This window comes from Kribbella sp. NPDC048837 (genome assembly GCF_055586945.1).
In genome coordinates this window covers 447,525-492,569 of the sequence record NZ_JBVJHF010000009.1, presented here as the reverse complement: position 1 = coordinate 492,569, position 45,045 = coordinate 447,525, and the positions used below count along the sequence as shown (strand labels likewise).

The 45,045-nt window shown below is 69.1% G+C and carries 49 protein-coding genes (1 of these 49 cut by a window edge); 14 read left to right on the top strand and 35 right to left on the bottom strand.

The genetic code is table 11. From position 1 onward, the window contains the following. The 3 genes from ACZ6O0_RS37115 to ACZ6O0_RS37105 form a co-directional block, all read right to left on the bottom strand. Positions 1-416, bottom strand: a 416-nt coding sequence (locus ACZ6O0_RS37115; RefSeq protein ID WP_465769732.1) for a flavodoxin family protein, incomplete at its 3' end; no start/stop codon positions are given. Between the two features lie 22 nt (positions 417-438). Continuing rightward, a complete protein-coding gene (locus ACZ6O0_RS37110) occupies positions 439-1,371 on the bottom strand; it encodes a universal stress protein (RefSeq protein ID WP_465769731.1) in 933 nt (310 codons plus the stop codon). 259 nt (positions 1,372-1,630) lie between these two features. Then, on the bottom strand, positions 1,631-2,191 hold the full coding sequence (locus ACZ6O0_RS37105) for a hypothetical protein (protein ID WP_465769730.1): 561 nt from the start codon (positions 2,189-2,191) through the stop codon (positions 1,631-1,633). Between the two features lie 168 nt (positions 2,192-2,359). Between ACZ6O0_RS37105 and ACZ6O0_RS37100 the strand changes: the two genes are divergently transcribed. The 3 genes from ACZ6O0_RS37100 (at position 2,360) to ACZ6O0_RS37090 (ending at position 4,453) form a co-directional block, all read left to right on the top strand. Then, positions 2,360-3,022 (top strand): hypothetical protein, encoded by a 663-nt coding sequence (locus tag ACZ6O0_RS37100; protein WP_465769729.1) that lies wholly within the window; start codon positions 2,360-2,362, stop codon positions 3,020-3,022. Between the two features lie 83 nt (positions 3,023-3,105). Then, positions 3,106-3,981 carry a universal stress protein gene (locus ACZ6O0_RS37095; protein WP_465769728.1) on the top strand — a complete coding sequence of 292 codons (876 nt, stop codon included), beginning with the start codon at positions 3,106-3,108 and terminating at the stop codon, positions 3,979-3,981. 7 nt (positions 3,982-3,988) lie between these two features. Then, positions 3,989-4,453 carry a GyrI-like domain-containing protein gene (locus ACZ6O0_RS37090; RefSeq protein WP_465769727.1) on the top strand — a complete coding sequence of 155 codons (465 nt, stop codon included), beginning with the start codon at positions 3,989-3,991 and terminating at the stop codon, positions 4,451-4,453. A gap of 56 nt (positions 4,454-4,509) precedes the next feature. Here the strand turns inward: ACZ6O0_RS37090 and ACZ6O0_RS37085 are convergent, their stop codons facing one another. Then, positions 4,510-5,562 carry a zinc-dependent alcohol dehydrogenase family protein gene (locus ACZ6O0_RS37085; protein ID WP_465769726.1) on the bottom strand — a complete coding sequence of 351 codons (1,053 nt, stop codon included), beginning with the start codon at positions 5,560-5,562 and terminating at the stop codon, positions 4,510-4,512. Positions 5,563-5,725: 163 nt separating this feature from the next. Between ACZ6O0_RS37085 and ACZ6O0_RS37080 the strand changes: the two genes are divergently transcribed. The 3 genes from ACZ6O0_RS37080 to ACZ6O0_RS37070 are packed head-to-tail and all read left to right on the top strand — an operon-like array spanning position 5,726 to position 8,298. Next, a complete protein-coding gene (locus tag ACZ6O0_RS37080; RefSeq protein ID WP_465769725.1) occupies positions 5,726-6,586 on the top strand; it encodes a universal stress protein in 861 nt (286 codons plus the stop codon). A gap of 12 nt (positions 6,587-6,598) precedes the next feature. After that, positions 6,599-7,489 carry an ABC transporter ATP-binding protein gene (locus ACZ6O0_RS37075; protein WP_465769724.1) on the top strand — a complete coding sequence of 297 codons (891 nt, stop codon included), beginning with the start codon at positions 6,599-6,601 and terminating at the stop codon, positions 7,487-7,489. Between the two features lie 5 nt (positions 7,490-7,494). Beyond that, positions 7,495-8,298, top strand: a complete 804-nt coding sequence (locus ACZ6O0_RS37070) for an ABC transporter permease subunit (RefSeq protein WP_465769723.1) — start codon at positions 7,495-7,497, stop codon at positions 8,296-8,298. A 91-nt stretch (positions 8,299-8,389) separates the two neighbouring features. Here ACZ6O0_RS37070 and ACZ6O0_RS37065 read toward each other — a convergent pair whose 3' ends face one another. From ACZ6O0_RS37065 to ACZ6O0_RS36925, 29 genes are all read right to left on the bottom strand, one after another. Continuing rightward, positions 8,390-8,881: a DUF2231 domain-containing protein gene (locus tag ACZ6O0_RS37065; protein ID WP_465769722.1), complete on the bottom strand. Its 492-nt coding sequence runs from the start codon at positions 8,879-8,881 to the stop codon at positions 8,390-8,392. A 73-nt stretch (positions 8,882-8,954) separates the two neighbouring features. Next, the gene (locus tag ACZ6O0_RS37060; protein WP_465769721.1) at positions 8,955-9,401 is read right to left on the bottom strand and encodes an FMN-binding protein; all 447 of its coding nucleotides are present in this window, start codon (positions 9,399-9,401) and stop codon (positions 8,955-8,957) included. Beyond that, the gene (locus tag ACZ6O0_RS37055) at positions 9,398-9,682 is read right to left on the bottom strand and encodes an FMN-binding protein (RefSeq protein WP_465769720.1); all 285 of its coding nucleotides are present in this window, start codon (positions 9,680-9,682) and stop codon (positions 9,398-9,400) included. Before ACZ6O0_RS37055 ends, ACZ6O0_RS37060 begins: the two co-directional genes overlap by 4 nt. A 205-nt stretch (positions 9,683-9,887) precedes the next feature. Continuing rightward, positions 9,888-11,309, bottom strand: a complete 1,422-nt coding sequence (locus ACZ6O0_RS37050) for a ferredoxin reductase family protein (protein ID WP_465769719.1) — start codon at positions 11,307-11,309, stop codon at positions 9,888-9,890. A 23-nt stretch (positions 11,310-11,332) separates the two neighbouring features. Further along, the gene (locus ACZ6O0_RS37045; RefSeq protein ID WP_465769718.1) at positions 11,333-12,565 is read right to left on the bottom strand and encodes a sensor histidine kinase; all 1,233 of its coding nucleotides are present in this window, start codon (positions 12,563-12,565) and stop codon (positions 11,333-11,335) included. Continuing rightward, positions 12,562-13,218 carry a response regulator transcription factor gene (locus ACZ6O0_RS37040; RefSeq protein WP_465769717.1) on the bottom strand — a complete coding sequence of 219 codons (657 nt, stop codon included), beginning with the start codon at positions 13,216-13,218 and terminating at the stop codon, positions 12,562-12,564. The genes ACZ6O0_RS37045 and ACZ6O0_RS37040 overlap by 4 nt, the downstream gene beginning before the upstream one ends. 5 nt (positions 13,219-13,223) lie before the next feature. Then, positions 13,224-13,994, bottom strand: coding sequence for an FAD:protein FMN transferase (locus ACZ6O0_RS37035; RefSeq protein WP_465769716.1), 771 nt, complete (start codon positions 13,992-13,994; stop codon positions 13,224-13,226). A gap of 23 nt (positions 13,995-14,017) precedes the next feature. Beyond that, complete coding sequence (locus ACZ6O0_RS37030) at positions 14,018-16,720, bottom strand: cation-translocating P-type ATPase (protein WP_465769715.1); 2,703 nt, start codon at positions 16,718-16,720, stop codon at positions 14,018-14,020. Between the two features lie 26 nt (positions 16,721-16,746). Next, positions 16,747-17,418: a CBS domain-containing protein gene (locus ACZ6O0_RS37025; protein ID WP_465769714.1), complete on the bottom strand. Its 672-nt coding sequence runs from the start codon at positions 17,416-17,418 to the stop codon at positions 16,747-16,749. A gap of 57 nt (positions 17,419-17,475) precedes the next feature. Further along, the gene (locus tag ACZ6O0_RS37020; RefSeq protein WP_465769713.1) at positions 17,476-18,369 is read right to left on the bottom strand and encodes a class I fructose-bisphosphate aldolase; all 894 of its coding nucleotides are present in this window, start codon (positions 18,367-18,369) and stop codon (positions 17,476-17,478) included. Between the two features lie 120 nt (positions 18,370-18,489). Next, a complete protein-coding gene (locus ACZ6O0_RS37015) occupies positions 18,490-19,314 on the bottom strand; it encodes a hypothetical protein (RefSeq protein WP_465769712.1) in 825 nt (274 codons plus the stop codon). After that, the gene (locus tag ACZ6O0_RS37010; protein WP_465769711.1) at positions 19,311-20,303 is read right to left on the bottom strand and encodes a hypothetical protein; all 993 of its coding nucleotides are present in this window, start codon (positions 20,301-20,303) and stop codon (positions 19,311-19,313) included. The genes ACZ6O0_RS37015 and ACZ6O0_RS37010 overlap by 4 nt, the downstream gene beginning before the upstream one ends. 107 nt (positions 20,304-20,410) lie before the next feature. Then, positions 20,411-22,051, bottom strand: coding sequence for an NAD(P)-binding protein (locus ACZ6O0_RS37005; protein WP_465769710.1), 1,641 nt, complete (start codon positions 22,049-22,051; stop codon positions 20,411-20,413). Then, positions 22,052-23,041: a thiamine pyrophosphate-dependent enzyme gene (locus tag ACZ6O0_RS37000; RefSeq protein WP_465769709.1), complete on the bottom strand. Its 990-nt coding sequence runs from the start codon at positions 23,039-23,041 to the stop codon at positions 22,052-22,054. Between the two features lie 11 nt (positions 23,042-23,052). Then, positions 23,053-24,225 (bottom strand): transketolase C-terminal domain-containing protein, encoded by a 1,173-nt coding sequence (locus ACZ6O0_RS36995; RefSeq protein WP_465769708.1) that lies wholly within the window; start codon positions 24,223-24,225, stop codon positions 23,053-23,055. Continuing rightward, complete coding sequence (locus tag ACZ6O0_RS36990) at positions 24,209-24,799, bottom strand: 2-oxoacid:acceptor oxidoreductase family protein (RefSeq protein ID WP_465769707.1); 591 nt, start codon at positions 24,797-24,799, stop codon at positions 24,209-24,211. The genes ACZ6O0_RS36995 and ACZ6O0_RS36990 overlap by 17 nt, the downstream gene beginning before the upstream one ends. Before the next feature lie 4 nt (positions 24,800-24,803). After that, a complete protein-coding gene (locus tag ACZ6O0_RS36985) occupies positions 24,804-25,769 on the bottom strand; it encodes a PEP/pyruvate-binding domain-containing protein (RefSeq protein WP_465769706.1) in 966 nt (321 codons plus the stop codon). After that, positions 25,766-26,788, bottom strand: a complete 1,023-nt coding sequence (gap, locus tag ACZ6O0_RS36980; RefSeq protein ID WP_465769705.1) for a type I glyceraldehyde-3-phosphate dehydrogenase — start codon at positions 26,786-26,788, stop codon at positions 25,766-25,768. Before gap ends, ACZ6O0_RS36985 begins: the two co-directional genes overlap by 4 nt. A gap of 137 nt (positions 26,789-26,925) precedes the next feature. Further along, positions 26,926-27,531 carry an Rv1733c family protein gene (locus ACZ6O0_RS36975; protein ID WP_465769704.1) on the bottom strand — a complete coding sequence of 202 codons (606 nt, stop codon included), beginning with the start codon at positions 27,529-27,531 and terminating at the stop codon, positions 26,926-26,928. Positions 27,532-27,697: 166 nt separating this feature from the next. Beyond that, a complete protein-coding gene (locus ACZ6O0_RS36970) occupies positions 27,698-28,720 on the bottom strand; it encodes an Acg family FMN-binding oxidoreductase (protein WP_465769703.1) in 1,023 nt (340 codons plus the stop codon). A 10-nt stretch (positions 28,721-28,730) separates the two neighbouring features. Continuing rightward, the gene (locus ACZ6O0_RS36965; RefSeq protein ID WP_465769702.1) at positions 28,731-30,140 is read right to left on the bottom strand and encodes an NAD(P)(+) transhydrogenase (Re/Si-specific) subunit beta; all 1,410 of its coding nucleotides are present in this window, start codon (positions 30,138-30,140) and stop codon (positions 28,731-28,733) included. Beyond that, positions 30,137-30,433 carry an NAD(P) transhydrogenase subunit alpha part 2 gene (locus ACZ6O0_RS36960; RefSeq protein ID WP_465769701.1) on the bottom strand — a complete coding sequence of 99 codons (297 nt, stop codon included), beginning with the start codon at positions 30,431-30,433 and terminating at the stop codon, positions 30,137-30,139. The genes ACZ6O0_RS36965 and ACZ6O0_RS36960 overlap by 4 nt, the downstream gene beginning before the upstream one ends. A gap of 90 nt (positions 30,434-30,523) precedes the next feature. Beyond that, positions 30,524-31,885 carry a DUF779 domain-containing protein gene (locus ACZ6O0_RS36955; protein ID WP_465769700.1) on the bottom strand — a complete coding sequence of 454 codons (1,362 nt, stop codon included), beginning with the start codon at positions 31,883-31,885 and terminating at the stop codon, positions 30,524-30,526. A gap of 12 nt (positions 31,886-31,897) precedes the next feature. Next, positions 31,898-33,421, bottom strand: coding sequence for an aldehyde dehydrogenase family protein (locus ACZ6O0_RS36950; RefSeq protein WP_465769744.1), 1,524 nt, complete (start codon positions 33,419-33,421; stop codon positions 31,898-31,900). 150 nt (positions 33,422-33,571) lie between these two features. Continuing rightward, positions 33,572-34,078, bottom strand: coding sequence for a DsrE/DsrF/DrsH-like family protein (locus ACZ6O0_RS36945; protein ID WP_465769699.1), 507 nt, complete (start codon positions 34,076-34,078; stop codon positions 33,572-33,574). A 16-nt stretch (positions 34,079-34,094) separates the two neighbouring features. After that, positions 34,095-34,409 carry a TusE/DsrC/DsvC family sulfur relay protein gene (locus ACZ6O0_RS36940; RefSeq protein ID WP_465769698.1) on the bottom strand — a complete coding sequence of 105 codons (315 nt, stop codon included), beginning with the start codon at positions 34,407-34,409 and terminating at the stop codon, positions 34,095-34,097. Further along, the gene (gene sqr, locus ACZ6O0_RS36935) at positions 34,406-35,653 is read right to left on the bottom strand and encodes a type III sulfide quinone reductase, selenoprotein subtype (protein ID WP_465769697.1); all 1,248 of its coding nucleotides are present in this window, start codon (positions 35,651-35,653) and stop codon (positions 34,406-34,408) included. The genes ACZ6O0_RS36940 and sqr overlap by 4 nt, the downstream gene beginning before the upstream one ends. Positions 35,654-35,712: 59 nt before the next feature. Continuing rightward, the gene (locus ACZ6O0_RS36930) at positions 35,713-36,039 is read right to left on the bottom strand and encodes an Hsp20/alpha crystallin family protein (protein ID WP_465769696.1); all 327 of its coding nucleotides are present in this window, start codon (positions 36,037-36,039) and stop codon (positions 35,713-35,715) included. Beyond that, positions 35,981-36,970, bottom strand: coding sequence for a phosphatase PAP2 family protein (locus ACZ6O0_RS36925; RefSeq protein WP_465769695.1), 990 nt, complete (start codon positions 36,968-36,970; stop codon positions 35,981-35,983). Before ACZ6O0_RS36925 ends, ACZ6O0_RS36930 begins: the two co-directional genes overlap by 59 nt. 202 nt (positions 36,971-37,172) lie before the next feature. Between ACZ6O0_RS36925 and ACZ6O0_RS36920 the strand changes: the two genes are divergently transcribed. The 3 genes from ACZ6O0_RS36920 to ACZ6O0_RS36910 all read left to right on the top strand — a co-directional run bounded on the left by ACZ6O0_RS36920 (position 37,173) and on the right by ACZ6O0_RS36910 (position 39,183). Then, positions 37,173-38,078, top strand: a complete 906-nt coding sequence (locus ACZ6O0_RS36920; protein ID WP_465769694.1) for a lysylphosphatidylglycerol synthase domain-containing protein — start codon at positions 37,173-37,175, stop codon at positions 38,076-38,078. Beyond that, positions 38,075-38,710: a glycerophosphodiester phosphodiesterase gene (locus ACZ6O0_RS36915; RefSeq protein WP_465769693.1), complete on the top strand. Its 636-nt coding sequence runs from the start codon at positions 38,075-38,077 to the stop codon at positions 38,708-38,710. Before ACZ6O0_RS36920 ends, ACZ6O0_RS36915 begins: the two co-directional genes overlap by 4 nt. 125 nt (positions 38,711-38,835) lie before the next feature. Next, positions 38,836-39,183: a hypothetical protein gene (locus ACZ6O0_RS36910; RefSeq protein WP_465769692.1), complete on the top strand. Its 348-nt coding sequence runs from the start codon at positions 38,836-38,838 to the stop codon at positions 39,181-39,183. 18 nt (positions 39,184-39,201) lie between these two features. Here ACZ6O0_RS36910 and ACZ6O0_RS36905 read toward each other — a convergent pair whose 3' ends face one another. Continuing rightward, entirely contained in the window at positions 39,202-39,477 is a 276-nt protein-coding gene (locus ACZ6O0_RS36905; RefSeq protein WP_465769691.1) for a DUF1876 domain-containing protein, read from the bottom strand. A gap of 158 nt (positions 39,478-39,635) precedes the next feature. On the opposite strand from ACZ6O0_RS36905, the gene ACZ6O0_RS36900 reads away from it, so the two are divergent. The 4 genes from ACZ6O0_RS36900 to ACZ6O0_RS36885 all read left to right on the top strand — a co-directional run bounded on the left by ACZ6O0_RS36900 (position 39,636) and on the right by ACZ6O0_RS36885 (position 42,931). After that, positions 39,636-39,836, top strand: coding sequence for a hypothetical protein (locus ACZ6O0_RS36900; protein ID WP_465769690.1), 201 nt, complete (start codon positions 39,636-39,638; stop codon positions 39,834-39,836). A 298-nt stretch (positions 39,837-40,134) separates the two neighbouring features. Next, positions 40,135-41,247 (top strand): alpha/beta hydrolase, encoded by a 1,113-nt coding sequence (locus ACZ6O0_RS36895; protein WP_465769689.1) that lies wholly within the window; start codon positions 40,135-40,137, stop codon positions 41,245-41,247. Between the two features lie 75 nt (positions 41,248-41,322). Next, a complete protein-coding gene (locus ACZ6O0_RS36890; protein WP_465769688.1) occupies positions 41,323-41,865 on the top strand; it encodes a flavodoxin domain-containing protein in 543 nt (180 codons plus the stop codon). A 49-nt stretch (positions 41,866-41,914) separates the two neighbouring features. After that, positions 41,915-42,931 (top strand): lysylphosphatidylglycerol synthase transmembrane domain-containing protein, encoded by a 1,017-nt coding sequence (locus ACZ6O0_RS36885; protein ID WP_465769687.1) that lies wholly within the window; start codon positions 41,915-41,917, stop codon positions 42,929-42,931. 113 nt (positions 42,932-43,044) lie between these two features. Here ACZ6O0_RS36885 and ACZ6O0_RS36880 read toward each other — a convergent pair whose 3' ends face one another. Continuing rightward, a complete protein-coding gene (locus ACZ6O0_RS36880; protein WP_465769686.1) occupies positions 43,045-43,701 on the bottom strand; it encodes a hypothetical protein in 657 nt (218 codons plus the stop codon). Positions 43,702-43,875: 174 nt separating this feature from the next. On the opposite strand from ACZ6O0_RS36880, the gene ACZ6O0_RS36875 reads away from it, so the two are divergent. Continuing rightward, positions 43,876-45,045, top strand: the 5' portion of a protein-coding gene (locus ACZ6O0_RS36875) for an acyltransferase family protein (protein ID WP_465769685.1). The gene runs 30 nt beyond the window's last position; 1,170 of the gene's 1,200 nt are visible here — the first part of the coding sequence; it begins with the start codon at positions 43,876-43,878; its stop codon lies off the right edge, out of view.

The following is a 45,045-nucleotide window of genomic DNA, read 5'->3' as shown; positions in this document are numbered from 1 at the left end:
AACCCCAGCCTCCGCAACACCTTCGCCGCCGACCGCGCCGCCGACCCCGGCAACCGCCGCACCTTCGCGATCCGGGTATCGAACGTCGCCACCTCCAGGCGCTTCGGCCGCCCGGTGCCGGGAGCCGTGGCCAGCGCGTGGAGCCACTCGCGGATGCCGACCTCGACCGGCATCACCACCTCGCCCTGCCGCGTGGCGTCCTGCCGGGTCGAGACCCGGCTCATCGAGAACGCGTGCGTCGGGCCCCCGACCACCAGCAGCCGCACATCACCCGGGATGACAGCAGGCGCTTTGAACGCCGGCACGGTCTCGGCCGCAACACTCTCCCGCAGACCGTCGCGGATCGCCCGCGCGATCCGCTCGGTGTTCCCGAACATCGACTCATACACCACCAGTGCACGAACACGCCCGGACATCATCAATCCCTCCGATCAGTTCTCAATACGTCGGCACAACGAACCCGCCCCGCACGGCCGCCCGCCGATGCTCCCGCACCTGCACCCGCTCCGTGGCGGAGTGATGAGGCACGATCGCGACCGGGCAGGTCATCGCGGCCACCGACCGGCGCGCCACCGGATCGGCCGGCAACCGGCCACCGTGCGACCCGACCACGACCAGCCCCACCTCGCCACTCTCATGCACCAGCGCCGCCGCCGGCGGACGACTGCTCAGGAACCGCGTCACCCGCACCCCCGGGAACCGGCTCGTCCACGGCGCCAACGTCTCCGCCAACACCTGATCCGCCCGGCTGATCCAGGAGTGGTCCGGGTCGTCGTCGTTCCAGGCATGCTCGGCCGGCAGCCCCGCGTGCACCACGACCAGATCCGCCTCGCGGCCGGCCGCCAGGGTGAACGCGAACTCCAGCGCCTCCGCCGACAACGCCGTACCATCAATGCCGACGGCAACCCGGCGGCCCAGCAACGACGGCTTCCACGACGCCGGCACCACCACCACCGGGCACCCCGCCCGCCCGGCCAGCGTCAGACTCGCCTGGGTGTTGACCAGACGCTGCGGCCCCCGGCCACGCGTCCGCCCGACCACCAGCATCCGCGCCCTCCGCGCCGCATGCGCCAGCACCCGCAACCGCGACCCCTCACCGGCCACCGCGGCCAGCGCCAACGCATAACCATTGCGATGCCGGATATGCGCCACCGCCGCCCGCAACGCGTCATCGGCCAACTCGGCCGGCGCCTTCGGCGAATACCCCGCCATCACCGGCGAGAACGAACCATGCCCCGAATACGGCGCCACCAGCACCAACTCCGCACCACACCGCAACGCCTCCGCGACCGCATAATCCACGATCCGCAGATTCTCCGCACTCCCGTCAACCTCGACCACCACCGGACCAGTCCGTGTCCAAGTGCTCATCGCTGTCTCACCTTTCCCTCACTTCGAGCCTGCCGCCCCTTCCGCGGCTTCAGCAGGGCCACGCAGGCCCTCCGCCTACGCCGGATGGACCGAGATGCGGAGGACTTTCGACTTGCGGACTATCTCCGTCACGGCTCGAGGTTCCTGGCCGCGGGTTCGGCCAGGGTCCGGCCGGCGGCCCGACCACGAGATCGGCCTCGTGGTCGAGCGAGCCGGGGGTTCTCATCGAGGTACTTCTGGACGTCGCTGACAGTGGTGCTCACCGCAGCCAGGGGTACTTGCGGACGAAGTCCAGGCTGCTCCACCACTTACCCAGACCCCACACGTTGCCCGCAGCAACCAGCGCGAGGACGACGACCGTGATGGCGCCGACGATGTGGTCGTCCAGCACCGGGTTGTTGTCCGGCGGCAGGTACGCCGACCACATCAACACGTACAGCAGCGCGCCGGCACCGGCCGCGATCCGCATCCCGATACCCAGGGTCAACGCCACACCGATCCCGGCCAGACCGATCATGAACAGCGGAGTGACCCACCAGTCACCGACCAGCGACTGGTAGAAGTCGGCCAGCGGCCCGTCGGTGCCCTTGCCCAGGAACCCGGCGGTCGGGTCGCCACCATCGATCCAGCCCTTGCCGGACGGGGTCGCGTAACCGAGGCCGAACAACTTGTCGAAGAAGGCCCACAAGAAGGTGAGCCCGTACACGATCCGCAGTACGGCGAGTGCGCGGCCGGCCATCGGCGTGATGATCGGGAGCTGATCGCCGTCCGGCTCCATCGCGGGTGCCGGCAGGTGGCGCCGGTTCGGCGTGGTGGTCATGATGCGTTCCTTTCACTCGATTCGGACACTTCGATCGTCGGATCTCGCCCGCGCCGCGGTCAGGGCCGTTCTCACCTCACCACCACAAGCCGAACGGCCCCCCGATCCGGGACGTCTGCCGCTGGGACGCGCTCGGCCTCCGGCGCACGCTGAGACCGGAGGCAGTCGATGGCCGAGGAGGTGCCGATGCTGACCGATCAGCTGACGACCGAAACCCTCGGTGTCCTGCTCCACGCAGCCGGCGCCGCGCAGCTCGTGCACATCGCGCCGCAGTGGCGAATCGAGGTGAACGGGCACCTGATCGACGTCTACCTCGATGGTGCGCACCTCCTGCCGGCGGCGGATCCGACCGCGCGCGCCGCGCGCATCTCGGCGGGCGCTGCCGTCTTCAACCTGCGCTGCGCCGCGGCTTCACTCAGCTTCGACAGTTGGGTGAGTCTCTGCCCGTACCCGTACGATCCCGACCTCGTCGCACGGATCGTCGTCGAGTACACCGGCGCACCCGATCAGGAGTTGCGTCAGCTGTACGGCGCGATTCTCTCGCGTCATCTGACCCGGCCTCCGGGCATTCCCGACGAACCCCTCCGAATCGCTCTGGCGCGGGCAGCCGAGATCGAGGACGCGAGGCTCGACTGGCTTCCCGTCTCGTCCGTACCGCGGGCAGTGCTCAGCACTGATCGCGACGACAGCCCCGACCACCTCCGGCTGGGCATCGCCCGCCAGCGTGTGCTGCTCACAGCTGCCAAGCACGACATCCAGGCGACCTGCCTGAACCAGACACTGATGCGCTTCGGCCGCTCCTGCGCGCCGGCGAGAACGGATGCCAGATGAACGCCTTACCGACGAACGACCCGGACCCGCAGCACCCCGCGGTTCCTTCGACCAGTGGTTCAGAAACCCAAGGAAGGTTGATCATGTCGACACAACCCAGTCCGATCGTGGTCGGATACGACGGTTCTCCGGGCAGCCAGGACGCGCTGCGCTGGGCCGCCGCCGAAGCCAGCCGGCAGATGGCACCGCTGCGGATCGTCGAAGCGTTCGAACTCGTCATCGTCTCGCGCCCCACCCCCGGACACGTCGTCCCGCTCGACGCCCTGCGGACCGCCCGGCAGAAAGGACTCGAAGCAGTCGCCGAGACCGTCCGCCTGCAGCATCCCGGACTCCCGGTCGAGACCAGCCTGGTCGGCGGCGGCGCCGTCAAAGCACTGCTCGACGAAGCCGAACACGCCCGGCTCGTCGTCGTGGGATCACGAGGCCTCGGCGGCTGGAGCGGACTCATGGTCGGCTCCGTCGCCTCCCAGGTCACCACCCACGCCCTCTGCCCGGCCGTCGTCATCCCGCACGACCCACGACCCCACGCCCACCAAGGACCAACCGTCGTCGTCGGCGTCGACGGATCCAAAGCCTCCGCCCAGGCGATCGAATTCGCCTTCGACCAGGCCGAGGCCATGCACGCCGACCTGGTCGCGATCCACGCCTGGACCTCGCCGTTCCTCACCTACGCCGACGGCGCCTCCATGCTCCAGTTCGACGAGGACAAGATCCAAGACGAAGCCCGGCTGCTCGTCGCCGAATCCGTCGCCGGCGCCGCCGCCGACCATCCCGACGTGCGATGGACCACCGAACTGGCCAGCGGCTCCGCCGCCCACGCCCTGACCCGCCGCACCGAATCCGCCGACCTGATCGTCGTCGGCTCCCGCGGCCGCGGAGGATTCACCGGCCTCCTGCTCGGCTCCGTCGGCCAAAGCGTCCTGCACCACACCAAGTGCCCCATCGCCATCGTCCGGTGATCACGTCATGACGCAGACCAGAACGCTCGCAGCACAGCCGACCGCCGTTCGGCGAGCCATCCTGGCGCCGGAGCAGCTGATGGACTGGATACCGCGCGCCTGTGCGGAAGTCGCCACCTACCTGCATCACCGCGGCGTCCCGCCGTCTGGCTATCCCTACGCCCGATGGCACCGGTTGCGTCACGACCTCATCGGCGTCGAGGCCGGAGTCCCGGTACCCACACCGATCAGGACCGCCGGCCGCGTCGAGCCGTCGGAACTTCCGCCGGGTCCGGTCCTGGTCGCGTGGCACACCGGCCCGGACGAGAAGATCGCTCTGACCTATCAGGACATCGACACCTGGCTAGAGTCCGCGCGTGCTGAGCCCAACGGCGACAGCTGGGAGGTCTATCACGACCTGCCGACCTTCGACCCCAGCCGGAGACACATCGAGGTCGTCCAGCCGCTCAGCAGGTCCGTGGCCACCGTCTGAGCTGGACAAACAGCCGTGGTCCGCGACCTGGGTCGCGGACCACGGCTTGGTTTCTCCTAGGCGATCCCGGCTTCGGTGAACAGCGCGACCTTCAACGCGCCGGTGTCCGCGGGCCGCGAGAAGACGTCGTACGCGTCCTGCATCTCGTCGAGGCCGAACCGGTGAGTGATCAGCCCGGGCAGCTCCAACCGCCCGGCCGCGAGCATCGACAACAGCCGTGGGGTCGAGAACGTGTCCACCAGACCCGTGGTGATGGTGACGTTCTTGATCCACAGATCCTCCAGATGCAGCGTCGCCGGCGCACCGTGCACCCCGACGTTCGCGACCCTGCCGCCGGGCCGGACGACACGCGCGCACAGCTCGAACGTGGCCGGGATCCCGACCGCCTCGATCGCCACCTCGGCGCCGAGCCCGCCGGTCAGCTCGCGCACCCGCGCCACCACGTCCTCGTCCGGGCCGAGCGCGACATCCGCGCCCCGCTCCAGCGCGGCCTTGCGCCGCGAGTCGGCGGCGTCGACCACGACGATCCGCGACGGGCTGAACAGCTTGCTGGTGGCAATGGCCGCCAGCCCGATCGGACCGGCCCCCACGATCACGACCGTGTCCCCCGGCGAGACCCCGCCATTGAGTACGCCGACCTCGTACGACGTCGGCAAGATGTCGGCCAGCAGCACCGCCTGCTCATCGGTCACGTTGTCCGGCAGCTTGTACACGGACCGATCCGCGAACGGCACCCGGACCTGCTCGGCCTGGGTGCCGTCGATCAGGTGACCCAGGATCCACCCGCCACCACCCAGGCACTGGCCATAGTGACCCTGCCGGCAGTACTCGCACCGGCCGCACGCCGTGATGCACGAGATCAGCACCCGGTCACCGATCGCCACACCACGCACGCCGCCGCCGACAGCGGTCACCGTGCCGACCGCCTCGTGACCCAGGATCCGGCCCGGCTGCACCGTCGGCACATCGCCCTTCAGGATGTGCAGATCGGTCCCGCAGATCGTCACCGCGTCGACCCGCACGATCGCGTCCTCAGGGTCCTGGATTACCGGGTCCGGCACCTCGTGCCAGCTCCGCTGCCCCGGACCGTTGTAGACCAATGCCTTCATCACAGACCTCCCTCTGGCGAGAACTTCCACCTCCGACGATGGCCATCCCCGGCCGCCCCGGCTGCGGCCGAACTACACCTCCGGGCGGGACCTTCGGCCCTCCCGGCAGCAGCCGCCGACGGCTTGACTGGAACTGCGGGAGTACGACCGGGAGGTGATCCCCATGTCAGCCGAAACGCCTGTACTCGTCGGGATCGACGGATCGCGCGACGGCCTGATCGCGCTCGACTGGGCAGCGTCGTACGCCACCCTCCACCACTCGCCGTTGCACGCCGTCTACGTCATGGATGATCGCCCGCAGCAGCCTGCGAGCACTCCACCGATCGAACCGGATGATGGCAGCGAGGTGCTGGAGGACGCACTGCAGGAGCTCGGGCGGATCGGATTCACCTCCGCGTCGTTGGAGGTCCGCCACGGCCACCCGGCCAAGGTTCTGCTCGAGCTGTCCGCGAGCGCCCAGGCCCTCGTCGTCGGCCGCCGCGGCATGGGTGGCTTCGCCGAACTCGTGCTCGGATCGACATCCCAGGCCTGTACGGCGCTCAGCACCGACGTGCCGCTGATCGTCGTACCCGACACCTGGGACCCGACGGCTCCTCCCCATCGGCGCATCGTGGTCGGAGTCGACGGCTCACTCGAAAGCCGGGACGCGCTGCGCTTCGCCTTCGAACTGGCCGACGCGACCGACGCCGCGCTCCGCGGAGTCCACGCCGTCGAGCTGCGCGAGAGCTATCCCGATCCCAACGTCTGGACCGACCCCAGCCGGCCACTCTGGGTCGGCCCGGCCGACGAACTCCTTACGCGAACCCTCGACGAGTGGACGGGCAAGTACCCCGAGGTGGCCGTCCAGCAGCGTGCCGTCGCCGACCATCCGGTCCGGGTGCTCGCGCACGAGTCCGAGCTCGCCGACCTGATCGTCGTCGGAGGACTCGGCCACACCGCGTTCTCCGAGCTGCGGCTGGGATCGGTGGCCCGTGGGCTGCTGCACCACTCGCACTGCCCGGTCGCCGTCATCCACCACGCCTGAGGATTCGTTGCCATGGACACCGTCATCAAAGCCCGGCGACTGACCAAGCGGTACGGCCACCGGACCGCGCTCGACAACCTGGACCTGGACGTCCCGGCCGGCGTCATCCTCGGATATCTCGGACCGAACGGAGCCGGCAAGACCACCACCATTCGTCTGCTGGCCGGGCTGATCCGGCCGACATCCGGGTCGGCGGTCGTCTTCGGGTTCGACGCGAACGACCAGTACGACGTGATCCAGCGGCGGATCGGCTACCTGCCCGGAGACTTCGTCGCCTACCCCGATCTGACCGGCGCGCAGTACCTCGACTACTTCGCCCACCTGTACGGCGGGGTCGACCACGGCCGGATCGAGCTCCTGGCCAAGCGGTTCGACCTCGACCTCGGCGTACGGATCGGCATGTTGTCCCGCGGCAACCGGCAGAAGGTCGGCATCGTCCAGGCGTTCATGCACGAGCCGGACCTGCTCATCCTCGACGAGCCCACGAGCGGGCTCGACCCGCTCATGCAGCGCGAGTTCCGCGACCTGCTCCGCGAGACCCGGGACGCCGGGCGCACCGTCTTCCTCTCCTCGCACGTCCTCTCCGAGGTCGACGCCATCGCCGACACCGTCGCCATCCTCCGGGCCGGCCGACTGGTGACCACACAATCCGTCCAGGCGTTGAGAGACAGCGCCCGCCGCCGGCTGGACCTCACCTTCGCCACTACCCCGCCAGCCGACCGCATCCACGCCGTGGCCGGTGTGCAGCAGCTGACCATCGACGGCCGAACCGCACACGTCGTCGTCACTGGGTCGACCGCGGAGCTGATCAAGACGGTCGCGCCGTACGGCGTCACCAACGTCGTCAGCCACGAGGCCGACCTGGAGTCCGCATTCCTCGACTACTACACCGGCCAGGAGTGAACAGCATGTTCCGCACCGTCTTCCTGAAGTCGATGTACGACGCCCGCCGCGGACTGATCGGATGGTCGATCGCGATCGCGACACTCGTGCTCCTCGAGAGCGCCCTGTGGCCATCGGTCCGCGACACGCCGAACCTGACCGAGCTGTATCAGTCGTTCCCCGAGGAACTGCGCAAGCTCTTCGACCTCGAAGCGATGACCACCGGCGCCGGCTTCCTCAACGCCGAGCTCTTCACGCTGATGCTGCCCGGACTCTTCCTGGTCTACGGCATCGGCCACGGCGCCCGCGCCTTGGCCGGCGAAGAAGAGCGCGGAACCCTCGAACTGCTGCTCGTCACGCCCGTCTCCGGCTTCCGGATCGTCCTCGACAAGGCACTCGCTCTGGCCCTGTCGATCACGATCCTCGGGTTCGCGTTGTTCGCCGCAACGACGCTCGGCAGCTTGATCTTCGGCCTCGGCATCAGCGCACCGGCGGCCGCGAGTGGTGCACTCGCGATCACGTTGCTGGGCACGGAGTACGGCGTACTGGCCCTTGCCGCCGGTGCACTGACCGGACGCCGTTCCACCGCGATCGGCATCGCCGCGGCCGCCGCCACCGCCGCCTACTTCGTCTACGCGATCGGTCTCGTCCTGCCGCGCTTCGAGTCCTGGCAGCCCTACTCCCCCATCCACCAGGCCTTCCACGCCGGCCCACTCGGCGCCGGACTCCAACTCAGCTACCTCTGGCTCCTCGCCGGAACAGCCGCTCTCGTCGCCCTCGCCCTCCCCGCCCTCGACGGCCGCGACATCTCCACCGCCCACGGCAGGTGACAGGGGCGCGTGATGACATCAGCTCCGGTAGCAGGCGTTCCGCTGCCGCGGCAGGCCGGCGAAGGCCGGCTGGATCGTCGGCGACGAGGTCTCACGAACCCTGCGCCCAGCCGGTCCAGCTCGCCTTGGCGCCGGAGTCGCCGATCCTGACCACGTCGTAGACCGCCGCCCCCGCGACCAGGAACGCGACCACCGTCACGACCGCCGTCACGGTGCTCGAGGCCGGGGCGAGATAGGCACGCTTCGCCGACGCCGCGCCGCTGCCTTCCCGTTGCCGCCACCAGACGATCAGGGCCAGAACAGCGACCGCCACGGCGGCGTAGATGGCGGTGTCACCGAGTTCCGCGTGGCGACGGATCAGGGAGTTCGGCTCGAGGTTGTGTTCGAGGAACTCTCCCGCGCTCGTCGTGATCGGTACCAGTACGACGACCAGCACCGCCAGGATCGCGTTCGGACCGGCCAATCGGCGTCTGGCGGCCGGCCAGATCGCGGTCAGTGCGAGCAACGCCGCCGACAACGGAAGCAGTACGACGATGGCGTGGACAAGGAGCACGTGGGCGGGCAGCCCGTTGATGGTGTGCATCAGGTTCCTTCAGGTTGCTCTGATCTGGAGTCGCCACGCTGGCAGACTGTTCTTGGTGCTTTCTTGGACGGCATCAGCCCTGCAGGTGAGCCGCGTCGAGGGCGGACTGCAGCGAGCGGCGGTATCCGTCCGAGGTGAACGTCGCACCCGACACGGTGTCGATCTGCGCGCTCTGGGCGGCGATCGCCTCCCGCTCGAGCTGCGGGAGCGCGAACGCACTGATCTCCCGGTCTCGTCCTCCGGACGACGGATACACGAGTGGGGTCACGGCGACCAGGCGCTGCGAACGGATTGTGATGCGAACCTGCACCGGGCCGTAGCGTGTGCCGGCTGAGGTGCCGTTGACAGTCAGTCCGCCGCTCGCCGGTCCAGTGCTGACAACCCCGGGCTTGGCTGTGATGGCTGTCGGCGAGTCGGTCCGGTTCGTGCTCGTCGGATACAGGAAGAGCAGACCGAGCAGGACTCCGGTGGCTCCGACGACCGCCGCATTGCGCCGCAGCCGCGCCGCGTGGCTCGTCATCGCGCACCGTCGCGATGAGCCAGGTCGAGGGCCGACTGCAGCGACTGCCGGTACCCGTCGGAGGTGAAGGTGGCTCCGGACACGGTGTCGATCCGCGCGCTCTGAGCAGCGAGCGTCTCCTTGTCCAGCTGTGGCACGGCGTAGCTGTTGATCGCGTCGGTCTGCCCGTCGCCACCGGGCTTCGCGAGCGCGTGAGCTCGGGTGATCCGCCCGTTCCGCACGCTGATCCCGACCTGCACCGGCCCGTACTCCGTCTGGACCACAACACCGGCGACAGTCACCGGCACGGACCTCGGGCGGCTTGGCTGAGCCGATGCGCGCGGGGTCGGGCGAGTAGGCACCTGCCTGGGTCGCTCGACCTGAACCGACGACACCACGCCGGCCGTCTGGTGCGGTTGCGCGCTCGCCCGCAGAGCCAGGCCGACGGCCAGCACGGTCGTCGCCGACATGACCAGTTTGGTACCGCGCCTCACGGGCGTACTCCTCTCACCACGAGAACCGCTCCTGATGAAGCTGGCCCGGCGGAAGACCGATCCGGGCGGTCGTCGCGCACACCGCGTCCATCCAGGGATCAGGTCCGCAGACGTAGACGTCGTACCCGCTGATGCCGGGGACGAGGTGCCGCATCGCGTCCTCGTCGGTCCACGCCGCGGCGCTCTCCGGCAGCCAGGACCGCCGGTTGCGGATCCGTCGGCCGAGCAGGTAATGCACGGTGATCCCGCGCAGGCGAGCCAGTTGCTCGAGCTCGCCGTGGAACACCACGTCGTCGGCGTCGTGCGCCCGATAGACGAGGATCGCGTCGCCCGGCTCATAGGCGAGTTCTTCCAGCAGGGCCCGAAGCGGGGTGATGCCGATGCCGCAGGCAAACATCGCGACCTTGCCGGTGACCCGCCGCTCACCGGTGAGCCGGCCGTACGGGCCTTCGATCACGACCTTGGTGCCAGGGCGCAGCCGGGCCAGCCGTCGGCTTCCGTCACCGGCCGCCTTGGCAGTCACCCGCAGGCGATCCGGAGCCGGCGAGGCAGACAACGAGTAGGGGTTTCCCCGCGACCATCCCGGGCCGTCGAGGAACCGGAAGACGAAGTACTGACCGGCCCGGACCGGCATCCGGTGCAGGCCGCGGCCGGCCAGCAACACCGTCACGACGCCGGGGCCCTCGCGGATCACTTCGCGAACCGTCAGTCCGTGCCGGAGCGTTCGCCACAGCGGCAGGGCAACGCGGAAGAGCAGGATCGCGGCGAGCGCCACGGCGTACGCCGACCACCAGTACAGCCGCGCGACCCGCGACGTCGTGAAGTCCGCGCCCGTCCAGATCTCGTGCGGCACGGACAGCCCGACCCCGAGATACGCGTACAGGTGCAACAGGTGCCACGACTCGTACCGCAACGCCCGGCGAGCGACCCGGACCGACGTGACGACGACAACGGTCAACGCGAGGCTTCCCGCGACCGCGAGCAGCATTCCGCCGTACGTCGTGACGACGTCCCACGTCTCACGCACCAGATTGTTGTGATCGCGCAGCGTGTAGCCCCCGAGAACGAGTCCGACGTGGACCATCAGCAGGTTGAACGACCAGAAGCCGACCAGCCGGTGTCTGCGGACCAGTTCGTCCTGACCGTAGCTGCGCTCGATCATCGGCACCCGGGCCATCAGGAACACCTGCACCAGCAACAAGTCCGCGGCCACCAGACCGGACAACCGGCCGAGCGACGTCAGCAGATCGGCCGGCCCGGAGGCGAGCACCTGGACACCACGTCCCGACAACCACAAGACGACGACCACCAGCACGCTGCCCCAGCTCAGGGCACCGATCACGTCGCGCCACCAGACCGGCGTACGAGAAGTCCGCCGCCGCAGCTGCGCACTGCGATGCCGGCTCGTCGCCTGCGCGGGACCGCGGTTCGTCATGCTCCGACGATGCCCGCGGATTCTTAGGCCTTCCTTGGACCGGTTTCCTCGATCGCCGGCAGGACCAGCTCGAACGTCGCGCCGACCTCGCTGGGTGCCAGCCGTAGCTGGCCACCATGACGGTTCGCGACATCGTGGGTGAGCGCGAGACCGAGGCCGTAGTGTGCGCGTCCCGCGCGATGTCCGCCCGTGGCGAACCTGCGCAGGACCCGCTGCGCTTCCTCCGGACCGATCCCCGGGCCGGTGTCGCTGACCGCGAGGATCACCTCCCGCCGCTGCCGTCGTACGGCGATCCGCACCTCGCCGTCGGGTGGTGTGTGGTCGATCGCGTTGTCGACCAGCGCGATCGTCGCGCGCCGGATGGCGCTGGCCGATCCGAGGACCAGCAGGCCGCCGCCATCCCCGTACGAGCGCAGCCGTACGCCGGCCTGCTCGGCATGGGCTGCCGCGCTGTCCGCGACGGTCTCGGCGAGCCGGCCGAGGTCGACTGGTTCATGATCCTCGGCCGCGCGTGGGTCGGCGGCCGCGAGCAGGTCGTCGACGACCGCTCCAAGCCGCTTGGCGTCCTGCACGACACCGTCGGAATCACGCAGTACCTCGTTGCTCGAATCAGCGCGCCGGAGCGCACGGTCGAGGACCTGGGCCCGTGTGCTCAGCAAAGTCAGCGGTGTGCGCAGCTCGTGACCCGCATCGGCCACGAACGCCCGCTGCAGGGTGAGCGCCTGGGCCAACGGACGGACCGCCCGACGGCCGATGAGAACTCCGACCAGCCCGGCGAACACCAGGCCGAGGGCGGACGCGAACCCCATCGCCTGCAGCAGACGGGCTCGCTCCTGATGCGCCGTCGCCAGATCGAGCACGGCCTGTACCGGCTTGCCCTTGATGATCCCGGTGGCGATGCGGTACTCACCTTCGTCGTTCTCCACCGTGGTCAGCCTGACCTGTCCGGTAGCACTGCTACGCATCTCGGCGAGCTCGGGGAGAAGGTCGTCCGGGAGCCCCGGTGTGACCGTCGTACCGGCTGGGCCGGTCATGGCCAGCCACGCACCGGCCGGAGGATCGCCGACGTCATCGGCCGTCGCGACGGCCGACCGGAGCAGATCGTCGCCTGCACCCGCTTGACCGCGAACGACGACAATCGTGACGAGAGCGATCAGAACCAGCATCGCCACCGCGACCAGAGCCGCGACCTGGACGGCGACGCCGCGAGCGGCTCTGCGGACGAGGACCTCGTCACCGATCGGCCGTCCGCTCATGAACTGCCCAACCGGTAGCCGAGGCCGCGCACCGTACTGATCACTCCACGGCCGAGTTTCCGGCGGCAGTAGTGGACGTAGGTGTCCACCACGGTCTCCGACCCGGCGTCGTCGAAGACCCGATCGAGAAGGTCACCACGACTGAAGACGACGCCCGGCCTCGCCGCCAGGAGAGCCAGCAAGGCCGCCTCCCGCTCGGACAGTTCCACCGTGCCTCCGCCCGATCGCCGTACTGTGCGGCTGGCGAGATCCAGCGAACCGCCCGGGATGGCCAGGTGACCGGCGTGATCGAGGTGGCGTCGCAGCAGGGCTCTCAGCCGGGCCAGCAGTTCGGTGAGCTCGAACGGCTTCGCCAGGTAGTCCTCGGCACCGGCGTCCAGTCCTTCGACGCGGTCCTCGGTGCGATTCCGCGCCGACAGCACGAGGATCGGCGTGACGACCCCGCGGCTACGCAGCCTGGCAATCAAGTCCAGACCTTCCACAGCAGGCAAGCCACGGTCGACGATCATCGCCTCGAACGACCGCGTCAACGCCAGGTGCAGTCCGGTCTGGCCATCGCCCGCGAGCGTCACGGCGTACCCCTCGTCGGCGAGCACCCGGTCGAGCAGTCCGGCCAGATCGGCATCGTCCTCGATCAGCAGGATCCGATTCATCGCGGTCATTCTGCCGTCGACCCACCCGTGGGCCAGCCGGGTGTCGCGAACAGGGTTCCGTCGGCAACGATGCCCAGGCCGTCGTAGCCGGGCAGCGCGTCGAGCACCGCCGGCCATTCCTCTCCCGCCACGAACGCCGCGGTCGCGAGGACATCGGCGTACTCCAGCGACGGGCCGGTCACCGACACCGACAGCCATCGGGACATCACCGGTCTCCCGGTCGATGGGTTGTACAAGTGCGCGCCTCTGGCCGCGGTTCCACTCGTCGCCACCGCTCCACCGGTCCGGGCCACACCTGCCACCACCCGCCCGGGATCGCGCGGGTCCTGGATCCCGACCGTGAACGGACGGTTGCTCGGGCACAGCACCAGCACGTCGCCTCCGGCGTTCAGGCACCAGTCCAGGTCGGGGACGCCCCGCAAGCGTTCGCCGGCCCGCTCGACCGCCCAGCCCTTCACCAGCCCCGACGGATCCCATCCGCCACCGGGCTGCTCCGGATCGAACAGCCCTCCGGTCAGGTGACGGGCGCGATCGCACCGCCCGGCCACCTCACGCACCACCGGATCCACGTCGTCCCAACCCACCTCCCCGCGCGCCAGCAGACTGACCGCGCTGTCGGGCTTGTACGGCGAGAACACCCGATCGGCCTCGACCAGCTCCGCGAAGACCTCCCGCACCGCCGCGTCCGCCCGTGCCGACCCCGCCTCATCACCGCGGGCGAGCACGCTGATCGGCAGACCCATGATCTGCTCGACCCAGCTCCGCCTCGACACCATGCCGCAACGGTACGACGCAACGCTCACCGAACAGCCCGCCGGTGCCGCCGGCGCCGGATCAGGCGCCAGAGTTCGTCCGTGCCCCAGACGACGACGGGGAAGGCGAGCAGCGGCAGCAGGTAGGGCGCCGGTGGGACGGCCATGCCGAAGATCGACGCCAACGGTGGTACGGCGATGATCGCTGCCGCGAAGACGATCTCGAAGAGGATGCCCCAGAGGAGAAGGTGGTTCGACAGGACGCCGATCGATCGCAGTGACGCGTACTGGGTCCGGGCCGCGAAAGCGGTGCCGACCTGGCAGGCGACGATCCCGAGGAACGACATCGTGGTCGCCTGCAGCCAGAGGTGGTGGAAGGGATCGCCGGTGCCGGTCGGGTCGCCGGGGCGCCAGCCGCCGGCCAGCAGAGTCCAGAGGAAGCCTCCGACCACGAGCAGTGCCGACAGGCCGCCCAGGAGCCCCCAGGCTCGGGCCAGCATCGTCGCGTTGATCACGCTGTCGTTGCGGCGTCGCGGTGGGCGATCCATCAGTCCGGGCTCGGCGGGCTCACGTCCGAGGGCGAGGGCCGGGAGCGTCTCGGTGCCGAGGTCGATCGCCAAGATCTGCAGCACCGTCAGTGGCAGCGGGACCCGGCCACCGGACAGGGCGTAGATCAGGAACGGGACGACCTCCGGAGTCGCGTGGGCGAAGATGTAGACGATGAACTTCCGGACGTTGTCGTACACCCGGCGGCCCGACTCCACCGCGGTGACGATGCTGGCGAAGTTGTCGTCGGTCAGCACCATCGTGGCCGCCTCCCGCGCGACATCGGTGCCGGAGGCACCCATCGCGACGCCGATGTCCGCCCGGCGCAGCGCGGGCGCGTCGTTCACGCCGTCTCCCGTCATCGCGACCACGTGGCCCCGAGCCCGCAGCGCATCCGCGATCCGCAGCTTCGCCTCGGGGGAACTGCGGGCGAAGACCAACTCCTTGCCCGCCTCGAGCAGGCGGTCCAGCTCGGCCTCGCTCATCAGATCCAGCTCAGCGCCGGTCACGACCGTCACACCGTCATGGGTGATACCGACCTGGCGCGCGATCTCGGCCGCGGTCAGGCCGTTGTCCCCGGTGACGACGATCAGCCGGATGCCGGCCGCCTGACAACGCCGTACGGCGGCGGCCACCTCGGGCCGCGGCGGATCGAGCATCGCCACGACCCCCAGGAACACCAGGTCGCGTTCTGCCGCGGCCCGTGCCGACGGCACGGCGGCCGGATCGACAGCACGGTCCGCGACGCCGATCAGCCGCAGACCGCGGCCTTCGAACCCCGCGAACGTCCGGGCGAACTCGTCCCGGGAAGCATCGGTCAGGGCTTCGGTCCCGGACGCGGTCACGAAGGACGTCGACCGGGCCAGCACCTCCTCGGGCGCGCCCTTCACATGAACGGCCACCGTGTCGCCGTCACGGTCGACGGTCGACATCAACCGCACCGCTGGATCGAACGCGAACTGCGCGATCCGCCGCGACGCCCGCGACTCGAGATCCACCTCGGCACCGAGCTCGGCCGCCGCCCGCAGCAGGCCGACTTCGGTCGGGTCGCCGCTGTCAGCACCCGTCGAAGCGTGGGAAGCGTTGGAACACAGGGCAAGCGCCTCGGCCAGCCGCCGGACCTCGACTGCGCTGCCCGGTTGCAGGGCGACCGGACCCGACGGTGTCCACACGTCTGTCACGTGCATCCGGTTCTGCGTCAGCGTGCCGGTCTTGTCAGTGCAGATCACGGTCGTCGAGCCGAGCGTCTCCACCGCGGACAGCCGCTTCACCACCGCACCGGCCCGAGCCAGGATCCGTACGCCGACCGCCAGGGCCAGCGTGATCGTCGGGAGCAGCCCCTCCGGGACGTTCGCCACCAGCAGGCCGATGGCGAAGTTGAGTGCGTCCGGCAACGACAGGCCGGCGACGGTCACCCCGAGGAGCAGGAAGAACACCCCCGCGCCGATCGCGACCGCGGCGATCAGCCACGCCACCCGCTTGACCTGCCGCTCCAGCGGGCTGTCCTCCCGGGTGACCCGCTGCGACATGGCGGCGATCCGGCCCAGCTCGGTGTGCATCCCGGTCGCGAACACGACCCCACGCGCTTCTCCCGCCGTGCAGTTCGTGCCGCTGAACACGAGATCACCGGCATCCAGAAGATTGCCCGACACGTCGGTCAGCTCGGCCGAGCGGATCACCGGCACCGACTCGCCGGTCAGCGTCGAGTTGTCGATCTCGACCGCCCCGGTCACCAGCCGGACGTCCGCGGAGATCCGGTTGCCCTCGGCAAGCACAACGACGTCACCCGGCACCAGGGTGCGCGCCTCGAGGCTCTTGGTGACCCCATCGCGGACCACCGACGTCTGAACGGGCAGATAGGCCGCCAGCGCCTCCACCGCGCGCTCTGCCTGGCGCTCCTGCGCGAACGCGAGGCCGGCGTTCAGCAGGATCACGACGACGATCGCCGCCGCGAGGACGCCCGTACCTCCGATCGCCGCGAGCACGGCCGCGAGCCACAGCAACAAGGCCAGCGGGTGGGTGAGCTGCCGGACCAGCTCACCCACCCAGCCACTACCCGGTCGCCGGGTGAGTTCGTTCGGCCCGTAGGCCTCCAACCGGCGCCGTGCCTCCCGCTCCGTCAGGCCGTCCGGTGTCGTGCGCAGATCGCGGAACAACCGATCGGCCGGCTCCCGCGGGTCGCTGGTCAGCCCCGTCGCCGGCATTCTGTCGCGGTCACCGGCCCGCGCTCCTAGTAGAACGGGCCGGCTGTGCCGGCGGCGGGGGCGGTGTCGTCGAACGCCCAGGTCAGATCGTTGCTGACACCGACGACACCGTCGACGCCCGCGATGAGTGTCTCGGCGAACGCGACGGTGCTGCGCTTCGCGACCTGGCCGACGAGATGAACCACGCCTTCGCGCACGGTCACCTGGACGGCGAACGGGTCGTCCCACAGACCGCGGTCGACGACGTCACGCCGTACCCGGGCAAGAATCTCCCGGTCAGGCGCGAGGAAGGCGCTGAGCAGATCCGAGCGCGTCACGATGCCGGTGAGCTCGTCACCGTTCATCACGACCAGGCGAGTGATCCGGCGGGCTACCATCAGCCGCGCGGCCTCGTCCAGCGTGCAGCCGCCGTCCACGGTGACCGCGGGGCTGGTCATCAGCACTCCGGCTGTCAACGCGCCGGCCTTGATTCGGGCCTTCCGATGGAACCAGCGCTTGCTGGACCGCTGGAATTCCTCCTTGCGCAGCAGGTCCGTCTCGGAGACGACGCCGGCCACGCCGCCGTACGCACTGCGCACCGGGACGGCACTGATGTGGTGTTCCGCCAAAGTTGCGGCGACTGCCTTGAACGTCGTGTCCTCAGCGACGGTGACGACGTCGGTCGTCATCACGTCGGCAACTGTCAACAGGTGGCGCATCACGACTCCTTGTGCCGGCCTATCACCGAGATGTATTTGTTCATCGGACTGTTCGCCTCAGTGACTCGGGTGCTGGACGAGGATTTCCTTCAGCCCGTCGACGAAGCCCAGCGATTCGTCGTAGCCGCGCTGCCAGACGTTCCGGCCGAAGATCAGGCCCAGGCCACCGGCGTCCATCGCCTGCTCGGCCTTGCGGTACATCGCGTCGTCGCCCGCCTTCGATCCGCCGGACACGAGGACCAGCGTGCGGTTCGCGGACCGCACCACCGCGTCGATCGCCTGCTGTGGGGTGAAGATCTCCTCGTAGGGCGGTTTGACGTTGTCGCGCTTGTCCGGATGCGGGAAGTTCACCTTCACCACGTCGGCGCCGAGCTCACTCGCAACCCGGGCGGCGTAGTCGACCGCGTAGAACGAGTCCTTGCCGCCCTTCGCCTCGATCGCCGCTCCGCGTGGGTACGCCCACACGATCAACGGCATCCCGAGCCGCTCGGCGTCGGTCCGGATCCGCCGGTACTGCGCGAAGTCCGCCTCCTGCGCGGGCGAGCCGACGTACAGGGTGTATCCGACCGCGTCGGCACCGAGCCGCACCGCGTCCTCGACACTCGCGTGCACCGGCGACAGGGCCGCGCCGTCCGACGGGATGTCGGTCTTGCCGTTCAGCTTGAGGATCAGCGGGATCTCACCGGCGTAGTCCCAGAAGAACTTCTCCGCCAGCCCTATCTGGAGCACGATCCCGTTGAACTCGCCCGTGATCGCCAGCTTGACGATGTACGCCGGATCGGAGGCCTGCGGATTCGCGAAGAAGTCCCGCGGCCCGTGCTCGAGCCCCTGGTCGTACGGCAGCAACAACGCCGTGCCGTTCCGCAACCCGTGGTCGAACAGGATCCGCCGCAGCCGCGTCTTCTTTCCCGTGGTCAACCCGAGCTCACTCAAGGACGCTCGCGTCTGCATGACGATCCACCTCCCGGTCGAGCCGTGGGACCCCCTGTCCCGGCTCACTTCCAATCTCGTCCGGCCGGCCCCGCCTCGGCAGAGCCGTCCGGCCCGCATCCGCGGGACCTACGACGACGCTCAGTCGGCCAGGCGGATCGCCGTGACGGCGAAGGCCTCGACACCCTGGTAGTGACCTCCCGTCGAGGCCGCGATCACCAGGACCGGATCGGTCGCGGCCCGGAACGTCACGCGTGCAGACCACGGCTGGTTCTCGCCGCCCGCCGCGACACAACAGAAAGTGCCGAGCGGATCAGCCGACGACGCCTGCCGCACGTCGACGCGGATGGCCTCGTCGACACCGGTGATCCGCCCACCGACCACCAGCGGCGACGGCGCCACCGCACCGTAGCGCGGCTGGGTCAGCGTCAGGCTGGAGTCCCGCGTTCCGACGACCTCCCACGGCGCGTCGTCGCCCTGGCCCAGCCGGGCGAGGTGGACAACGGCCGCGACGGATGGCGGGTTCTTGTCGGCTCGATAGCCCACTGACACGAAGGCATCATCACCGCGAACGGATCGCGACACGACCAGATCGATCTCGTCGAACCCCAGGAACCCACGGGTGAAGGACAGCGCGGTGAGTGCGGGATCGAGGTGCCAAGGCTGCGAGCCGCTGCTGCGGTACGCCTCCTGCCACTCGGCCGCGCGGGCCTCCGAGGTGAACGGCCACAACGCCTGGTAACGGAAGATCCGGCGGTTCGGGACGGTGGTCGTTGGACTGGACGACGGCGTCCTGGTCACCGTCACGGTCGGAACGGGCTGCGTGACAGTGGCGCCGGGCACCGGAGTCGTGCCGGTCGGCTCGTCGACGTCGTGCAGTACGACGACCGTCAGGACTGCGAGCGCGATGATCGCCAGGCTCGCTACCGCGATCGCCCAACGGGCGCGCGTCCCCGGGCCATTCATGGCCTCCCCCTGGTGGCTGTGAGGACAGCTGCCGCGACCAGCACCCCGCCGACTCCCAGCAGTACCAGCGGTGGCGCGAGCTCGCCCGGGAACCACTCGGTGATCACCGACGGCAGGATGTTGAGCGCACCAAGGGCGCCGACCCCGAGGAGCAGCAGATCGCGGAACAGCACGGCCAGGACAACGATCGCCGCGACGGTGCACAGCGCGAGCACCATGCCGGCATCGGTGGGGAGCGTGATGGCCGCCCCGACGAGCGTGCCCACCGCGCTGGCAGCGAAGACCAGACGCCGAGGCTTCAGCAGGCCGCGCCAGCCGAGCAGGAACCACACCACGCCAAGCGCCCAGACCGGCAGTCCGAGGATGTTCGAGCCGTCGGTCGCCTGCGCAACCGCCGCGGCCGCGGCAACTGTCAAGGCGATGAAGAACATGGCCTGCTGCGCGAAGATCCGTAGCCGCCACCAGAGGACGGCCGCAAGCGCGGCTGCTCCCCAGCTGGAGACGAGCAGGATGTCATCGCCGCGCAACCCGAGAACGAGCTCGGCGAGCAAAGCCAGGAACGCCGCGGAGGCTGCTGTTGCGAGCAGCCAGAGCACAGACCGAAGGCGAACACTCGTGGCTCCCAGGTGACGCGGCACAGCCAGCCCGGCCGTCAGGAGGAGCGCCGCTGATCCACCGACCACACCGAGTTGAGCGACGTCTGACAACACCCCCCAGTACTGCGCGGCGAGAAGTACGCCGGCGACCAGAACGATCACACCACCGAGGTAGGCGAGCGCCTCGATCATCAGCGAGGTCCGGTCGTGCGACGGCCGGGCAACGATCGGCGCGTCAGCAGACGGCACCGGCTGGACAGGCGCCCGCTGCGCCGGCACCAGGGCGAGGTCGGCGCGCATCCGCTGGGCCTGAGCCTCGGTGATCAGCCCGTCGCCCACCCAGCGGTCGATCAGTTCCGGCCCGAGCGGCCGGTAGTCAGTCGATCGCCTCATACCTTCACTCTTCACTCCCGCAGCAACGGCGGGCAGGGCCGAACGGCCCCCTGGCGAGAGCCTGACGGACCTGCTCGTCACATCTCGGACCGCGAGGCCACGGAGCGTCAGAAGCGGTCGCGGATCATCGTGATGGCTCCGCTGGGGCATTCGGCGGCGCAGAGGCCGCAGCCCTTGCAGAAGTCCAGGTCGATCTCGTAGCCCTTGCCGGGGCCGAGCTTGATGATCGCGTTGTCCGGGCAGACGCCGAAGCAGTTGTCGCACTCGAGGCAGTTGCCGCAGGACAGGCACCGTCTCGCCTCGAAGAGCGCGTTCTCGGCGGTCAGTCCACCGGTCACCTCGTCGAAGGTCGAGATCCGCCGCGCGACATCCAGCTGGGGCCGCATCGTCGCCGCCGCGTCCGCGTAGTACCACGTGTTCAGCCGGTCGTAGGTCGCGAGTTCGGGGCGGTCCGGGTGATCGTACGTCGTGCTCCGCAACCAGGCATCGATGTTCCGGGCGGCCTGCTTACCGTGGCCGACGGCAACCGTGACCGTGCGCTCACCCGGGACCATGTCGCCGCCGGCGAACAGCCCGGTGTGGCCGGTCATCATCCGGGCGTCGACTTCGACCACACCGTCGGTGATCCGCACGTCGTCGAGATCCCGGACGAGGGAGAGCTCCGCCTGCTGGCCGAGCGCGAGCACCACCGAGTCCGCACCGAGTTCCTCGAACTCACCGGTCGGCTGCGGGAAGCCGGTCTCGTCCAGCCGCATCTTCTCGATCCGCACCCGGTCCTCGCCGGCGTAGACGATCGTCGACAGCCAGCGCATCCGGACACCTTCCTCGAGCGCCTCCTGAACCTCGATGTCGTGAGCGGGCATCCGGTCGCGCGTACGCCGGTAGACCACCACCGCATCACTGGCCCCGAGCCGGCGCGCCGTGCGCGCGACGTCCATCGCGGTGTTGCCGCCGCCGTACACCGCGACGCGGCGGCCGAGCAGTGGTTGCTCGCCCTTCTCCAGGTCTGCCAGGAGCGACACCGCGTCGACGATGCGTGCCGAGTCGCCGGCCGGAATGTCGGCACGACGGCCGACGTGCGCCCCGACAGCCAGGAAGACGGCGTCGAACCCGGCGAGCTCCGCGGTCAGATCGGTGACCGGCGTGCTCAGCTCGAGCCGTACGCCGAGGTCGGCGATCCGCTGGATCTCGGCGTCCACCACGGCCCGCGGCAGCCGGTACGACGGGATGCCGTAGCGCATCATGCCCCCGGCGTCCGGCGAGTCGTCCCGGATCGTGACCTCGTGGCCCCGCAACGCCAGGTGGTACGCCGCGGACAGTCCGGACGGACCTGCGCCCACGACCAGCACCCGCTTGCCACTGGACGGCGCCTCGACCGCGATCGACCAGCCCTGCTTGATCGCTTCGTCACCCAGGAACCGCTCGACCGAGTTGATACCGACCGGCTCGTCCAAGGTGGCGCGGTTGCACGCGGTCTCACAGGGCCGGTAGCAGACCCGGCCCATCACCGCGGGGAACGGGTTGTCGACCATGATCTGCCGCCAGGCAGCCTCGTAGTGGCCCTCCTCGGCGTGCGACAGCCATTCCTGGACGTTCTCGCCGGCCGGGCACGCGTCGTTGCACGGTGGCATCCGGTCGAGGTACACCGGCTGCTCGGTCCGCCAGGAGCCGGTCTTGTTCGCCAGGCTCGATCCCACGTCCAGGGTGATGGCGAACGGCAACGGTCCGTGCTTGTCGGCCTCGGGCATCTAACTCACCTCGTCCGGTTCGGTCAGGCCGAAGATGCGGATGTTGCGGTCCGCCTCGGCCTGGATCCTGTTGATCAGGTCCTCGCGCGGGGTGTCTCCGAACAAGTGCGCGAAGCGTCCTTGCGGCCGCAGGTAGTCGGTGACCGGTAGGAGCCTGCGGATCTTCGTCGCGTCGGACACCACACCGTCGACCGCCTCGAAGACCGGGAAGATGCCGGTCTCCGTGGCCAGTCGGGCGATGCGGATCGTCTCGTCGGAGGCTGTCCGCCAGCCCAGCGGGCACGGCACCAGCACGTGCAGGTAGCGCGCACCGTGGAACTCCATCGCACGACTCGCCTTGTATTCGAGGTCGCGCAGATCCGCGACGGTCGCGGTGGCGACGTACGGGATGCGGTGCGCCATCGCGATCTCCGGCAGGTTCTTGCCCTGACCGAACGAATTGCCCGCAGGGGTCGTCGTGGTCGCGGCACCGTGCGGCGTCGCACCTGACCGCTGGACGCCGGTGTTCATGTAGCCGCCGTTGTCGTAGCAGATGAACAGCACGTCGTCGTTGCGCTCGAACATGCCGGACAAGCAGGCCAGACCGATGTCGACCGTTCCTCCGTCACCACCTTGACCGACGACGCGTACGTCGGTCCGGCCCTTCGCCTTGAGCGCGGCCGCCACACCGGTCGCCACGGCAGGTGCGTTGCCGAAGAGCGAGTGCAACCAGGGAATCCGCCACGAGGACTCGGGGAACGGGGTGGAGAAGACCTCCAGGCAGCCGGTCGAGTTCACCGCCACCATCTGGTTGCCGGTGGCACGCATGACCGCGTCGAGCACGTAGCGGGCGCCCAGTGCCTCCCCACACCCCTGGCAGGCGCGGTGTCCCGAGTTCAGCGAGTTCGTCCGGTGGGTGTCGGCCTGCACCGACCGTTGATCCAGGTCGAGCAGGCGGTTGCCCACCGCGAAGCTGCCGGTCTGGTAGTACTTGATCCGTTGTACGGGCATGGTGTTTCCTCTCAGCCTGTACGGCGCAGTTCGCGCTCGACCAGGTCACGCTTCAGATCCAGGAACGTCAGCGGCTCGAGCCGGTCCGCGACCGCGTCGGCGAACAACGCCCGCAGCGACTTCTTCGTGACCGGACGACCGCCGAGACCGGCGATCACCGTGCACGGCTCACCGGACCAGGCCGTCCGTACGTCGGCCGCCACGATGCCGCCCATGCCGACCGCCAGCGCCCGCTCCAGTACGACGACCCGCCGCACCCCGCGCAGCGCCGTACGCACGGCGTCGAACGGGAACGGCCGGAACGAGGTCACGCCCAGCACACCGATGCTCACGCCCTCGTCGCGGAGCTCGTCCACGGTGTCCTTCACCGTCCCCAGGACCGAGCCGAGGGCGACGACCACGGTCTCCGCGTCCGCGCAGCGGTAGTCCCGGACCAGACCACCGGAATCCCGCCCGAAGGTCGCGGCGAAATCGTTCGCCACCTGCGGAATCACCTCGAGCGCCCGCAGGTGCTTGGCATGCGCCAGGTAGCGGACCTCCGTGAACGCGTCCGGACCTACCATCGCGCCGATCGACACCGGCTCGTCCGGATCCAGCAGCTGGTGCGGCTCGTACGGTGGCAGGAAGGCGTCCACCGGCTCCTGACCCGGCAGGTCGATGCGTTCGACCGCGTGCGTGAGGACGAATCCGTCCATGCAGACCATCACCGGCAGCGACAGCGCCTCGGCGATCCGGAATGCCTGGATGTGCAGGTCGAGCGCCTCCTGGTTGCTCTCGGCATACAGCTGGATCCAGCCGGAGTCGCGCTGGGACATGGAGTCGCTGTGGTCGTTCCAGATGTTGATCGGGGCACCGATCGCACGGTTGGCGACCGTCATCACGATCGGCAGACCGAGCCCGGAGGCGTTGTAGAGCGCCTCCGCCATGTAGAGCAGGCCCTGGCTCGCGGTCGCGGTGTACGCGCGGGCGCCCGTTGCGGACGCCCCGATGGCAACAGACATCGCGGCGAACTCCGACTCCACGTTGACGAACTCGCACGGCGTCAGCGCACCGGAGGCGACCAGCACGCTGAGTGCCTCGACGATGTGCGTCTGCGGGGAGATCGGATACGCACAGATCACCTCCGGCCGGCAGCGGGCGACGGCCTCGGCCACCCCGCGCGAACCTTCAATCTGTGTGAGCACGGGATGCCTCCTCGAGTTGGCGGTACGCCAGGTCGTAGGCGTCGCGGACGGCGGCCACGTTGCCAGCGGCAACGGAGCCGGAGAAGCGGTCCTGGACGACCGTGATGACCGATCCGAGCTGGACCTGCCCGGTCAGCGCGGCGAAGGCGCCCAGCAGTACGGCCCCCGGCAACGGACGGCCGAGGTGGGTCAGGGCGAGGTCGGTCGCGGGGATCGTCATCACCCGCTCCGGCCTGAATCGCCGAACGAACGAGTCCAGGCCGAGCTCGGCGAGCGACCAGGAGGTATTGATCAGGAGGTATCCGTCGGCGCCGAGTCCGCCGAACACATCCGACTGGTGCACCAGACTGGCATCCTGGATGATCACCGCATCCGGCTGCGCCACCGGTTCGTGGGTCCGGATCGGCCGGTCGTCGATCCGGCAGAAACCGACCACCGGCGCGCCGGTCCGCTCCGACCCGAAGGTCGGGAACGCCTGCGCCTGCCGCCCGTCGGTGAACGCCGCGACGGACAACAGCTCGGCCGTCGTCACCACGCCTTGGCCGCCCCGGCCGTGGATCCTTGTCTCGAACATCAGGTCACCCGGCTTCACGGGCCGCAACGGGCCGGGCAGCTGCGTCGATGGTCACCGCGGGCATCGCCCGCCGGTGGACCTCGACCAGGTACAGGTCGCCGGAACACCCGTCCTTGGCCCAGTCGAGCTCCATCGGACGCTTGAAGTGCCGGTCGGCGGCGACCGACCAGCGCGCGAGCTCCTTGAGCTCGTCGTCGGTCAGCACCAGACCGGAGCGCTCGTGCGGGGTGGTCGTCACCACTCGTGTGCCCCGCGGTCCGGCGTACACGGTCTTCGTCCGCTTGGCGCCGCGGTGTCTCACGATCATCGGGCGCGCGCCGGCATGGACGGAGTACTGATCGGCATCGTCGGCGGCCGGCTCGCCCAGACCCCAGGCTGCGCGGATCCGCACGAACGTGTTCTCACCGCGGACCGTGCCGGAGCTCCCCAGGTCCGCGCGCACCATTCGTTGCACAGTGACCGGCATGGCGGCCATCAGGTGATCCGGGCCCCGGTGCTCACGGTTGCCGACAGCAACGGCGCTGAAGAGCGAGGCGAAGCAGCGCCGGCACGCGGCCAGCACATCCGCTCCGCTGCGTAGGTGCAGGAAGGTCTCGTCAGCCACCTCGTCCTGCGTGTCGATCGGGCTGCTGCGCACCGCGACCTCGGTCCCGTCGCCGCCCAGCTCCTCGTAGCCGGCGAGGATCTCGTCGGCCAGGGCCGGCGGCAACGAGGTGTTCCGGAAGGCGGTGCGGATCGCCGCGGCGACCACGACCAGGTCCCGCCCGGCCCGGTACCTGCGGAGCTCCTGCGCGATCACCGGTCCCAGATGGCCTTCGCGCACGAACTCCTGGTACGCCGCGGCGGTCACCGCGAAGCCCTCGGGAATCCGGATCCCCTCGTTCGTCAGCTCGGCCAGCCGGGCGTTCTTCACCCCGACCTGCCCCGGATCCGCGTCGCCGTGCAGCCACACGACCCGCTCGCCGTTCATGACTCCTCCTGCCCCAGCGCCCCGGCCACCAGCTCGGTCAGGTCGACCAGGCGGCTGGTGTAGCCCCACTCGTTGTCGTACCAGCCGAAGACCTTGACCAGGTGGTCCTGGACCTGCGTCAGCTGCGCGTCGAAGATGCACGACGACGGGTCGCCGATGATGTCGCGGGACACGATCGGATCCGTGGTGTAGCGCAGGATCCCCTTCAGCGGCCCGGCCGCCGCGTCCGCGAAGGCCCGGTTGACCTGATCGACCGTCACACCCTCGGACAGCTCCACCGTCAGGTCGGTCAGCGAGCCGTCCTCGACCGGGACCCGCACCGCGACACCGTCGATCTTCCCGGCCAACTCCGGGATGACCAGGCCGACCGCCCGGGCCGCGCCAGTACTGGTCGGGATCAGGTTCGTGGCGCCGGAACGACCGCGCCGTAGATCCTTGTGCGGCGAGTCCAGCAGCACCTGGTCGTTGGTGTAGCTGTGGATCGTGGTCATCAACCCACGCTCGATCCCGAAGGCCCGGTGCAGCACCGACACCATCGGCGCGACACAGTTCGTCGTACACGACGCGTTCGAGATCACGTGATGGGCCGCCGGGTCGTAGTCGTCCTCGTTCACGCCGAGCACGAGGGTCGTGTCGACGTCCTTGCCGGGGACCGATAGGATCACCTTGCGCGCCCCGGCGGTCAGGTGCGCGCCGGCGGCCTCCCGGGTGCGGAACCTGCCGGTCGACTCGATCACGATGTCGACGCCCGCGCCGGCCCAGTCGAGCCGGGCCGGATCACGCTCGGCGGTCGCCCGCAGAGTGCGACCGCCGACGGTGATCGAGTCGTCCGAGTGGCCGACCTCCTCCTTCAGCGGCCCGTACGTCGAGTCGTAGCGCAGCAGATGCGCCAAGGTCGCCGGTGCCGCGATGTCGTTGATCGCGACCACCTCGATGCCGCTCGACGTCCGCTCGAGCACACAGCGCAGGTAGTCGCGTCCGATCCGCCCGAATCCGTTGATCCCCACACGCACGCTCATGATCGACCCTTCAGCCAGTTGTTTCCGTCCCTTTCATTCGACCGGCGAGTGGGGCGCATCTGCAGGGCCGAAGGTCCCGGCATCGGCTGCCGGACGACCGCCACCACGACGGCCGGCATGCCGACTTGATGTCACCTCTAACCGCGGAGCCAGCGGGGCGCGACCGCGCGCCACTCGCTGTCCCACTCCCGTGCTCGGCGCCGGTCGAGTGGGATCCGGGCGACTCGCACGATCGCCCAGAGCAAGAGCCAGGAACCGGTCAGCGTGAGAACACCGGCCGAGACGCCGAACGCCGAACTGTCGGCGCTCGAGCGCGGGCTGGGGGCGATGGCGCCGGAACGGTCGAGCCAGATGGTCACCTGATCCCCGGCCTTCGTTCCGATCACGACACTCGTCGTCCCCTCGCGCGCAGACCCGTTCGCGTCGACATAGCTGACCCGAGCTCGCGACAGCACGTCGCCGGGTGCGGTCGGTATGCCGCGTTCGGTGTCCTCGAGAGTTGTCGCCCGGACCTGGTGCAGCACCGCTCGCTGGCGGGCGGCGGACTCGTCATAGGCACGGCTGACGCTGGTACCGACCGCGGCGGCGACCGGGATCAGCAGCAGCGCGACGACGAGACCGCACCACAGCAGGCTTGCTTCGAGGCGGTCCGACCGGCGGCGCAACGGATTCCTCCCGATCCCGAGTCGCCGGGCCTGCCTGAGCACCCACAGCTCCCCGGGCCGTTCCTTGACGGTGCTCATGACAACCTCCCGTGCGTCTCGATCGGGCGCAGGGGACCGGCTCGCCGGCGTGGGTCCGTCTTGATGACGGTGGATCTCGTGGCCTCTGGCCACCTTCGGTCGGTCCGCTACCGGCGAGCCGGTCGTTCCCTTGCACTTCAAGACTCGTCGCGCCCCGCTTGTGCGGTCAGGGCCCAAGGTCCCGTCCTCCCGGACCACCCGGCCCGTCGCCCGCCGGCTGGTCCCCCGCGACCAGGACCTCGGCAATCGGGCGGCGCGGAGTCGGCGGGACGGCTGGACCGTAACCGAAGCGGATCACCGCCTGCGGACGCTGCCAGGCGCTGAGCGGGTCGTTGATCTGCCCGCGCAGTTCCTCGTGCTCGATCACCTGATTCAGCAACGACGTCGACACCCCGTGTGCGGTGGCCTCGAGCAGCACGTGCTCCATCGCCTGACCGGCGCACAGCCACTCGATCGGGCCGTCGTACCGGGTCAGGAGGATGGCCAACTGGGGCTCGCGCTCGAAGACGGCCACCGGCCGGGCCGCATCGGCGTCCGTGGCGGCCAGCTCGCGCACCACCGTCTCACCGCCGGCGATCCGTGGGCCGAGCGCGCTCGACGGTACGCCGTCGACCTCCCGGTCACCACCGACCCAGCGCCGCCGTTCCGCGGTCCGGGCCCGGTCCACGTCGTCGGCGTTCACGGCCTCGTTCGTTGCCATTCGCAACCACCAGCGGTTCGACGGCCGGTCGACCCACTGCAGCTGCGCACCCTCGGCCCAGGCACTCAGGTCGAGCAGCGCACGGACCTCGACCGGCACCCGCTCATCGGTGAACGGCTCCCGGTTCGTCCGCCGTGCGGCCAGATACGGCGCCAGCTCGGCCAGCGCACCGACCACCCGTCCACGGAGATCGACCTCGGCGACAAGATCCGGACGGCGCTGGTCGATGAGGTGGCGGACCCCCGAGCCGATCCCGAGAGCGGCCGCGGCAACCCGCAGGTTGAAGATCGCCGCTCCCAGCGACACGTACAGCATCCGTCGCGACGGATCCTCCGCCGGCAGCTCCCGGTCACGATCCCGATACACCTCGACCACGCGGCCCCGGAACCGGAACCGCCACGGCTGGGTGTTGTGCATCGACGGCGCTGCCACCGCAGCCCGGACCATCGCGTCCTGCTCCGCTTCGGTCAATCTCGTCGTCTCTTCCATCGCTCTCACCTCACTGGACATAGGCCTGGAGCTCGTTGATCAACGCCGTGAGGACGACCTTCGCGTCGCCGAAGAGCATCGCGGTCTTCGGATCGGTGTACAGCTCGTTGTCGATGCCCGCGTACCCGTGGCCGAGCGAGCGCTTGACGACGATCACGCTGCGGGCCTTGTCGACGTCCAGGATCGGCATGCCGGACACGGCGTTGCCCGGCCGGCGCGCGGCCGGATTGGTGACGTCGTTGGCGCCGACGACGAGCACGACATCGGTCGCCGCGAACTGCGGATTGATCTCGTCGAGATCCTTCAGCTGCGGGTACGGCGCGTTCGCCTCGGCCAGCAGAACGTTCAGGTGACCGGGCATCCGGCCGGCCACGGGATGGATCCCGTAACTCACCTCGGCACCGTGCTCGCTCAGCGCCTGGGCCAGCTCGACCACCTCGTGCTGGGCCTGCGCCGCGGCCAGACCGTATCCGGGCACGATGACGACCTTGCCGGCGTACGCCAGCTGCAGTGCCGCGTCGTCGGAGGTGACTGTCCGCACGGTGCCCGCCGCGGCGATCGCGGGCCGGGCCTGCTCGTCTCCGGTGCCGAAGCCGCCGGCGACGATGCTCAGCAAAGACCGGTTCATCGCCACCGCCATCAGCTTGGTGAGGATGCCGCCGGCCGCGCCGACCAGCGCGCCGGCGATGATCAGCGGAGTACTGCCGATCACGAACCCGGCCATCGCCACCGCCGTACCGGTACACGCGTTGAGCAGCGAGATGACCACCGGCATGTCGGCTCCACCGATCGGCAGCGTCATCAGTACGCCGAGAGCCAGCGCGGCACCGGTCAGCACAGCGAGCGTGGTCGCCTCGCCCACACGCGCGGTGTACAGGCAGCCGGCCGTGACCGCGAGCAGGCCGAGCAGCAGGTTGATCGTCCGGGCGCCGGGGAACGTCAGCGGCCGTCCTGGTACGACACCGGCCAGCTTGCCCGCCGCGATCAGCGACCCCGTGAACGTCACGCCGCCGATGAGCACGTCAAGGAAAGTCGTGAGCGTCGTGCTGATCGGTCGATCGGCCGCCGTCCCGGGCAACGCATCCGCGAAGGCGATCAACGCGGCGGCACCGCCACCAACCGCGTTGAACAGGCTCACGAGCTGCGGCATGGCGGTCATCTTCACCCGGCGAGCCGCCACCAGCCCCGCACCGGCTCCGGCCGCGACCCCCGCGGTGAGGACGAGGGCCGCGGTGGCCGTGATCGTTCCGCCATGGACGAGCACGACGGCAGTCACAACGACAGCGACCGCCATCCCCAGGGCGGACAGCTGATTGCCGCGGCGGGCGGTCGCGGGTGAGTTCATCAGATGCAGACCGAGGACGAAGCAGATCGCCGTACCCAGGTACAGCAGATGGGTCGTGGTGCCGAACGCGTTCATCGTCCGCTCCTGGGCCTGGCGCGGAACATCTCGAGCATCCGGTCCGTGACGACGTATCCGCCGACGACATTCGCGGCGGCGAACATGGCGGCGACGAAGAGCAGCACATAGCCGAGCGTCGTGTCGAGGCCGGCGGCAACGATCATCACGCCGACGATGACGACGCCGTGGATGGCGTTCGATCCCGACATCAGCGGCGTGTGCAGCGTGGCCGGAACCTTGCTGATCACCTCGACACCGACCAGCACGGCCAGGACGAAGACCGTGATGTCGGCCAGCAGCAGAGGTGTCATGACAGTGCCTCCTTCGGATGCACGACCTGGCCGTCCTCGCAGACCGGCAGGAGCAATCCGATCAGCAGCGTCATCGGTCAGCTCCTCACCTCAGAACTGGAACACGACCCGAGCCGGGATGTCTCCGGACAGCACGTCGGCGATCGACTGGTTCACGTCGTCGAGCTTGCGGTCGACGGCGATGACCCGGGTCCGGCCGGCCGCGTGCAGGGTGAACACGTCGGCGAGATCGTTGCGTGTGCCAACGATCGAGCCGATCACGCTCTTGCCGCTGAGGACCGTGTCGAAGATCGGCAGGCTCAACGCGCCGTCGTCGGCGGGCAGCGCCACGCAGACCAGACGACCACCGCGACGCAATGACCGGAACGCCTGGTCGAACGACTGCGGATTCGCAGCCAGCGCGACCGCGACATCAGCGCCACCGAGGGCCTGGATCGCCTCGACCGGATCGGTCTTCGCCGCGTTCACCACGTGGTCGGCGCCGAGTTCGGTCGCCATCTCCAGCTTGGAGTCCTCGATGTCGACGCCGATGGTGATCCCACCCGCGATCCGCGCGTACTGCAGGGCCAGGTGACCGAGGCCGCCGACACCGAAGATCGCCACCGTCTCGGCCGGCGCGACACCAGCGACCTTGATCGCCTTGTACGTCGTGACTCCGGCACACGTCAGCGGTGCGGCATCTCGCGAGGACACCTCGTCGGGCACTGGAGTCGCGAAGGCCGCCGGCAGTACGGCGTACTCGGCGAAGCTGCCGTTGACCGAGTAGCCGGAGTTGCGCTGCTCCAGGCAGAGGGTCTCCCAGCCTCCGATGCAGTAACGGCACTTGCCGCAGGCGTAGCCGAGCCAGGCGATCGCGACCCGGTCGCCCACCGCTCGCTCGGTCACTCCGGCGCCCAGCTTCTCGACCACGCCGATGCCCTCATGGCCCGGGACGAACGGCGGGGTCGGCTTGACCGGCCAGTCACCGTGCGCCGCGTGGATGTCGGTGTGGCAGAGCCCGCTGGTCTCCATCCGGACGAGAACGTCGCCCGGTCCGGGCTCGGGGATCGGGACCTCCTGGATCTCCAGGGGTGCGTGGAAATCGGTGACGACTGCTGCCTTCATGACGGTCCTTTCGGTTGAACAAGTGATGGATCGGGTGACGAAGTGACCGGCGAGGCCGGCCGCGAGGGAGAACCCCTCGGGCCCGCCGGGCGCGACGTCGAGCTGGAACGTGGTCTCGCCCCAGGCCTGGTCCAGCCGCCGGTCGATGTAGAACGGGCTGCCCTCGATCTCGCCGAGGAGCACGTCGCCGGGGCCGAGGAGGAACTCACCGTCCGGGTAGCACATCGGTGTGCTGCCGGCGCAACAACCACCGGACTGGACGAACATCACCGGCGCGCCGCGGTCGGCGCTCAGGTGACGGATCGCCTGGCGCGCGGCCGCGGTGGCCGTGATGCGAACGGCTGTCATCGCTACTCCCGTTCAGAACAGGCCGAGCGGCTCGTCGCTGTAGCTGACGAGCAGGTTCTTGGTCTGGCTGTAGTGGTCGAGCATCATCCGGTGGTTCTCCCGGCCGATGCCGGAGATCTTGTAACCGCCGAATGCCGCGCCTGCGGGGTACTGGTGGTAGCAGTTCGTCCACACCCGGCCGGCCTTGATGCCGCGGCCCATCCGGTACGCCCGGCTGCCGTAGCGGGTCCAGACACCGGCGCCCAGGCCGTAGAGAGTCTCATTGGCGATCTCGAGCGCCTCCGCCTCGTCGGTGAACGTCGTCACCGCGAGCACCGGACCGAAGATCTCCTCCTGGAACACCCGCATCTTGTTGTCGCCGAACAGCACGGTCGGCTGGAAGTAGTAGCCGTTCTCGAAGCCGCCGCCGATCTTGGCCCGCTCGCCGCCGATCAGCACCTCGGCACCTTCGGACCGGCCGATCTCGACGTACGACGCGATCTTGTCCAGCTGCGCCTGCGACACCTGCGCCCCGAGCTGGGTCTCGGTGTCGAGCGGGTTGCCTTGCCTGATCATCGCGATCCGGTCCAGGCAGCGGGCCATGAACTCGTCGTAGATGTCGGCCTGGATCAACGCACGCGACGGGCAGGTGCACACCTCGCCCTTGTTGAACGCGTACATGACGAGGCCCTCGACCGCCTTCTGCAGGAACCGGTCGTCGTGCGCCATCACGTCACTGAAGAAGATGTTCGGGCTCTTGCCCCCGAGCTCCACCGTGGACGGGATCAGGTTCTGGGCGGCGTACTGCATGATCAGCCGGCCGGTCACCGTCTCACCGGTGAAACCGATCTTGGCGATCCGCGGGCTCGTCGCCAGCGCACGGCCGATCTCGGCTCCAGGGCCGGTCACGATGTTCAGCACGCCTGGTGGCACCACATCACCGATGACCTCGGCGAGTTTCAGGATCGACCACGGCGTCGGCGACGCCGGCTTCAGGACCGAACAGTTGCCCGTGGCCCAGGCCGGGGCGAGCTTCCACGCGGCCATCAGGAGCGGGAAGTTGAACGGGATGATCTGACCGACGACGCCGAGCGGCTCGCGGAAGTGGTAGGCGACCAGGTCCTTGTCGACCTCCGTGGTGCGGCCCTCGTCGGCACGCGCCGCCGCGGCGAAGTAGCGGAAGTGGTCGACGACCAGCGGGATGTCGGCGTTCAGTGTCTCGCGGACCGGCTTACCGTTCTCCCAGCTCTCGGCGACGGCCAGCATCTCCTTGTTCGCCTCGACCGCGTCGGCGACCGCGTTCAGGACCTCGGCACGCTCGGCCGCGGACTTCTCACCCCAGCCGTCCTTCGCGGCGTGCGCGGCGTCCAGCGCCAGCTCGACGTCCTCCGGAGTCGAGTGGGCCACCTCGGTGATCGGCTCGGCTGTCGCCGGGCTCAGGTCGACCTGATAGTGGCCTTCGGACGGCGGAACCCAAGCTCCGCCGATGAAGTTCTCGTACCGGGGAGCCACCTCGACCGGACTCCCCTGCTTTCCAGGCGCGACGTACTGCATGATCCCTGCTCCTCAACCTCGGCGAATGCCTCCACCTCCGAGCGAACGCCGGCCTGATCCGGCCTCGTAGGGCCGAAAGACCCGTCCGGCCAGTGACCACTGTGATCTGAGCGACAGCCGCGGCGCCGAGAGTCCAAGGTCCCGCGGAAGCGGTCAGATGAAGATGATCTGGGCGTTCTCGGTCTTTTCGATGAAGTCGGCGGCGCTGATGATGCCTTCGACCTTGTCGTAGAGGTCGGACTCGTCGAGGTGCATCATGTCGGCGGACATCCGGCAGGCCCAGAGGTGACCGCCGGAGTCGACGATCTGTTCCAGGAACTCCGGTACGTCGGGGACGCCGATCTCCTGGATCTGCTTCTTCATCTGGTGGGTGGCCATCGCGGTCATGCCGGGCAGGCCGCCGAGCCCTTGCGGCAGGTGGGTGGCGGTGTTGCCGAGCAGGGTGAACCGCAGGTCGTGCATCCGCGACTTGGTGATCATGTCGAAGCCCCAGAAGGTGAAGAACAGGTGCGTCTCTACACCCTCACCGAGCGCTGCGTTCGCCAGGATCAGACCCGGGTAGGCCATGTCGAGATTGCCCTTGGAGCAGATGATCGCGAGTTTGCGGCCTTCCGTTGCCTCGTCACCGAAGTTGGGAACGACCAGCGGTGTGGTGCTCATGGCGTTGCCTTCTCTCTCAGACGCAACCACGCGGTTTCGGCAGGCCGGCGACGTACGCCATCTTCTTGGCCGGCTTGCCGGGGAACAGGGCGAAGAGCCGCTTGATCGGAATGCCGGTCTTGACCGACACCCGACGCAGAGTGGCCGTCTCGCCATGCGACGGATAGTCCTGGCGCAGGAACCTGATCGCCGTCCAGTGCTCGTCGGTCAGCTCGATCCCGATCTGGGCGGCCAGTAGTCCGGCGAGCTCCTCGGTCCATTCGCCGTACGACGTCAGGAACCCTTCGGAGTCGATGTGGACAGTGGTGTCGCCAATGCTGACCACGGTCATGGTCGGACCTCCTCGTCCGGTCGGTACTTGCCACTCATCGACATCCGGGCCGGTACGGGAAGCCGGCGGCCCGGGAGCAGCAGGTGCCAGTAGATCCAGCGGAAGGCGAGCTTGCCCCAGTGATTGGCCTTCGTCTCCCGGAGCAGGGACAGCGGACCCATCCGCCCGAGCGGGAAGTGCCCGGGCAGCGGTTCGGTGTCGTAGTTGAAGTCGATGAGCAGGCCCTTGCCATCGCCGGTCTCGACGAAGCAGTTGGCGTGCCCGTCGAACCGGTGCGTCATCGCCCGGCCTTCGACGTACCGGCAGAAGTTCCCGACGAAGATGTCGCTGGAGAAGTGGGCGACCGAGCCGGCCTTCGACGTGGGGAGATCGTTGGCGTCGCCAATGGCAAAGATGTCCGGATGAGACCTCGACTGCAGCGTGTACTTGTCCACCGGCACGTAGTTCAGCTCGTCACCGAGGCCGGACTCGCCGATGAAGTCGGCACCCAGGTTCAGCGGCACGGTGACCAGCAGGTCGTAGCCGATCTCGCGGTCGTCGTAGCTGACCAGGGTCTTGCGCCCGGCGTCGATCCGCTCGACCAGGAAGTCGGTCTCGACCGCGATCTTGCGTTCGTCGAGCAACCGCCCGAGGTACCGCGACGCGATCGGCTTGGTGAACGCGCCGTCCAACGGCGTCACGTAGACGATCTCCACCTGGTCCCGCATCCCCCGGCGGCGGAAGTAGGCCTCGGTCAGGAACGTGAACTCCAGCGGAGCGACCGGGCATTTGATCGGCTGGTCCACCACGTGCACGACCAAGCGGCCGCCGGTGAACGTCTGCAGCGCGTCGCGGACGGCGAACGCGCCGTCGTGGGTGTAGAAGTCGTGGATGCTGCGGTGCCACTCCGGCCCGAGCATTCCGGGCGTCTGGTCGGGCCTCGGGCTGGTGCCTGTGGCGATGACAAGGTAGTCGTAGCCCACTACGCCACCGTCGGCGAGTAGCACCGTCTTCCGCTCGGGGTCGACGGCAGAGACTTCACTGATCAGCAACTGAATCCCGTTGCGCAGCAGGCTTCGGCGCGGTTTGAGCAGCGGTGCCGGTACGCGCTCGAACGGGACGAACAGCAATCCCGGCTGATAGAGGTGATCGCGATCGCGGTCGATCACGGTGATCCGCCATTCATCGAGCGCGAGCCGGCGCCTCAGCTTGTTGGCCACCATCGTTCCGGCCGTACCGGCGCCGAGAATCACCAACCGTCTCATCACACACATCCCTCCAGGAATCGGCCCGGCCGGCGGCCACCGGCCGGGCCGGGCAGGGGTCAGTCGGTGTGCTCGATGGTGATCGTGCGCGCCTCGGCCGGCTTCGCCGAGATCGGTACCGTCACCTCGAGGATTCCGGCTGTGTACTTGGCCACGACGGCCTTCTCGTCAGCTCCGTCCGGCAGCAGCACCCGGCGGGTGAGCAGGCCGTAGTGGAACTCCGAGCGGGCACCGTCGTGCTCCTTCTGCTGACGAGTCGCGGTGACGGTCAGTACGCCGTTCGCGATCTCGACCTTGATGTCCTTCGCCGGATCCAGGCCGGGCAGCTCAGCCCGCACGACGTACTTCTCGTCGTCGGTGAACTCCTCGATCCGGGGACCGCGCATCGTCGCCGGCAGGCTGAACAGGCTCGGCCAGCCCTCGGCCCAGTCGAACAGCTCCGCGAACTGACGCCGGTTGTCCCTGTGTTGAAGCGCCGTCATAGTGGCTCCTTTCCGTTGTCTTCCTCCACTTCCACGACACCTCGCGCCGCACTGACACAGCAGGGCCCAAGGCACCGGTCCCGGCAGACCTTCGACCCTGCCGCCGTCGCCGACCGGCCGAGCCGAGCCAATGGACGGCGAACAGGCTCACCAGGGCGATCACGCCACCGGCCAGGCCGTCGAAAAGGTAGTGATTGGCGGTCAGGACGATCGCGGCCAGCATCAGAATGGGCATCAGCCAGCCGAACAGACGCGTGATCCAGTGACGCGCCAAGCCGGCGACCGCGATCCCCATCAGCAGGTTCCAGCCCAGGTGCAGACTCGGCACGGCGGCGTACTGGTTCACGAACGCCGGCGGCTGCAGTACCCGGTAGGCCTCGGTCTGCTCCGTGACCGTGTCTACGAAGCCGTACGCCGTCAGAAAACGTGGGGGTGCGACCGGGAACAGGGCGAAGATCGCCAAGCCGATCCCCCCGGAGGCCAAGATCGCGTTCCGGAACGTGCGGTACGCCTCGCGATGCCGGATCAGCAACCACAGCAACGTCGTCAGGAGCACCGGCCAGTGCCCGTAGATGTAGATGTAGCTGACCGTGTTCGCTATCCACCCGTGCGCGGTGATGGCCGCCTGCAGCTTCGGCTCGACGAAGACGCCGGACGATCGCTCGATGGTGACGATGCGCTCGGCGTTCTGGTAGGCCACATCGACTCTGGTCGCGATCAGGCCGCGGACACCGAAGTACAGGACGATGGCGGCCGCGATCACGATCACCTCGCGCGCGACCTGCTGGGCCCGGCCGGCCATGCGCAGCATCGCTGTCCCGCCTTCGGTGACCATCGGTCACTCCCTCCGCCGCTCGTTCCACCGTGGCCGAGGCGACCGGCAGCAGCACAGGGCCATACCGCCCGGCTCCTGACGGCAAAGGTCCGCGACAGGCGTCACGATGCGATCTTTGAACGCGCCGGTTATCGTCCTGGCATTGGACTGTCGGGTCCGGCGCACGTGTCAGCGCTGTTTTCGGGCCCGGAAGGAAGCCTTCATGGACAAGGGCCACACACACTTCGCGCGGATCGCGCGGCTCATTCAGACGATCGCGTCGCATCGCGGCCTGCGGATCACCGCGCTCGTGACCGCGGTCGGGCTGTCGCTGTGGAACGTCGAGCGCGTCCCCCACACCGCCCTGCTGCCCGCTGCGGCCGGCCTGCTGCCGTTCGCCATCGGCAAGTACGTGCTTTGCCCGATGCGTTGGCACGCGATCTCGACCAGCGGCCGACCGCGCCGGTGGCATGTTCGCGCGTATGCGGAGAGTGAGGTCCTCGGCCTCATCTCACCGTGGCACGCCGGGGCGGACCTGTGGCGCGTCCATCGGCTGGAGAAGATCGGCGTACGGCGCGCCAGCGGGGTCGCAGAGGTTGCGCTGGACCGTTTCATCGGTGCTGTCGGACTCGTCGCCGCTGTGGTGGTCAGCGGTGTGACGCTGCCGTGGACCGTACTCGCGATCGCCCTCGGGGCCGCGGCGGCGGTTCTCGTCGGGGCGCTCGTCGTACGGCGCCGGCGTCCCCTCCTGACCGGTCGCTGGCCGTGGCCGTCGGCGAAGGTGTTCGCACTCGGCGTCGTGCTGTCGATCGGCTATCAGGCCACGATCCTCGGCCTGCTGGTCGGATCCATCGACGCGGTCGGCGGGTCCGTGTCGCCGCTCCAGCTGATCGCGGTGTTCGGAGCCAGCCAGATCGCCGGTGCGCTCCCAGGCGTCCATGGAGCGAGTCCGCGCGAGGGCGCCCTGGTCGCCGGCCTGGCGTCGATCGGTGTCTCCTGGACGGCCGCCTTCGGCGCTGTCGCGCTCACGGCCTTGCTCTATTGGATTCCGGCCCTCCTCATCGGCGGTACCTTGCTGTTCCTGCGGTGGCGCGGCTGGTTCACCGAGCCGGGACCGGCTGCGCCGTGACCCGCGAGCTCGTCGTCGCGCACCGTGCGGGCAACGACCCCGGCACGCTCCGGTCGGCCCTCGATCTCGGCGCCGACCTCGTCGAGGCGGACGTGCACGCGTATCGGGGCCGTCTCGAGGTCCGGCACCGGAAGACTCTCGGTCCGTGGTGGTTGTGGGATCAGGGTGAGCTGGTCCGCCGCGCCGATGTCCGGCTGCTCGAGATCCGCGAACTGCTGGCCTCGATCGACGGCGATCCCCGCCTGCTGCTCGACCTGAAGGGGATCCATCCCCGGCTCGCCTCCCGCCTCGCGAGGGTGCTGACCGAGGTCATGCCGAGCACCACGGTGACCGTGTGCACACAGCACTGGTGGATGCTCTCCGCCTTCCGCGACCTAACCAATGTCCGGCTGGTGCTGTCAGCGGGGAGCCGCCGCGGACTCCGCCGGCTGCGGTCCCGGCTCCGCAGCCGACCGGCGTACGGCGTCTGCGTCCACCGGCGGCTGCTCACCCCCGAGATCGTCACCGAGCTCCGGCACCGCGCCGAGGTCGTCTTCACCTGGCCGGTGGACACCGAGGACGCGCTGGCCGACGCCCGTCGCCTCGGCGTCGACGCGGTGATCGGGAAGGATCTCGGCATCCTCGCCGCGTGACCAGCTCAAAGGCCCGTCGATACAGGGCGAACGGCTCATCCCCGCACCTCCCGGCGGGGTCGACGCTGGAAGTGACGGCGGTGGCCGTTCCCAACTGCCGCCTTCCTCACCTGTCGGGAGGCATCATGTCGAAACAACTGGCTGGATCACCCGGGACAACCGCGCGCCCGGTCACCACCGGATCGAAGGTCTGGTTCGTCTGGATGACCGGCATGTGGGTGGCCTTCTTCGTCCTGCTGCAGTCGAATCGGCTCGACGAAGTCGCCACCTGGATCCGCGATCTGCCGCTCGTGCTCGAACTCGGCGTCTGGGTGCTGTGCTTCCCGTGGGTCCTCGCCACGGCGGTCTGGACCAGTGACTGGTCCGAAGGTCTCCGCGTCACCCTCGTCGTCGTCTTCGCCGCCGGCTGGACCCTGATCTCGATCCCCCGCCACAAGACGAGCGTCCCGCCGCCCTGCGACCGCCGGCAGTGACTCCGGGCCTCTCTGCGGTCAGTTGTGCAGGCGGATGTGTTCGTGGGTGACCTGCTCGATGTCGGACGCCGCGGCGTCCAGCAGTTCGTGAGCCAGGTTGGACAGCGCCCGCGCGACGGCGAGTTCGTCGCCGATCTCGGCGATCTCGGTGTCGTTCGGATTCCGGCGAGCGGTTCCCCGGCCGACGAGACGCGTCTCGTCGTTGGTGTGCAGCCGCGCCTCCGCGCGGGTGGTCCGCTCGTCCTCGTGCTCGTCGATGAAGATCTCGACGCTCCACTGCCTGCTTGCGATCATGGCGCTCGTCCTTCCACTCCGGGATTTCCGCTTCATCCCATAGTCGACGGCCTTCCGGCCCGGAGCCAGGGTCGTTCGGTCCGGCGCGGGCAGGAACTTCTGCCCTGTCGTGCGATCGCGAGCTGACGTGTGCTGGAACTGTCAGAGAGGGGCCGGCCATGAACGACATCGAGAAGAGCCGCACACAGCGGGACGCGCAGCGTACGGTGGCCAGCCGGCGGACGACCGGATCGGCACACCCCGAGCAGGCCATCCTGCGCCACCTCGGCGTCGAGCTCTACAAGGAGCGCCACCGCCGCGACACAGGAGCCGGCGAACCCGATGCCGAGCAGCGGACCGACCAGCCCCCCGGTGACTAGTCCCACAGACTCGTCCGCAGGAACGTGTACGCATCAGCACGGAGAGCGCGACGACGACGCCAACGCCAGTCGCTTCATAACGCGCTCCTTCGAGGGTTGGTGTCATGAGCACCCCTTCCCTCGACTCCACGCTCGCGCTGGTCCCGCCTCGACGGCAGGGTCGATCGGCCCGCGCCCGCCGGGTACACGTTCTCGCGAGCAAAACGTTGTCCCTGCCGGATCAGGGCCTTCGGCCCTGGGTGGCGAGTGCTTCGCGACACAGGCTGGCTGGGAGGACCGACGGCGGAGGTGACGCGACATGGAGCGAGTCGGTGGCCGTCCGAAGATCGTCCGAGCCAGCCTGGTGTTCAGTGCCGGATGTCTCCTGCTCGGGGTCGGGATCGGCCTCGGCCCGCCGTACCTGGTGAAGGCCGGCCTCCATCCGGTCACCGTCCTGGGTATCGCCGTCCTGGCAGCCGGACTGGTGCTGCTCGCTCTCGGCGGGGTGACGCTGGTGCGCGCCGCCCGGAGTTGGCGCCGCATCCCGGTAGTGCCCGTCCTCCTGGCTGCGATGGCCACTGCGACGCTGACGGTGGGTCAGGCGGTTGCGGCGACCAACGTGCCCCCGACGACCGTCGGCTCGATCACTCCGGCCGATCGCGGCCTGACGTTTGCCGAAGTCTCGCTCCCCACGGCTGACGGGGTCACGCTCGCCGGCTGGTACATCCCGTCCCGCAACCAGGCGGCGGTCGTCCTGCTCCATGGGGCGGGCTCGACGCGCTCGAGTCCTCTCGACCACGCCGTCGCACTGGCGCGTCACGGGTACGGCGTACTGCTCCTCGACGCGCGCGGTCATGGCCGCAGCGACGGACGCGCCATGGACTTCGGTTGGTACGGCGACGACGACGTCGCCGCGGCCGTGTCGTTCCTCCAGACGCGACCGGACGTCGATGACGACCTGATCGCGGCGGTCGGGCTGTCGATGGGCGGCGAGGAGGCGATCGGCGCGGCGGCGGGCGACCGGAGGATCCGCGCTGTCGTCGCCGAAGGCGCGACCCATCGAGTCGCCGCCGATCGAGCGTGGCTGTCCGACGAATTCGGCTGGCGCGGCACCCTCCAGGAGGGTCTGGACCGGCTGACCTACGGCATCACCGACCTTCTCACGGCCGCAGATCCCCCGCAGCCGTTGCGCGCTGCGGTCGCTACAACCGCGCCACGAAAAGTCCTGCTCATCGCTGCCGGTGACCTCGCCGACGAGGCAAACGCAGGCCGCTACGTCCGGTCCGCGGCCCCCGGCAACGTCGAATTGTGGATCGTCCCCGGCACGGGCCACACCGATGCTCTGCGAACCCATCCGCGCGAGTGGGAACAGCGTGTCAGCGCATTTCTCGCCACCGCACTCGACCTCGAAGACGACAAAGTCCGGCCGTGAAGACCGGTGAAGGGCCCGGGTCATCCGGGCAGAAGGACCTGAACCTGTTCGCATGCTGAAGGAAGGAGTTCAGTGATGTCCAAGAAGGTACTCATTGCCTACGGCACCAAGATGGGCGCGACCGCGACCATCGCGGCCGTGATCGGTTCCGAGCTCCGTGCCGCCGGCCACCAGGTCGACGTCCACGAGATCGGCGGCGTCCTGGCCGTCAGCGAGTACGACGCGGTCATCGTCGGCAGCGCGATCTACCAGGCCCGCTGGCGCCCCGAGGTCGTTCGGTTCCTCCGCCACCACGAGCGGCAGCTCCGCAACCGCCCGGTCTGGCTGTTCCACAGCGGCCCGATCGGTCCGAGCAAGAACCAGGACCAATCCCTCCCGCCCGACGTCGCCCGGCTGGCACGCCTCGTTCAGGCAGCACCGGTCAAGACCTTCGCCGGTGAACTCCAGGCCGACGCGATCACCGCACGCCTGTCCCACCGGGCCGAGCTCGACCATCTGATCGGCGACTCCAGGGACTGGCCCAGGATCCGCGCCTGGTCGCGCGAGATCGCCACCGTCCTGCGGACGCCCCGAACCGAAGCAGCCGGCAATGGTTCACCTGTTGCCGCAGGCGACTAGGCCACCGGCTGCTCCCGGATCCCGGCGGCGCACAGCAGCCGGGCGGGCGGTGACGACCGCGCTCGCCTGGCTCCGCAGCGCCGTCGGCCTGCTGGTCCTGATCGCGGTCGTCGACTACGTCGTACTGCCGAGGATGGCCGGCACCGAGCAGTCGCTTCGCCTGCTGCGGAACGTCGATCCATGGTGGGTGGCCGCCGGGATCGCGCTCGAAGCGATCAGCCTGGTGAGCTACTCGCTGAGCACTCGCAGTGTGCTCAGGAAGAGACCACCAGGCTTCGGCTGGCTCCTGCGCAGCGATCTGACCGGCTACGGCATCGGACACATCGTGCCGGGCGGTGGTGCGACAACGACCGCACTTCGGTATCGGCTTCTTGTCTCCGGTGGCGCGGCACCGACCGACGTCGCCGCGGCAATCGCAGTACAGGGAGTCGGGTGTGCGGTGGCGCTGTCCGCCATCCTGTGGGTCGCGCTGATTCCCAACCTGGTCTTCTCCGGGCCGACTGCGGCGTACCTGATCATCTGGCTGATCGGCGCCGTGCTCGCCGCCTGCGGGGTCGTTGCCACCAGGAAGCGTTCGCGGATGGCCGCGGTCGCGGCGGCCGTCCTCGGCTTCGCGCTCCGCCGGCTCCCCCGGCGCTGGCGTCCCAGGGTCCGCGAGATCGCGACCCAGCTGCGTGACCTGCTGTCGGACCGGGAGGTCCGCAGATCCTTCCTGACCTGGGCCACGCTCAACTGGCTGCTCGACGCAGCCGCGCTCTGGTTCTTCCTGATCGCCTTCGGGCACCCGATGAACCCGGCATCACTCGTGCTCGCCTACAGCAGCGCCAGCCTGCTCGCGGTCCTTCCGATCACCCCCGGCGGCCTCGGCATCATCGAGGGCGTCCTCATCCCGGGCCTCATCGGCCTCGGCGTTCCCGGCGGCGTCGCCGTACTCGCCGTCGTCTCCTGGCGGCTCTTCCAATTCTGGATCCCCGTCCCCGTCGCCGGACTGTGCTACCTGTCCCTGCGCACCCCCGGCTGGCGCGACAGAGTCGCTGCCGCGACCCGCCACAACACCGCGCGCTGATCTTTCGGTTGCTCGGCGCGGCGACTACGGGAAACGCCGATGAGTGCAGATCGGCGAGCGTCCCGGCATCATGACCGGGAGTTCAGTCGGAACCATCACGAGCACAGGGCGTTTCACCCGGGCGAGGTGCCTGGAGGCTTCCGCGCCCGGGACCCGGCGCCGGGGTCGAGTTGCGCGACCGGTGCGATACCGCCGGCTCCACCGGCGCCTATGCCGGCCCTGCCGATCAAGCCGGAGACCAGTTCTTGCGCCTCCGTCATCGTCTGTTCGAGGGTCTGCAGACCGGCCTCCACCCGGCCCGCCTCCAGCGACCAGCGGGCCGCGGCCATGCCCTGCACGATCGAGTCGTTGATCTCGATCGCCTGACGGTACAACAGCGCCGCGGACTCCAGACGCCGCTTCTCCGCCTCCGAGCGGCGAAGCCGGTCCGATGCGTCGCCGAGCAGCACGCCGAGGAGTAGCAGCGGCAGGACGCGCGACATCCATCCGGAAGGACTGAGAGTGACGTCCTTCACCAGAACCCAGACCACGATCAAGGCCACGGCGACCAACGCCCCCGCCGCCCCGGCGCGCAGTCCGAAGGCAATGGCGATCAGCGCCACCGGCAGGGCGAAGAGCATGGAATAGGAGTCCGCGGGGCCACCGGCAAGCACCCGGAGCAACAACACCAAGACGTACAGTGCAGTAGCGACGGCAAGGGCCACGCCCGGGTGCTGACGGAACCACGGTTCCTGCGGTGAGCCGGCCGGCGGGCCGGTGGTGACGGTCATCGTTCCAGCGTGCGCCGGAGCAGACCGTCAGCCCAGAGGCCAAAGGTCCTGTCGTGCCGCGCGGGCCGCACTGGCCGAGAGAACCCACCGGCCCGGCGCCGAAGCGGCTTACGGACTCGCCGGCCAGGTCCTTCGCCCCTGCTCGGGGCTCCTTCCCTTCAGAACCATGAAGCCATGGCCGATGACAGTCCGAGGCCGCGGGACGAGGTATCCCTCGGCAGACCCGAGTCACAGGTCGAGAGGTGGGCCGCGACCCGGCAGGCGTACCTGGACAACCTCAAGGTCGTCCTGATCGCCGCGATCATCGTCATCCACGCCGTCCTCGGCTACGCCTCGATCGAGGTGTGGACCTATACCGAATTTCGCGAGGTCACCTTGTCGACGGCCACGCAGGTCGTGCTGTTCGTCCTGGTGAGCCCCTTCGCGTTCTTCCTGATCGCCCTCCTGTTCCTGATCGCCGGGCTCCTCACCCCGTCGTCACTCCAGCGCAAGGGCACAGCCCGCTTTCTCATCGACCGGCTGCTTCGCCTGGGCCTGCCGTTCGTTGCCTACGTCGTGCTCGTCCAGCCGACCTTGAACTATGCGCTGCAGCATCCCCTCGGGGCAGCGCCTGGGTCGTACTGGGCCGAGTACCTGGGATCGGGGCGGCTCGACACCGGCCCGCTGTGGTTCGTCGGCGTACTTCTGGTCTTCTCTGCCGGGTACGCGGGCTGGAGTCGTTGGCGCCGTCCCACCCCATCGGAGGGCCCCGGCATTCGCCCGATCTCGATGCGGACCCTGCTACTTGCTGCGGTTGTCGTGGCTCCGGCCTCGTTCGTGGTCAGGCTGGTCTACCCCTATGGATCCGAGAGCGGCGTCACCGACCTCAACTTCTGGGAGTGGCCGGCATGCATCGCTGTGTTCGCCATCGGCATCAGGGCGTCTCGCCAGGACTGGGTCGCCGCTGTTCCGGCTCGCCTTGCCCGGCAATGCCGCGACCTGACCCTGCTGGCGGCGCTCGCCTTGGTGACTCTCCTGATCATCGCCACCGTCCTTGACGCTGTCGACGACGCGGCGGGCGGTTGGCATTGGCTCGCGATCGCTTTCGCTGCCGTCGACGCCGTACTCACGGTCTTCGGGTCGGTCTGGCTGCTGAGCGTCGCACAGCATCGCCTGGACCGGAGGTACCGATGGGGCCCTGTCCTGAGCCGCAGCGCCTACGGCGCGTTCATGCTGCAAGCCCTGTTCCTGCTCGGGTTCGCAGTCGCCCTTCGCCCTGTCGGAATTCCCGCGGAAGCCAAGGCGCTGGTCGTGGCGATCGCCGGTGTCACCTGCTCGTTCGCCGCCGCCTGGACCCTGATCAGC

What these genes read in the sequence shown, in the direction of transcription:
- ACZ6O0_RS37060 (WP_465769721.1), bottom strand. Translation starts at nt 9,401, where the DNA reads ATGACGAGCCACGCGGCGCGGCTGCGGCGCAATGCGGCGGTCGTCGGA.
- sqr (WP_465769697.1), bottom strand. Translation starts at nt 35,653, where the DNA reads ATGAGACGGTTGGTGATTCTCGGCGCCGGTACGGCCGGAACGATGGTG.
- ACZ6O0_RS37050 (WP_465769719.1), bottom strand. Translation starts at nt 11,309, where the DNA reads ATGACGAACCGCGGTCCCGCGCAGGCGACGAGCCGGCATCGCAGTGCG.
- ACZ6O0_RS36880 (WP_465769686.1), bottom strand. Translation starts at nt 43,701, where the DNA reads ATGACCGTCACCACCGGCCCGCCGGCCGGCTCACCGCAGGAACCGTGG.
- ACZ6O0_RS37075 (WP_465769724.1), top strand. Translation starts at nt 6,599, where the DNA reads ATGGACACCGTCATCAAAGCCCGGCGACTGACCAAGCGGTACGGCCAC.
- ACZ6O0_RS36975 (WP_465769704.1), bottom strand. Translation starts at nt 27,531, where the DNA reads ATGAGCACCGTCAAGGAACGGCCCGGGGAGCTGTGGGTGCTCAGGCAG.
- ACZ6O0_RS37095 (WP_465769728.1), top strand. Translation starts at nt 3,106, where the DNA reads ATGTCGACACAACCCAGTCCGATCGTGGTCGGATACGACGGTTCTCCG.
- ACZ6O0_RS36990 (WP_465769707.1), bottom strand. Translation starts at nt 24,799, where the DNA reads ATGTTCGAGACAAGGATCCACGGCCGGGGCGGCCAAGGCGTGGTGACG.
- ACZ6O0_RS37080 (WP_465769725.1), top strand. Translation starts at nt 5,726, where the DNA reads ATGTCAGCCGAAACGCCTGTACTCGTCGGGATCGACGGATCGCGCGAC.
- ACZ6O0_RS36965 (WP_465769702.1), bottom strand. Translation starts at nt 30,140, where the DNA reads ATGAACGCGTTCGGCACCACGACCCATCTGCTGTACCTGGGTACGGCG.
- ACZ6O0_RS36930 (WP_465769696.1), bottom strand. Translation starts at nt 36,039, where the DNA reads ATGCGCGGTCCCCGGATCGAGGAGTTCACCGACGACGAGAAGTACGTC.
- ACZ6O0_RS37110 (WP_465769731.1), bottom strand. Translation starts at nt 1,371, where the DNA reads ATGAGCACTTGGACACGGACTGGTCCGGTGGTGGTCGAGGTTGACGGG.
- ACZ6O0_RS37100 (WP_465769729.1), top strand. Translation starts at nt 2,360, where the DNA reads ATGGCCGAGGAGGTGCCGATGCTGACCGATCAGCTGACGACCGAAACC.
- ACZ6O0_RS36985 (WP_465769706.1), bottom strand. Translation starts at nt 25,769, where the DNA reads ATGAACGGCGAGCGGGTCGTGTGGCTGCACGGCGACGCGGATCCGGGG.
- ACZ6O0_RS37020 (WP_465769713.1), bottom strand. Translation starts at nt 18,369, where the DNA reads ATGCAGACGCGAGCGTCCTTGAGTGAGCTCGGGTTGACCACGGGAAAG.
- ACZ6O0_RS36940 (WP_465769698.1), bottom strand. Translation starts at nt 34,409, where the DNA reads ATGACCGTGGTCAGCATTGGCGACACCACTGTCCACATCGACTCCGAA.
- gap (WP_465769705.1), bottom strand. Translation starts at nt 26,788, where the DNA reads ATGAGCGTGCGTGTGGGGATCAACGGATTCGGGCGGATCGGACGCGAC.
- ACZ6O0_RS37030 (WP_465769715.1), bottom strand. Translation starts at nt 16,720, where the DNA reads ATGCCGGCGACGGGGCTGACCAGCGACCCGCGGGAGCCGGCCGATCGG.
- ACZ6O0_RS37010 (WP_465769711.1), bottom strand. Translation starts at nt 20,303, where the DNA reads ATGAGGCGATCGACTGACTACCGGCCGCTCGGGCCGGAACTGATCGAC.
- ACZ6O0_RS36905 (WP_465769691.1), bottom strand. Translation starts at nt 39,477, where the DNA reads ATGATCGCAAGCAGGCAGTGGAGCGTCGAGATCTTCATCGACGAGCAC.
- ACZ6O0_RS36900 (WP_465769690.1), top strand. Translation starts at nt 39,636, where the DNA reads ATGAACGACATCGAGAAGAGCCGCACACAGCGGGACGCGCAGCGTACG.
- ACZ6O0_RS37105 (WP_465769730.1), bottom strand. Translation starts at nt 2,191, where the DNA reads ATGACCACCACGCCGAACCGGCGCCACCTGCCGGCACCCGCGATGGAG.
- ACZ6O0_RS37065 (WP_465769722.1), bottom strand. Translation starts at nt 8,881, where the DNA reads ATGCACACCATCAACGGGCTGCCCGCCCACGTGCTCCTTGTCCACGCC.
- ACZ6O0_RS37070 (WP_465769723.1), top strand. Translation starts at nt 7,495, where the DNA reads ATGTTCCGCACCGTCTTCCTGAAGTCGATGTACGACGCCCGCCGCGGA.
- ACZ6O0_RS36920 (WP_465769694.1), top strand. Translation starts at nt 37,173, where the DNA reads ATGGACAAGGGCCACACACACTTCGCGCGGATCGCGCGGCTCATTCAG.
- ACZ6O0_RS36925 (WP_465769695.1), bottom strand. Translation starts at nt 36,970, where the DNA reads ATGGTCACCGAAGGCGGGACAGCGATGCTGCGCATGGCCGGCCGGGCC.
- ACZ6O0_RS37025 (WP_465769714.1), bottom strand. Translation starts at nt 17,418, where the DNA reads ATGCGCCACCTGTTGACAGTTGCCGACGTGATGACGACCGACGTCGTC.
- ACZ6O0_RS37045 (WP_465769718.1), bottom strand. Translation starts at nt 12,565, where the DNA reads ATGAGCGGACGGCCGATCGGTGACGAGGTCCTCGTCCGCAGAGCCGCT.
- ACZ6O0_RS36890 (WP_465769688.1), top strand. Translation starts at nt 41,323, where the DNA reads ATGTCCAAGAAGGTACTCATTGCCTACGGCACCAAGATGGGCGCGACC.
- ACZ6O0_RS37005 (WP_465769710.1), bottom strand. Translation starts at nt 22,051, where the DNA reads ATGCCCGAGGCCGACAAGCACGGACCGTTGCCGTTCGCCATCACCCTG.
- ACZ6O0_RS37090 (WP_465769727.1), top strand. Translation starts at nt 3,989, where the DNA reads ATGACGCAGACCAGAACGCTCGCAGCACAGCCGACCGCCGTTCGGCGA.
- ACZ6O0_RS37015 (WP_465769712.1), bottom strand. Translation starts at nt 19,314, where the DNA reads ATGAATGGCCCGGGGACGCGCGCCCGTTGGGCGATCGCGGTAGCGAGC.
- ACZ6O0_RS36970 (WP_465769703.1), bottom strand. Translation starts at nt 28,720, where the DNA reads ATGGAAGAGACGACGAGATTGACCGAAGCGGAGCAGGACGCGATGGTC.
- ACZ6O0_RS36910 (WP_465769692.1), top strand. Translation starts at nt 38,836, where the DNA reads ATGTCGAAACAACTGGCTGGATCACCCGGGACAACCGCGCGCCCGGTC.
- ACZ6O0_RS36895 (WP_465769689.1), top strand. Translation starts at nt 40,135, where the DNA reads ATGGAGCGAGTCGGTGGCCGTCCGAAGATCGTCCGAGCCAGCCTGGTG.
- ACZ6O0_RS37000 (WP_465769709.1), bottom strand. Translation starts at nt 23,041, where the DNA reads ATGCCCGTACAACGGATCAAGTACTACCAGACCGGCAGCTTCGCGGTG.
- ACZ6O0_RS36955 (WP_465769700.1), bottom strand. Translation starts at nt 31,885, where the DNA reads ATGACAGCCGTTCGCATCACGGCCACCGCGGCCGCGCGCCAGGCGATC.
- ACZ6O0_RS36960 (WP_465769701.1), bottom strand. Translation starts at nt 30,433, where the DNA reads ATGACACCTCTGCTGCTGGCCGACATCACGGTCTTCGTCCTGGCCGTG.
- ACZ6O0_RS36945 (WP_465769699.1), bottom strand. Translation starts at nt 34,078, where the DNA reads ATGAGCACCACACCGCTGGTCGTTCCCAACTTCGGTGACGAGGCAACG.
- ACZ6O0_RS37035 (WP_465769716.1), bottom strand. Translation starts at nt 13,994, where the DNA reads ATGGTGTCGAGGCGGAGCTGGGTCGAGCAGATCATGGGTCTGCCGATC.
- ACZ6O0_RS37085 (WP_465769726.1), bottom strand. Translation starts at nt 5,562, where the DNA reads ATGAAGGCATTGGTCTACAACGGTCCGGGGCAGCGGAGCTGGCACGAG.
- ACZ6O0_RS37040 (WP_465769717.1), bottom strand. Translation starts at nt 13,218, where the DNA reads ATGAATCGGATCCTGCTGATCGAGGACGATGCCGATCTGGCCGGACTG.